56 protein-coding genes and 1 pseudogene (2 of these 57 only partly in view) are annotated in these 54040 nt (G+C 70.3%); 29 read left to right on the top strand and 28 right to left on the bottom strand.

The features are described from left to right. The 7 genes in view from AACL56_RS28550 to AACL56_RS28520 are tightly spaced (at most 2 nt apart) and all read left to right on the top strand, a layout consistent with a single transcriptional unit that may run on beyond the window. Nucleotides 1-399, top strand: partial view of an acyl-CoA dehydrogenase family protein gene (locus AACL56_RS28550; RefSeq protein ID WP_339093374.1) — the 3' portion only. It extends 726 nt beyond the left edge of the window; the window shows 399 of its 1125 coding nt (coding positions 727-1125); the start codon falls outside the window, past its left edge; the stop codon is at nt 397-399. Beyond that, a complete protein-coding gene (locus tag AACL56_RS28545; protein WP_339093373.1) occupies nt 396-1157 on the top strand; it encodes an enoyl-CoA hydratase/isomerase family protein in 762 nt (253 codons plus the stop codon). The genes AACL56_RS28550 and AACL56_RS28545 overlap by 4 nt, the downstream gene beginning before the upstream one ends. Before the next feature lie 2 nt (nt 1158-1159). Next, the gene (locus tag AACL56_RS28540) at nt 1160-3298 is read left to right on the top strand and encodes an acetate--CoA ligase family protein (RefSeq protein ID WP_339093372.1); all 2139 of its coding nucleotides are present in this window, start codon (nt 1160-1162) and stop codon (nt 3296-3298) included. Next, entirely contained in the window at nt 3295-4068 is a 774-nt protein-coding gene (locus AACL56_RS28535) for an SDR family NAD(P)-dependent oxidoreductase (protein WP_339093371.1), read from the top strand. The genes AACL56_RS28540 and AACL56_RS28535 overlap by 4 nt, the downstream gene beginning before the upstream one ends. Then, the gene (locus AACL56_RS28530; protein ID WP_339093370.1) at nt 4065-4457 is read left to right on the top strand and encodes a VOC family protein; all 393 of its coding nucleotides are present in this window, start codon (nt 4065-4067) and stop codon (nt 4455-4457) included. The genes AACL56_RS28535 and AACL56_RS28530 overlap by 4 nt, the downstream gene beginning before the upstream one ends. Then, nucleotides 4454-5023, top strand: a complete 570-nt coding sequence (locus AACL56_RS28525) for a nuclear transport factor 2 family protein (RefSeq protein WP_339093369.1) — start codon at nt 4454-4456, stop codon at nt 5021-5023. The genes AACL56_RS28530 and AACL56_RS28525 overlap by 4 nt, the downstream gene beginning before the upstream one ends. Next, complete coding sequence (locus AACL56_RS28520) at nt 5020-6189, top strand: acyl-CoA dehydrogenase family protein (protein ID WP_339093368.1); 1170 nt, start codon at nt 5020-5022, stop codon at nt 6187-6189. The genes AACL56_RS28525 and AACL56_RS28520 overlap by 4 nt, the downstream gene beginning before the upstream one ends. Nucleotides 6190-6205: 16 nt before the next feature. On the opposite strand, the gene AACL56_RS28515 is transcribed toward AACL56_RS28520, so the two are convergent. The 5 genes from AACL56_RS28515 to AACL56_RS28495 all read right to left on the bottom strand — a co-directional run bounded on the left by AACL56_RS28515 (nt 6206) and on the right by AACL56_RS28495 (nt 9954). After that, nucleotides 6206-6880: an FMN-dependent NADH-azoreductase gene (locus AACL56_RS28515; RefSeq protein ID WP_339093367.1), complete on the bottom strand. Its 675-nt coding sequence runs from the start codon at nt 6878-6880 to the stop codon at nt 6206-6208. Beyond that, entirely contained in the window at nt 6877-7356 is a 480-nt protein-coding gene (locus AACL56_RS28510; protein WP_339093366.1) for a GNAT family N-acetyltransferase, read from the bottom strand. The genes AACL56_RS28515 and AACL56_RS28510 overlap by 4 nt, the downstream gene beginning before the upstream one ends. Nucleotides 7357-7489: 133 nt before the next feature. After that, complete coding sequence (locus AACL56_RS28505; RefSeq protein ID WP_339093365.1) at nt 7490-8899, bottom strand: PLP-dependent aminotransferase family protein; 1410 nt, start codon at nt 8897-8899, stop codon at nt 7490-7492. Nucleotides 8900-8935: 36 nt separating this feature from the next. Then, the gene (locus AACL56_RS28500; RefSeq protein WP_339093364.1) at nt 8936-9700 is read right to left on the bottom strand and encodes an SDR family NAD(P)-dependent oxidoreductase; all 765 of its coding nucleotides are present in this window, start codon (nt 9698-9700) and stop codon (nt 8936-8938) included. Between the two features lie 8 nt (nt 9701-9708). Then, entirely contained in the window at nt 9709-9954 is a 246-nt protein-coding gene (locus tag AACL56_RS28495; protein ID WP_339093363.1) for a hypothetical protein, read from the bottom strand. A gap of 208 nt (nt 9955-10162) precedes the next feature. Here AACL56_RS28495 and AACL56_RS28490 point away from each other — a divergent pair, with 208 nt between their 5' ends. The 4 genes from AACL56_RS28490 (at nt 10163) to AACL56_RS28475 (ending at nt 12529) form a co-directional block, all read left to right on the top strand. Continuing rightward, on the top strand, nt 10163-10315 hold the full coding sequence (locus tag AACL56_RS28490; protein WP_339093362.1) for a hypothetical protein: 153 nt from the start codon (nt 10163-10165) through the stop codon (nt 10313-10315). A gap of 16 nt (nt 10316-10331) precedes the next feature. After that, a complete protein-coding gene (locus AACL56_RS28485; RefSeq protein WP_339093361.1) occupies nt 10332-10682 on the top strand; it encodes a hypothetical protein in 351 nt (116 codons plus the stop codon). Nucleotides 10683-10733: 51 nt separating this feature from the next. Next, entirely contained in the window at nt 10734-11957 is a 1224-nt protein-coding gene (locus AACL56_RS28480; protein WP_339093360.1) for a YihY/virulence factor BrkB family protein, read from the top strand. A gap of 134 nt (nt 11958-12091) precedes the next feature. Next, nucleotides 12092-12529 carry a divalent metal cation transporter gene (locus AACL56_RS28475; protein WP_339095259.1) on the top strand — a complete coding sequence of 146 codons (438 nt, stop codon included), beginning with the start codon at nt 12092-12094 and terminating at the stop codon, nt 12527-12529. A 43-nt stretch (nt 12530-12572) separates the two neighbouring features. Here AACL56_RS28475 and AACL56_RS28470 read toward each other — a convergent pair whose 3' ends face one another. The 5 genes from AACL56_RS28470 to AACL56_RS28450 all read right to left on the bottom strand — a co-directional run bounded on the left by AACL56_RS28470 (nt 12573) and on the right by AACL56_RS28450 (nt 15745). Then, entirely contained in the window at nt 12573-12779 is a 207-nt protein-coding gene (locus AACL56_RS28470) for a hypothetical protein (RefSeq protein WP_339093359.1), read from the bottom strand. 271 nt (nt 12780-13050) lie between these two features. Further along, nucleotides 13051-13542: a hemerythrin domain-containing protein gene (locus AACL56_RS28465; protein WP_339093358.1), complete on the bottom strand. Its 492-nt coding sequence runs from the start codon at nt 13540-13542 to the stop codon at nt 13051-13053. Nucleotides 13543-13734: 192 nt separating this feature from the next. Continuing rightward, nucleotides 13735-14607, bottom strand: a complete 873-nt coding sequence (locus tag AACL56_RS28460; protein ID WP_339093356.1) for a glucose 1-dehydrogenase — start codon at nt 14605-14607, stop codon at nt 13735-13737. Nucleotides 14608-14759: 152 nt separating this feature from the next. Then, nucleotides 14760-15023, bottom strand: coding sequence for a hypothetical protein (locus AACL56_RS28455; protein ID WP_339093354.1), 264 nt, complete (start codon nt 15021-15023; stop codon nt 14760-14762). A gap of 74 nt (nt 15024-15097) precedes the next feature. Continuing rightward, nucleotides 15098-15745 (bottom strand): flavodoxin family protein, encoded by a 648-nt coding sequence (locus tag AACL56_RS28450; RefSeq protein WP_339093353.1) that lies wholly within the window; start codon nt 15743-15745, stop codon nt 15098-15100. A gap of 163 nt (nt 15746-15908) precedes the next feature. Here AACL56_RS28450 and AACL56_RS28445 point away from each other — a divergent pair, with 163 nt between their 5' ends. Beyond that, nucleotides 15909-16079, top strand: coding sequence for a hypothetical protein (locus tag AACL56_RS28445; RefSeq protein WP_339093352.1), 171 nt, complete (start codon nt 15909-15911; stop codon nt 16077-16079). 325 nt (nt 16080-16404) lie between these two features. On the opposite strand, the gene AACL56_RS28440 is transcribed toward AACL56_RS28445, so the two are convergent. From AACL56_RS28440 to AACL56_RS28425, 4 genes are all read right to left on the bottom strand, one after another. Beyond that, nucleotides 16405-16743: a PRC-barrel domain-containing protein gene (locus AACL56_RS28440; protein ID WP_339093351.1), complete on the bottom strand. Its 339-nt coding sequence runs from the start codon at nt 16741-16743 to the stop codon at nt 16405-16407. A 212-nt stretch (nt 16744-16955) separates the two neighbouring features. Continuing rightward, the gene (locus AACL56_RS28435) at nt 16956-18299 is read right to left on the bottom strand and encodes an MFS family transporter (protein ID WP_339093350.1); all 1344 of its coding nucleotides are present in this window, start codon (nt 18297-18299) and stop codon (nt 16956-16958) included. 170 nt (nt 18300-18469) lie between these two features. Next, nucleotides 18470-19084 (bottom strand): response regulator transcription factor, encoded by a 615-nt coding sequence (locus AACL56_RS28430; RefSeq protein WP_339093349.1) that lies wholly within the window; start codon nt 19082-19084, stop codon nt 18470-18472. Beyond that, complete coding sequence (locus AACL56_RS28425) at nt 19081-21282, bottom strand: sensor histidine kinase (RefSeq protein ID WP_339093347.1); 2202 nt, start codon at nt 21280-21282, stop codon at nt 19081-19083. The genes AACL56_RS28430 and AACL56_RS28425 overlap by 4 nt, the downstream gene beginning before the upstream one ends. Nucleotides 21283-21916: 634 nt before the next feature. Between AACL56_RS28425 and pgaA the strand changes: the two genes are divergently transcribed. The 4 genes from pgaA to AACL56_RS28405 are packed head-to-tail and all read left to right on the top strand — an operon-like array spanning nt 21917 to nt 28118. Further along, nucleotides 21917-24178, top strand: coding sequence for a poly-beta-1,6 N-acetyl-D-glucosamine export porin PgaA (pgaA, locus tag AACL56_RS28420; RefSeq protein ID WP_339093346.1), 2262 nt, complete (start codon nt 21917-21919; stop codon nt 24176-24178). Further along, a complete protein-coding gene (pgaB, locus tag AACL56_RS28415; RefSeq protein ID WP_339093345.1) occupies nt 24175-26244 on the top strand; it encodes a poly-beta-1,6-N-acetyl-D-glucosamine N-deacetylase PgaB in 2070 nt (689 codons plus the stop codon). Before pgaA ends, pgaB begins: the two co-directional genes overlap by 4 nt. Nucleotides 26245-26254: 10 nt before the next feature. Continuing rightward, a complete protein-coding gene (gene pgaC, locus AACL56_RS28410; protein WP_339093344.1) occupies nt 26255-27559 on the top strand; it encodes a poly-beta-1,6-N-acetyl-D-glucosamine synthase in 1305 nt (434 codons plus the stop codon). Further along, a complete protein-coding gene (locus AACL56_RS28405; protein ID WP_339093343.1) occupies nt 27516-28118 on the top strand; it encodes a poly-beta-1,6-N-acetyl-D-glucosamine biosynthesis protein PgaD in 603 nt (200 codons plus the stop codon). Before pgaC ends, AACL56_RS28405 begins: the two co-directional genes overlap by 44 nt. A 13-nt stretch (nt 28119-28131) precedes the next feature. Here AACL56_RS28405 and AACL56_RS28400 read toward each other — a convergent pair whose 3' ends face one another. From AACL56_RS28400 to AACL56_RS28380, 5 genes are read right to left on the bottom strand one after another with little or no spacing between them, the layout of a single operon-like run. Beyond that, on the bottom strand, nt 28132-28914 hold the full coding sequence (locus AACL56_RS28400; protein ID WP_339093342.1) for a citryl-CoA lyase: 783 nt from the start codon (nt 28912-28914) through the stop codon (nt 28132-28134). Nucleotides 28915-28933: 19 nt separating this feature from the next. After that, nucleotides 28934-29677 (bottom strand): SDR family oxidoreductase, encoded by a 744-nt coding sequence (locus AACL56_RS28395; RefSeq protein WP_339093341.1) that lies wholly within the window; start codon nt 29675-29677, stop codon nt 28934-28936. Continuing rightward, nucleotides 29674-31221, bottom strand: a complete 1548-nt coding sequence (locus tag AACL56_RS28390) for a class I adenylate-forming enzyme family protein (RefSeq protein ID WP_339093340.1) — start codon at nt 31219-31221, stop codon at nt 29674-29676. The genes AACL56_RS28395 and AACL56_RS28390 overlap by 4 nt, the downstream gene beginning before the upstream one ends. Before the next feature lie 16 nt (nt 31222-31237). Continuing rightward, nucleotides 31238-32227 (bottom strand): tripartite tricarboxylate transporter substrate binding protein, encoded by a 990-nt coding sequence (locus AACL56_RS28385; protein ID WP_339093338.1) that lies wholly within the window; start codon nt 32225-32227, stop codon nt 31238-31240. A gap of 41 nt (nt 32228-32268) precedes the next feature. Then, nucleotides 32269-33102, bottom strand: a complete 834-nt coding sequence (locus AACL56_RS28380; protein ID WP_339093337.1) for an SDR family NAD(P)-dependent oxidoreductase — start codon at nt 33100-33102, stop codon at nt 32269-32271. 68 nt (nt 33103-33170) lie between these two features. On the opposite strand from AACL56_RS28380, the gene AACL56_RS28375 reads away from it, so the two are divergent. Beyond that, nucleotides 33171-34274 (top strand): substrate-binding domain-containing protein, encoded by a 1104-nt coding sequence (locus AACL56_RS28375; protein WP_339093336.1) that lies wholly within the window; start codon nt 33171-33173, stop codon nt 34272-34274. On the opposite strand, the gene AACL56_RS28370 is transcribed toward AACL56_RS28375, so the two are convergent. Genes AACL56_RS28370 through AACL56_RS28350 form a run of 5 tightly spaced genes read right to left on the bottom strand, consistent with a single transcriptional unit; the run spans nt 34228 to nt 38532 of the window. Beyond that, nucleotides 34228-35043, bottom strand: coding sequence for an SDR family NAD(P)-dependent oxidoreductase (locus tag AACL56_RS28370; protein WP_339093335.1), 816 nt, complete (start codon nt 35041-35043; stop codon nt 34228-34230). The two genes, AACL56_RS28375 and AACL56_RS28370, sit on opposite strands and share 47 nt — an antisense overlap. Nucleotides 35044-35094: 51 nt before the next feature. Then, nucleotides 35095-35901: an enoyl-CoA hydratase/isomerase family protein gene (locus tag AACL56_RS28365; protein WP_339093334.1), complete on the bottom strand. Its 807-nt coding sequence runs from the start codon at nt 35899-35901 to the stop codon at nt 35095-35097. 28 nt (nt 35902-35929) lie between these two features. Continuing rightward, on the bottom strand, nt 35930-37087 hold the full coding sequence (locus AACL56_RS28360) for a thiolase family protein (protein ID WP_339093333.1): 1158 nt from the start codon (nt 37085-37087) through the stop codon (nt 35930-35932). Next, on the bottom strand, nt 37084-37512 hold the full coding sequence (locus AACL56_RS28355; protein ID WP_339093331.1) for a Zn-ribbon domain-containing OB-fold protein: 429 nt from the start codon (nt 37510-37512) through the stop codon (nt 37084-37086). Before AACL56_RS28355 ends, AACL56_RS28360 begins: the two co-directional genes overlap by 4 nt. A 27-nt stretch (nt 37513-37539) precedes the next feature. Beyond that, complete coding sequence (locus tag AACL56_RS28350; RefSeq protein WP_339093330.1) at nt 37540-38532, bottom strand: Bug family tripartite tricarboxylate transporter substrate binding protein; 993 nt, start codon at nt 38530-38532, stop codon at nt 37540-37542. 194 nt (nt 38533-38726) lie between these two features. On the opposite strand from AACL56_RS28350, the gene AACL56_RS28345 reads away from it, so the two are divergent. The 8 genes and pseudogenes from AACL56_RS28345 to AACL56_RS28310 all read left to right on the top strand — a co-directional run bounded on the left by AACL56_RS28345 (nt 38727) and on the right by AACL56_RS28310 (nt 47832). Then, nucleotides 38727-39491 carry an IclR family transcriptional regulator gene (locus AACL56_RS28345; protein WP_339093329.1) on the top strand — a complete coding sequence of 255 codons (765 nt, stop codon included), beginning with the start codon at nt 38727-38729 and terminating at the stop codon, nt 39489-39491. 59 nt (nt 39492-39550) lie between these two features. After that, nucleotides 39551-40699, top strand: coding sequence for an acyl-CoA dehydrogenase family protein (locus tag AACL56_RS28340; RefSeq protein WP_339093328.1), 1149 nt, complete (start codon nt 39551-39553; stop codon nt 40697-40699). A gap of 17 nt (nt 40700-40716) precedes the next feature. Beyond that, nucleotides 40717-42855 carry an acetate--CoA ligase family protein gene (locus AACL56_RS28335; RefSeq protein ID WP_339093326.1) on the top strand — a complete coding sequence of 713 codons (2139 nt, stop codon included), beginning with the start codon at nt 40717-40719 and terminating at the stop codon, nt 42853-42855. Beyond that, nucleotides 42852-43964 (top strand): CaiB/BaiF CoA transferase family protein, encoded by a 1113-nt coding sequence (locus AACL56_RS28330; protein WP_339093324.1) that lies wholly within the window; start codon nt 42852-42854, stop codon nt 43962-43964. The genes AACL56_RS28335 and AACL56_RS28330 overlap by 4 nt, the downstream gene beginning before the upstream one ends. Before the next feature lie 4 nt (nt 43965-43968). After that, nucleotides 43969-44967: an NAD(P)H-dependent flavin oxidoreductase gene (locus AACL56_RS28325; protein ID WP_339093322.1), complete on the top strand. Its 999-nt coding sequence runs from the start codon at nt 43969-43971 to the stop codon at nt 44965-44967. After that, nucleotides 44964-45920: an NAD(P)H-dependent flavin oxidoreductase gene (locus AACL56_RS28320; protein WP_339093321.1), complete on the top strand. Its 957-nt coding sequence runs from the start codon at nt 44964-44966 to the stop codon at nt 45918-45920. The genes AACL56_RS28325 and AACL56_RS28320 overlap by 4 nt, the downstream gene beginning before the upstream one ends. A gap of 182 nt (nt 45921-46102) precedes the next feature. After that, nucleotides 46103-47280 (top strand): annotated as a pseudogene (locus AACL56_RS28315) (MFS transporter). Nucleotides 47281-47400: 120 nt separating this feature from the next. After that, nucleotides 47401-47832, top strand: a complete 432-nt coding sequence (locus AACL56_RS28310; RefSeq protein ID WP_339093320.1) for a hypothetical protein — start codon at nt 47401-47403, stop codon at nt 47830-47832. A 27-nt stretch (nt 47833-47859) separates the two neighbouring features. Here AACL56_RS28310 and AACL56_RS28305 read toward each other — a convergent pair whose 3' ends face one another. After that, nucleotides 47860-48609 (bottom strand): SDR family NAD(P)-dependent oxidoreductase, encoded by a 750-nt coding sequence (locus tag AACL56_RS28305; protein ID WP_339093319.1) that lies wholly within the window; start codon nt 48607-48609, stop codon nt 47860-47862. A 111-nt stretch (nt 48610-48720) separates the two neighbouring features. On the opposite strand from AACL56_RS28305, the gene AACL56_RS28300 reads away from it, so the two are divergent. The 4 genes from AACL56_RS28300 (at nt 48721) to AACL56_RS28285 (ending at nt 51853) form a co-directional block, all read left to right on the top strand. Next, nucleotides 48721-49668, top strand: a complete 948-nt coding sequence (locus AACL56_RS28300; protein ID WP_339093318.1) for a LysR family transcriptional regulator — start codon at nt 48721-48723, stop codon at nt 49666-49668. Between the two features lie 65 nt (nt 49669-49733). Next, nucleotides 49734-50780 carry a GlxA family transcriptional regulator gene (locus tag AACL56_RS28295; protein ID WP_339093317.1) on the top strand — a complete coding sequence of 349 codons (1047 nt, stop codon included), beginning with the start codon at nt 49734-49736 and terminating at the stop codon, nt 50778-50780. 201 nt (nt 50781-50981) lie between these two features. Further along, nucleotides 50982-51191: a hypothetical protein gene (locus tag AACL56_RS28290; RefSeq protein WP_339093316.1), complete on the top strand. Its 210-nt coding sequence runs from the start codon at nt 50982-50984 to the stop codon at nt 51189-51191. A 119-nt stretch (nt 51192-51310) separates the two neighbouring features. Then, a complete protein-coding gene (locus AACL56_RS28285; protein ID WP_339093315.1) occupies nt 51311-51853 on the top strand; it encodes a cupin in 543 nt (180 codons plus the stop codon). A gap of 7 nt (nt 51854-51860) precedes the next feature. Here the strand turns inward: AACL56_RS28285 and AACL56_RS28280 are convergent, their stop codons facing one another. The 3 genes in view from AACL56_RS28280 to AACL56_RS28270 are tightly spaced (each overlapping or abutting the next) and all read right to left on the bottom strand, a layout consistent with a single transcriptional unit that may run on beyond the window. After that, complete coding sequence (locus tag AACL56_RS28280) at nt 51861-52892, bottom strand: FAD-binding oxidoreductase (RefSeq protein ID WP_339093314.1); 1032 nt, start codon at nt 52890-52892, stop codon at nt 51861-51863. Further along, nucleotides 52889-53857 (bottom strand): PdxA family dehydrogenase, encoded by a 969-nt coding sequence (locus tag AACL56_RS28275; protein WP_339093313.1) that lies wholly within the window; start codon nt 53855-53857, stop codon nt 52889-52891. The genes AACL56_RS28280 and AACL56_RS28275 overlap by 4 nt, the downstream gene beginning before the upstream one ends. Beyond that, a protein-coding gene (locus AACL56_RS28270; protein ID WP_339093312.1) for an aromatic-ring-hydroxylating dioxygenase subunit beta crosses the window boundary here: on the bottom strand, nt 53854-54040 show its end. 278 nt of this gene lie beyond the right edge of the window; only the last 187 of its 465 coding nucleotides appear in the window; the start codon falls outside the window, past its right edge — the gene reads right to left on this strand; the stop codon is at nt 53854-53856. The genes AACL56_RS28275 and AACL56_RS28270 overlap by 4 nt, the downstream gene beginning before the upstream one ends.

The raw sequence follows: 54040 nt of genomic DNA, 5'->3' as shown, positions 1-54040 counted from the left end.
CAGGAGCGCCGGCAGTTCGGCGTGGCGCTGGCCACGTTCCAGGTGCTGCGCCACCGCACGGCCGACATGTACGTGCGCTACCTCTGCGCCAAGGGCCTGATGCTGCATGCGTTCCAGGAGCACGCGCGCGGTGCCGCCAACCTGCGCCGCACGCTGCGCCTGATGAAGGTCGCGCTGGCCGAGACCGCGCGGCTGTGCGCCGAGGGCGCGATCCAGATGCACGGCGGCATGGGCGTGAGCGAAGAGGTGCTGGCCACCCGCATGGCGCAGCGCCTGCTGGCCTCCGAGTTCCGCTACGGCGACCGCATGACGCATGCGTCGCAACTGCTTTATCCCCCCACCGAAGCCGCCGTCGCACCGGCGCGCGGCATGTCCCCCGCTGCCAGGAGTTCGTCATGAGCGTCAGTCTTGAAGTTTCCGAGTTCGTCGCCGTGGTGCGGCTGGACAAGCCGCCCGTCAATGCCCTGAGCCGCGAGACCCGCCACCGCCTGATCCAGGTGTTCGACGAGGTCTCCGAGCGCGACGACATCCGCGTGGCCATCCTCACCGGCACCGGCAAGTTCTTCTGTTCGGGCGCCGACCTGAAGGATCGGCCCTCGGCCGACAAGCCCGGGGACTTCCTCGACCACAACCGCTGGACCCGCGAGACCGGCAACGCGATCCGCGAATGCGCCAAGCCCGTCATCGCGGCCGTCAACGGCCCGGCGCTGGGCGCGGGCTTCGGCCTGATGGCCGCCTGCGACATCTTCCTGGCCTCGGACGACGCGAGCTTCGCCATGCCCGAGATCAACGTGGGCCTGGCCGGCGGCGTCTCGATGCTGCGAACCATGTTCGGCCGCTCGTTCACGCGCCGCATGTTCTTCACCGGCATGCGCGTGCCCGCGGCCGAGCTGTACCGCCGCGGCGTGCTCGACGAGGTCGTGCCGGCGGACGAGCTCATGCCCACCGCCCTGCGCCTGGCGCAGGAGATGGCCTCCAAGAGCCCCATTGCGCTGGCCTACGCCAAGCAGGCCGCCAACATGATGGACGTGATGCCGCAGCGCGACGGCTACCGCTTCGAGCAGAACATCACCATGGCGCTGTCGCGCACCGAAGACGCCAAGGAAGCGCGCCAGGCCTTCCTCGAGAAGCGCGCGCCGGTGTTCAAGGGGCGCTGAGCGTGAGCACGACGGAAGTTGAAGTCGAAGTGGGCCGAGGCCTCGAAGCCCTGTTCAAGCCGCGCTCGATCGCAATCTTCGGCGCGTCTGACGACGTGACCAAGATCGGCGGCCGGCCGCTGCAGTTCCTGCAGAAGTACGGCTACCGCGGCGCCATTTATCCGGTGAACCGCAAGGGCGGCACGGTGCAGTCGCTGCCCGCCTATGCGAACGTGGCCGATCTGCCGTCGGTGCCCGACCTGGCCGTGATGGCCGTGCCGCCCGACGCCGTGCTCGAGGCGGTGAAGGACTGCGCCGCGCGCGGCGTGCGCGCGGCCGTGATCCTCTCGTCGGGCTTCTCGGAGATGGGCGAGGAAGGCAGCCGGCTGCAGGCGGCCATCGGCGCGGTGGCCAAGGCATCGGGCATGCGCGTCGTGGGACCCAACTGCCTGGGCTCCATCGGCGTGGCGGACAGGAGCATCGCCACCTTCTCCGTGGCGCTGGAGTCGGCGTTTCCTGCGGCGGGCCATGTCGGCATCGCATCGCAGAGCGGCAACCTCGGCAGCTACACGATGCGCCTGGCGGCCGAGCGCGGCATCGGCATCAGCCGGCTGCTGACCACAGGCAACGAGTGCGACGTGGACATCGCCGACGGCATCGCGTCGCTGGCGGGCGACCCGGGCACCTCGGTCATCCTGTGCTGCATGGAAACCTGCCGCGACGCGGCCAAGCTGGTGCGCGCGCTGGCCATGGCGCGCGAGGCCGGCAAGCCGGTGGTGGTGCTGAAGGTCGGCGTGTCGTCGGCAGGCAGCGAGGCGGCGGCGTCGCACACCGGTGCGCTGGCAGGTTCCGACGCGGTCTTCGACGTGGTGCTGCGCAATGCCGGCGCCATCCGCGTGCCGAGCATCGAGCAGCTGCTCGAGGTGGGCCATGCGGTGTCGGTGGTCGGTGTGTCGCGCGCGCCGAAGGGACCGCGCGTGGCGCTGGTCACCGCATCGGGCGGCTTCGGCGTGCTGATGGCCGACGCCGCCAGCGCGCAGGGGCTCGAACTGCCGAAGCTCTCGGCGGCCACGCAGCAGCGCATCGTCGCGGCATTGCCCTATGCATCGCCGGGCAACCCGGTCGACATGACGGCGCAGGTGTCGAGCCGGCCCGAGCTGCTGGTGCAGGTGCTGTCGGCGGTGGTGGAAGACGCGGGCTGCGACGCGGTGATCCTGCAGTCGGCCTACGCCTTCCAGATGCCGCGGCTGCGCGACGTGTACATGGCAGCGCTGGACGAGGTGCGCCGCGCGCATCCGGCGCGGCTGATCCTGCTGTGCTGCAAGGCACCGCGCGAGACCATCGCGCAGCTCAACGAGATGGGCATCCCGACGGTGGAGACCATCGATGCGGCTTGCGCGACGCTGGCCGCGCTGGTGCGGCTCGGCACGCGCGGCGCGCAAAGCCAAGCGGCGGTCGCATCGCCGTCGCTGGAAACGCTGCCACCCGAAGCCTTCGCCAACGAGGCGAGCGCCAAGGCGGTGCTCGCGCAGTCGGGCATTCCGGTGCTGAAGGAAGTCACCGCCGCGTCGCGGGACGAAGCCCTGGCCGCCGCGCGCGACATCGGCTTCCCCGTCGTGCTGAAGATCGTCTCGCCCGACATTCCCCACAAGACCGAGGTCGGCGGGGTGGTGGTCGGCGTGCGCTCGGAGGAGCAACTGCGCGAGGAACACGACGCGATGCTCGCGCGCGTGGCGCAGAAGGCGCCGCAGGCGCGCATCGCCGGCGTGCTGGTCGCGCAGATGGCGCAAGGCGGCACCGAGCTGATCCTCGGCACCACGAAGGACCCGGTGTTCGGGCCGGTGGTGATGGTGGGCCTGGGCGGCATCTTCGCCGAGGTGCTGCGCGACGTGGCGCTGCAGGTGGTGCCCGTCACAGAGGCGCAGGCGATGCAGATGCTGCGCTCGCTCAAGGCCTTCCCGCTGTTCGACGGTGCGCGCGGCCGGCCGAAGGCCGACGTGGCGGCGGCGGCCCGCGCGGTGGCGGCGCTTTCGCAGTTCGCCGCCCGGCATGCGGACACCGTCGCCGAGATCGACATCAACCCGCTGGTGGTCCTCGACCACGGGCGAGGCGCCTTCGCGCTCGATGCGCTGCTGGTGCCGGAAACGAAAGACAAGCCATGAATGCACCCCTGTCCCCCGAACGCCTCGAAGGCCGCGTGGCCTTCATCAGCGGTGCCGGCCACGGCATCGGCCGCGCCACCGCGCTGGCCATGGCCCGGCTCGGCGCGACCGTCGGCGTGAACGACCTCAAGGCCGATTTCGTCGAGGACACCGTGGCGGAGATCCGCCGGCTCGGCGGCAAGGCCGTGGCGGTGCCGCAGGACGTGTCGAGCCGCGACGGCATGCGCCTGGCCGTGCAGCGCCTGCACACCGATGCCGGCCGGCTCGACGTGATGGTCAACAACGCGGCGTGGGTCCGCTACCAGCCGCTGGCCGAGATCACGCCCGAAGTGATGGACCGCATGGTCGAGATCGGCTTCAAGTCGGTGATCTGGGGCATCCAGGCCGCGGCCGAGCTCATGGACCCGGAACGCGGCGGCTCGGTGGTCAACGTGGCCTCCATCGCCGGCTTCAAGTCGCCCGCGCGCTCGGTGGTCTACAGCGGCCTGAAGGCCGGCGTGCTCGGCATCACGCGCGCCGCCGCGGCCGACCTCGGATCGCGCGGCATCCGCGTGAATGCGGTGGCGCCCGGCGCCGTGCCCACCGAAGGCACGGCCAAGCACCGCAACGCCGAACTCGATGCGAAGCGCATCGCGCGCACGCCGCTGGGGCGGCTGGGCACCGTGGAAGACATCGCCGACGCGATCTGCTTCCTGGCCGGCGACGGCTCGCGCTTCGTCAACGCGGAGGTGATCCGCCTCGACGGCGGCGCATCGGAGACGTCGCTGTGAGCACCGAGGACATTGCGCCCCAGCGCCTGCAGAACGTCTACGTGGTCGCGCGGCATCCGGCCGAACTGCACGCCTTCTATGCGTCGGCACTGGGCCTGAAGCTCAAGTTCCGCGACAACGACCGCTGGATCCAGTACGGCGTGGGCGGCACGGGCGTGGCGCTCGCCTGCGCGGAAGAGGCCGCGCCGGCCACATCCGGCGTGGTGATGGTGTTCGAGGTGAGCGACTTCGCCGGTGCGCAGGAGCGCATCACCGGCGCCGGCGGGCAGGTCATCGGCACGCGCGACATGGGCTCGCACGGTGCGGTGATGTCGCTGCGCGATCCGGAGGGCAACGTCGTGCAGCTGTTCAGGCGGGCGCCGGTGTCCGCGGCTGCGACGGCGCCATGAACCCGCGCGCACCGCTGCAGGCGCTGCTCGATCGCGAGGCGATCCGCGAGTGCCTCTACCGCTACTGCCGCGGCATCGACCGCGTCGACGAGGCGGCGCTGCGCTCCGCCTACTGGGAAGACGCCACCGACTGTCACGGCGCCTGGAACGGAAGCGCCGACGGCTTCATCACGCAGGCGCTGCAGCGGCTGCGCCAGGGCGGGCGGCGTGTGCACCAGGTGAACAACGTCGCCATCGAGCTGCACGGCAACACCGCGGCGGTCGAGAGCAGCTTCTTCGCATTGCAGGCACCCGCCGACGCGCCCGCGAAGCGCACCCTGCTGTGCGGCCGCTACCTCGACCGCTTCGAGCGCCGCATCGGCGAGTGGCGCATTGCCGCACGCACCGTGGTGTACGACTGGATCGAGGAGCGCGAGCGGCCGGAACTCGCCCGCAGCGACGCCGTGCTGTTCGGTGCGCGCCAGCCGGTCGGCTGCGCGGCGCCGGACGACATGCTGTATGTCCTTCTGCGGGAGGTGCGGGAGGTGCGCGAGTTGCGCACCGTGGCCGAAGGGACCCTCTCATGATCCGCGACCGCGAATCCTTCTCGGCGCTGCTCGCCACGGTCCGCCGCTTCGCCCAGGAGGAATGCCTGCCGCTCGAGGGGCAGGTCGATGCCGGCGACGAGATCCCCGAGCCGGTGGTGGAGCGCATGCGCGCGCTGGGCCTGTTCGGCCACAGCATTCCCGAAGCCTTTGGTGGCGCGGGCCTGACCACCGAAGAGCTGACGCTGGTCAACCTCGAGGTATCGCAGGTGGCGACCGCGTTCCGCGCGCGCTTCGGCGGCAACACCGGCATCGCGTCGGAGTCGCTCGTGGTCGACGGCACGCCCGAGCAGCAGCGCCGCTACCTGCCGCGGCTGGCCAGCGGCGAGCTGACCGGCTGCTTCGCGCTCACCGAGCCGGAAGCCGGCTCGGACGCGACCGCGCAGAAGACGGTGGCGGTGCGCGATGGCGACAGCTTCGTCATCAGCGGGCACAAGTGCTTCATCACCAACGCGCCGATCGCAGACCTGTTCACCGTGTTCGCGCGCACCGACCCGCAGGCGAAGGGCGCGGCCGGCATCAGCGCGTTCCTGGTGGAGCGCGGCGCGCCCGGCCTGTCGACATCGCAGCCCTACCGCAAGATGGGCCAGCACGGCTCGCCGGTGGGCGAGGTCGTTCTGGAGCGGGTGAGCGTGCCGGCCTCGGCCATCGTCGGGGGGGTGGAGGGGCAGGGATTCCGCACTGCGATGAAGACGCTGAACAAGCAGCGCATCAACCTGGCCGCGCTGTGCATCGGACCGGCGATTCGCCTGGTGGCCGAGATGGCGCGGCAGGCGCAGGCGCGCCGCCAGTTCGGCCAGCCGATCGGCGAGTTCCAGCTGGTGCAGCAGATGATCGCCGAGAGCAACACCGAGGTGCACGCCGCGCGTGCGCTGGTGCTGGAGACCGCGCGCAAGCGGGACGACGGCATCGACGTGACGATGGAAGCCTCGATGTGCAAGCTCTTCGCTTCCGAGATGTGCGGGCGCGTCGCGGACCGCGCGGTGCAGGTGTTCGGCGGCAGCGGCTTCATCGCCGGCAACGTGGCCGAGCGCTTCTACCGCGACGTGCGGCTGTTCCGCCTCTACGAGGGAACGAGCCAGATCCACCTGGTCAACATCGCCAGGCGGACGCTCGCGCTCGCCGCGAAGGACGCCGCCGCAGCCTGAACTGCGCGCCTCGTGCTCAGGCCGCGGCGAGCGGCATGGGCTCGGGCAGGGGCGTGAGCGTGGGCATCGGCAGCTTGCGGTCGAGCAGCGCTTCCACGCCGCGCAGTGCCTCGGCCACGGCTTCGGCACCCGCCACCGTGCGCTGCAGCGGGAAGAAATGCAGGTCGCGGATGCCGATGGTGCGGAACACCGCCTCGAGATAAGGCGTGAGGAAGTCCGGCTGCAGCGTGCCCTCGCCGGTGTAGCCGCCGCCGGAGGCCACCGCGATGTACACCGGGCGGTCGGCGAGCAGGCCCACCTTGCCTTCGGGCGAGAAGCCGAAGCTGCGGTGCGCGCGCAGCACGTGGTCGATCCAGGCCTTCAGCACCGAGGGCACGGTGTAGTTGTGCATGGGCGTGCCGATCACCACGGCGTCGGCCGCTTCCAGTTCGCAGATCAGCCGTTCGGACTGCGCCAGCGAGCCGGGCCGCTCGTAGGCGTCGGCCGCCATCGGCCACGAGCCTGCGAGCGTATGGCCGTAGGTCTCGTCCACGTGCGGCAGCCCGATGACGCCGAAGTCGCGCCGCACGACCACCGCGCCCGGGTCGCGCGCCAGCAGCCGCTCGACGATGCGCTTCGAGAAGTTCTGGCTGAACGAGGCGTCGGCGCGCGGGCTGGCGGTGATGTGCAGGATGTTGCCGATCGTCTTCATCGCGCGGTACCTCCCAGCACCTTGCTGAAGCGCATCGCGCCGGTCAGCATGCCCTGGCGGAAGTAGAAGCGTTGGGCCAGCGCGTTCGAGAGTCCGGTGTCGAGCACCAGCTTGGCGCAGCCGGCTTCCTCCGCGATGCGTGCGGTGGCGTCGATCAGGCGCGCGCCCCATTGGCCGCCGCGCTCGCTTTCCAGCGTGACGAGGTCGTCGACATAGAGGAACGGGCCGTAGACCAGGTTTTCCTGCAGCCGGTAGCCGGCGAGCGCGATCGCCTCCGCGGTAGCGCCTTCGCCTCGCCAGACGGCGAGGATGCGGTAGCCGTCGGCGCGCATGCGGTCCACGCGCTGCAGCAGGTCCTGCGCATCGTGCAGGTGCGGGCGCAGTTGCTGCATGGCACGCCAGCAGGCGCGCAGTTCGGCCTCGCTTTCGGCATGCCGCATGGCGAAGCCGGCAGGCATCGTCGGTGTGGCGTTCATTCCTTGTCCTTGTTCAGATGGCATCGAGGAATTCTGCGGATGACGGGCGTTGCGCGACAGACCCAAGAATTGCATTGCGCACTGGACCATGGGCGCGCCGGCGCGCATGCACCGGGTCGTGCCCGGTGGCCCCTCAGCGGTGCCGCGCGATCAGCTTCATCAGGCGATCGCAGGCTTCCTGCGCGCGGTCCTCGTGCACGTTGGTCACGCCGAGCACCAGGCCCGCATGCCCGGCTGCGGGCGCGGCGTACCACGGCGACAGCGGCGTGGGCGACAGCTTGTGCGCATGCGCCGCCTTCGCCAGCGCCACGTCGTCCATGCCTTCCGGCAGCCGGAGCAGCACCGCGAGGCCGGCCTTCGCGTACGTGGCCGACGCGTTGCCGAGCGCGGCCGCCAGCGCGTCGCGGCGCGCGGCATACAGGCGCTTCATGCGACGCAGGTGGCGCAGGTAGTGGCCGCCGCGCATGAAGTCGGCCAGCGCGCGCTGCGTGAGCGGCGAGGTCGCGGGCGACAGCACGGCCGCAGCGCGCGTGAAGCGTTCTTCCTCGCCCGGCGGCACGACCAGGAAGCCGAGCCGGAGGGTCGGGCTCAGCGTCTTGCTGAAGGTGCCGATGTGCAGCACGCGCGCGGCGGCGTCGAGCGCGCCGATCGACGGCACCGCGCGGCCCTGCAGCTGCAGTTCGCTCAGGTAGTCGTCCTCGATGATCCAGCCGTTCGTGCGCGCGGCCCAGTCGACGAGCGCGCGCCGCCGCCGCGGCGACAGCGCAACGCCCAGCGGCGCCTGCTGCCCCGGCGTGACCAGCGCGAACGCCGCCCGAGGCGCCAGCGCGATGCCGCGCTCGATGTCGATCCCTTCGATGTCGACCCGCACCGGCACTGTCTCGACACCGAGCACCCCCAGTGCGCGGCGCGCGAGCGGATAGCCCGGGTCTTCCATCCAGGCCGAGGTACCGAAGAGGCCGAGCGCGTGCACGGCCAGGGAGAGCGCGCTGGCGTAGCCCGTGGTCACGAACACCTGCGAGGGCCGGCACGAGAGGCCGCGCGCAATCGCCAGGTGCGCGGCGATCTCGGTGCGCAGCGCGGCGAGGCCTCGGGGGTCGGGGTAGACATGCTGCACGCCCGCCATGGCGCGTGTCGCGCGCGCCACGGTGCGCGACCACACCTGGACGGGAAACGCGTCGTTGGCCGGCACGCCCATCTGGAACACCGTCGCGGGCGGCGGAAAGGAAGCGAAATCGACGACGACGGGTGCTTCGGCCCCGGCCGCTTCGGCCGGCTCGTGGCGAGCCGCCGGTGGCTGCCGCGCCACGCGCGTGCCGGCTGCGCCCAGCGCCACGGCCAGGCCTTCGTCGATCAGGCGCTCGTAGGCCTGGCGCACCGTGCCTCGCGCCACGCCGAGCTGCGCCGCGAAGTCGCGCCACGAGGGCAGGCGCGCACCGGGCGCCAGCCGGCCGTCGCGCATCGCGGCGCGCAGGCCGGCCGTGATCTGCGCGGCGATCGGTTCGCGCGCGCCACGTTGGATCGGTATTTGCAGTTCCGGCATCCGGCCGATGGTATCGGCGCGCGGCCGCAATGCCGATCAGGACATGTCGGGCTGCCCGTTCGACGCCATGAGGCCGCCGTCCACCGGCAACGCGACGCCGTTGACGAAGCTGGCGTCGTCGCTCGCCAGGAACGCGACCACCGCGGCGATCTCCGAAGGTTCGGCGCCGCGGCCGAGCGGGATGCGTTCCCTGAACCTGGCCATCAGCTTGCGGTCCTTCTTCATGTCGGCCGTCATGGGCGTGAAGGTGAGGCTGGGGCATACGGCGTTGACGCGCACGCCGTCCTTGCCATGGTCGAGCGCCAGCGCCTTGGTGAAGTTGACGATGGCGCCCTTCGATGCGTTGTAGAAGCCCATCGCCCAATCGCCGCCCAGCCCCGACACCGAGGCCGTGTTGACGATGCAGCCACCGCTCTCGATCAGGTGCGGCATGGCCGCACGGCAGCCGTGGAACACGCCGCCGGCGTTGATGGCCATGATCCTGTCCCAGCCGTCGAGCGGCGCTTCGGTGACGGTGCCTTCGACGGCGATGCCGGCATTGTTGAAGAGCACGTGCAGCGCACCGAAACGCTTGACGGTGGCCGCGACCAGCGCTTGCACCTGCCTGTATTTCGAGACGTCGGTCTTTCTGGTCATCGTTCGTTCGGGCGGAAGGTCTGCCGCCACGCGCTCGAGCTTGGCAAGGGTGTCGCCGGCGAGCACCACGTTGGCGCCCTCGGCGGAAAAGCGGCGTGCCGTGGCCTCGCCGATGCCGGAACCTGCGCCGGTGACGATGACCGTGCGGTCGATGAATCTCTGCATGGGGCGGATCACTTCGCGGGTTGTGCGCCGGGTGCGGCTTCGGCCGCGGGCGGGGTGGAGGATTGCGGCTGCTGCCCGACCTGCGCCGAGGGAGCGGCCGGCTGCTGCGGTGCCTCGCCGCGCTTGTCGGCCGCGTAGAAGTACATCAGTGCGCCGATGACCACCAGCACTGCAACGATCGTGGCGAACGCGAAGACGCGCCGGTTGTCGCGTTCGTCGCTGCGGGCCTGGTGCCTGGCCGAAGTCGGGTTCATGGCGTATTCCTTTCTGCATGCGCACCGGCGGTGCGCGAGAAGAAACGCTATGCCCGCGCGCGCAGCGGCGTGTCGGACATCGCCGGGGGCCGGTGTCACGCGAAAGCTCCCGCACCGGCAGGTGAAATTGTCCGACACCGGGGGCGCGCAGGGCCTCCCAGATTGGGCTTCTAGGCCATTGCTTTCCAACTTTCCAGGAGCGTTACCGATGATCCGCAAGCTCGCATCCGGTGAATACCGCCTCTATTCGCGCAAGGTCGACCCCAAGACCGGCAAGCGCCGCAACCTCGGCACCTTCGACTCGCTGTCGCAGGCACAGCAGCACGAACGCGAAGTCCAGTACTTCAAGCACCACCACTGAACCAGGAGACCACTTCATGACCGACGTCCGCAACCCCGGCGCATTCCCGTTTCCCACGGCCGCGCACCATCCCGCCCATTCGACTGCGTCCACCAACCCCGTCACCGAGACGCCGGGCGAGTCGGCCATTGATCACGGCATCGAGGAATCCTTCCCCGCGAGCGACCCCGTCTCGGTGAGCGTGAGCAAGTCGGTGCATCCGGCGCCGCACGATGCGACGCAGGTGTCCGGCGCGCCCGCAACGACGCAGGCCAGGCGCGCGTGGCGTCCGTCGAGCGGCGCGATGCGCGTCGGCGCAGGCGTGCTGGCCGGTGGTGCGGCGCTCGCCGTCGGCTATGCGCTCACGAAGTTTCGGCGCACGCACTGACCCATGGGCCCGCGACGAAGCGGAACATGACCTTCGCCCCGGAGCCCGACCATGACCCCAGCCCTGCCCACACCCCGGCTCGAACGAGCACCCCGACCCGAAGCCGACACCGATTCCGGTCCGCTGGCTGATCCCGCGCCCGCCGCGCCGCCTTCGCGCGCTTCGAAACCGGCGCTGCTCTACCGCCTCTGCAAGGACGCGGTGATGGCGTGGATCGACGACTTCGCGCCCAGCATGGGCGCAGCGATCTCCTACTACACGATGTTTTCGCTGGCGCCGCTGCTGGTGATCGTCATCGCTGTGGCGGGCGCGCTCTTCGGCGCGGAAGCAGTGCAGGGGCAGATCGCCGCGCAGCTCTCCGGGCTGATCGGGCAGGAGGGTGCGCTGGCCGTACAGGGGCTGGTGCGCAGTGCGAGCGAACCGTCGCGCGGGCTGATTGCAGGCGCCATCAGCATCGGTGTGCTGGTGGTCGGCGCCACCACGGTGTTTGCCGAACTGCAGAGCGCGCTCGACCGCATCTGGCACGTGCCCGAGCGCGTCAAGCCCAAGGGCGTGTGGGGCATCGTGCGCGCGCGGGTGCTGTCGTTCGGGCTCATCATGGGGCTCGCGTTCCTGCTGATGGTCTCGCTGGTCGTGAGCGCGGCGCTGGCGGCTCTGGGCACCTGGAGCGTCGGCCTGCTTCCGGGCTGGGAACTGCTGCTGCAGCTGCTCAATGTGATGGTGTCGCTCGCCATCCTCACCTTGCTGTTCGCGATGATCTTCAAGTTCATGCCCAGCGCGCCCATCGCCTGGCGCGACGTATGGATCGGCGCAATCGTCACGGCGGTGCTGTTCGAGATCGGCAAGGTGCTGATCGGCCTCTACCTGGGCAAGAGTGGCGTGACCGAATCGTTCGCCGCGGCCGGCTCGCTGGTGGTGCTGCTCGCGTGGGTCTATTACGCGGCGCAGATCTTCCTGCTCGGCGCGGAATTCACCAAGGTCTATGCGAGCGCGCACGGCTCGGTGGCCGCCGCGAAGGCCACGGCGGCGACCGACGTCGCCGCGCAGCAGGCCGAGGCCGGCACCGACCGCGTGGTGGCTGCGCCGCGCAAGGCGCCGTCCGACGGCGATGCACGGCTGACGAAAACGCAGCGCCTGCTCGAGCGGCGCACTCGCTCCGCGGTGTCCGGTCTGGCGCGCCAGCTGATCGTGCTTGCCGTCGTGAGCGCGGCCAGCAGGATGCTGTCGCGTCGCAAGCGCCGCACGCATCCGGGCCGCTCGCATCGGGTCGCATGACCCTGCCGGACACCGCCAATTCACAGGTGCCGCAGGCATGCGCGAAGCGCTGGTTCGCCAGCGCGGTCGCGGCCTGATCACCGGCGCGGCCGACGACGGCCCGAGCAAGCCAGCTGGGCCGCGGTTAGACATCGATCAGCACTACCGCGCAGGCGGCGCAGGCGCTGAAGCCCGTCGCCGGCGAGGCGGCCTTCGTGCTGTTCGGATTGGGCATCGCGGGCGCCGGCCTTTTTGCGCTGCCGGTGCTCGCCGGCTCCGCGACTGATGCACTCGCCAGCCTTCTCGGCGTTCGGCGCGGGCTCGACCATGCGCCCGCGCAGGCACCGGTGTTCTACGGCATCCTGGCTGCGGCGATGCTGACCGGGCTGGCCATCGGACTCTCCGGCATCAATCCGATGAAGGCGCTGGTGTATGCGGCGGTCAACAATGCGCTGGCGTCGGTGCCGATCATGTTCGGCGCGATGCTGACCGCGTTGAACCCGCTGGTGATCACGCGGAGGCTGAAGATCGTCGGATGGGCTGCCACGGGCGTGATGGCAGTGGCAGTGGCCGCCACACTCGCGAACTTCTGACTCTGAAGCGGGTCGCGGCCTGCGGGTCCGCTGCTTCTGGCTTCTACTTGAGCGGCGCGTGGTCCGCCATGACGGCGAGGGTCTCGATCAGCCGGGCCTCGAAGCCCCGCGACGGATCGGTCATCGCTTCGCAGCCCAGCAGTGCCAGCGCAAGAACGACCGGCACCGCCGACCAACCCATGGCCCGGCGTTCGGTCGACGTCTCGCTCGTGTCGTCGCGTGGATCTTCCGCATTGCTGGTGATGTTCATGGCCGCAGCCCCTCAAACCGTTGCACGAAGGCTGAACCTTCGATACCCCGGCGTCTGTAGGACAGTTGCCGCAACGCCGCGGCATATGGCTTGTGGCCGGTGTGCATGATTGCTTTCGAACTACGTGGAGCCGCCGGTCGCGCATCCTGTTGCGCCACTCCACGGCATCTCCGGATTTCCTGAGGTGGCCGACCCTGCCGGCAAGGCGGTCATCGCGCGTGGCACCCGGACGTCCGCGGCGGTCGCGGAGGCCCCGGTGCCCGGTGCGCTCTCAAGCCATCACGCTCATGTCGGCCATGAGTTCTTCCTTGCGCTGCGCCAACTGCTCGCGCATGCCGACCAGGTCGAGACCGCGCGCGGCGCGTGCCTTGGGAAAGAGCTCGTTGCGTTCTTCCTTCACGTGGTGGTCGATGTACTCGCCGAGCACCTTCACCTTGGCATCGAACTTCTCGTCGATCTCCGTGGCGTCCTGGATCTGCGCGATCAGGTCCTTGGCGCTGGCGTGCTCCACTTCCGCCTCGTCGAGCAGGTCGGTGTCCTTCAGGGCTTCGCGTACGGCGGGATAGAAGATCTCCTCCTCGATCTGCGCATGTACCGTGAGCTCCGTGCAGATCTGCATGGCCAGGTCGCGTTTCTTGCCGGGTGCGCTCGCGGCCTTGGAGTGCGCGAGTTCTTCATAGGCGGTGAAGAGCTTCTTGACGTTCTTGTGGTCGGTGTCGAGCAGGCTGCAGGCGTCGGGGGTGGCGCGCTTCGTGGTGGTCATCGTGGGGTCCTTCGTGGATGGTTCGGTGGGTAGGGGGAATCCCAGAGTTGCCGCAAGACCGCGGATGCTGCGTAGGACGAAAGTGCATGCCGATGAAGGAACGCAAAAATTGCGCAGCCCGTCCGGTCGCCATGCCTTTCGTCGCGCTGCAAGCTCCGCACGGAGGCATCCGCGTGGGTTCGCCGGTGCCGCTCAGATGAACGGCACGCCGCCGGTCACCGGAATCGTCGCGCCGGAGATGTAGCTGGCCTGGTCGGATGCGAGCAGCACGTACACCGCCTGCAGCTCGGCGGGCTGCCCTGGCCGCTTCATCGGCGTCTGCGTGCCGAACTCCTTCACCTTCTCGGGCGGCATGGTCGAGGGAATGAGCGGTGTCCAGAACGGACCGGGCGCCACGCAGTTCACCCGGATGCCCTTCTCGGCGAGAAGCTGCGCCATGCCGCCGGACATGTTCTGGATCGCGCCCTTGGTCGCCGCATAGGCCACCAGCGTGGCATTGGGCTTGTCGGCATTCACCGAGGCGGTGCTGATGATCGCGCTGCCCGGCTTCATGCGCGCGACCGCGGCCTTGCACAGGAAGAAGTTGGCGTAGACGTTGGTGCGGAAGGTCCGGTCGAACTCCTCGGCGCTGATCTCGGCGAGGTCCTTGTGCGACATCTGGAACGCGGCGTTGTTCACCAGCACGTCGAGCTTGCCGAAGCGCTGCACTGCGGTGTCGACCAGCTTGCGGCAGTGGGCTTCCTCGCAGATGTCGCCGGGCACCGCGACGCAGGTGCGGCCTTCCTTCTCGATGAGCTGGCGCGTGTGCTGCGCATCGGACTCTTCTTCGGCCAGATACGAGATCAGCACGTCGGCGCCTTCGCGCGCGAAGGCCAGCGCCACCGCGCGGCCGATGCCGCTGTCGCCGCCGGTGATGAGCGCGGCCTTGCCGACCAGCTTGCCGGAGCCGATGTAGGAGGCCTCGCCGAAATCAGGCAGCGGGTTCATGCGCGACTCGAGCCCTGGCGGCGTCTGTTCGGGCGTGTCGAAGGGCGGACGCGGTGCGGCCTGGATCGGATCGTTCATTTGTTTCTCCTTGAATGGGCGGATGGGTGGTCGCATCGGTGAGCGGCCGGATGCGCGAGTCCGGGGGGCGATGCCGAAAGCCTCGGGGCGTCGCTCGCGCACCATCGCGTGGCACCGTGAGAGCACGCCCGCGGGGCGGTGGGCTGGCAGGCCTACGCGTCAGGACTGCCGGGTTCGGGGTTGGGTACCGGCGTCAGGTCTTCGGTGAGGCCGAAGGCGGCGGAGTCGTCCTGGCGCGCGGCCTCCGCGCTCTTGCGCCTGGCTTGCATCCTTTCCTGCGGCGCGGGGCGCGAAACGTCTTCGCCGGCCTCGTTCTTGTGGCCCGAGAAGGACTCGCCCGCGCCGAGGTTGTCGACGCCGCCTTCGGTGGTCGGGCGGCTGCCGTCTCCGGTGCCGGGGATCGGTGGGTTGCTCATGGCTTTCTCCTTGCGTGCGACCGGCATGCGGTCGGTGTGGACGGCGTGATGCCGGAATGCGTGCGCCGTGCGCTTCAGTCCTTGGGCGGGTAGGGCGCACCGCGCAGCAGCTGCGCGAGGTGCACCGCGTTGCGCACCATCATTTCGGTCGCGTCGTGCGTGGAACGGGGCACGGGCTTCAATTCGAGGTACTCCTGGCCGCTGCGCGCGGCGCCCACCCAGTAGGTCATCGCGTTGGCCGCGAGCGAGAAGCCCAGGTCGTTCAGCGCCTGGTACACCTCGCCGCCGACGTGGTGCGCGCCGTCCTCGTTGCCGACCACCGCCACCGCGCCGACCTTGCCGTACGACGGCATGCGGCCGTCGTCGCCGGTCTCGGCAATGAAGGCGTCTAGGCGTTCGAGCACGCGCTTGGCCACGCTGCTCGGCTGCCCGATCCAGATGGGCGAGCCGATCACCACGATGTCGGCGGCCATCACCCGGGCGCGCAGGGCTGGCCAGTCGTCGCCGGGGCCTTCATCGGAGCGGGTGCCGGGCAGGATGTTGTGCGCGGCTGCGTGCACTGTCTCGGTGTCCACGCCGTGCCGTGCGAACGCGGCCGCCACGTCGGCCAGCATGGCGCCGGTCGAAGAAGGGTGCCCCGCTGGCTTCAGCGTGCAGTTGAATGCGAGGGCACGCAGCCCCTGCGTGCGCGTGGCGATGAGGGAGGCGCCGGAAGTGATCATTGCGCTCCAGTGTTCGCATCGCGCGGCGGACCGGACGCGGACAGCACGACGGCCGCGCGTCGGTGCGTTCCCACACGCGCTGCGATGCTTGTCTCACCGCGGTCGACCCGGTGCCGCCTAGGCTTCGGGCTCTACTGCAATTCATGCAGTGATGGAAACACACATGACCCCACAGCGACGCGGCGTCCATTCGCCCGGCAGCCCCTCGAAGACGCCCGAGCCGAAGACCGGCATGAATCCCGACGGGCGCACGCCCGCCGACCTGCCGAGCGATCCGGCGACGCCCACGCGCACCCCATCTCCAGCGCCTGCACCGAAGAAGCCGGCGGCCTGATTCGTCGAAAGGAGAGGGAGATCAGGGCGAGGCCGACTTGCGCTTCATCACGATGAGCGAGCTGTGGCTTTGGAGCGGGCGACATCCTGCACGCCCTTGTCGCGAAGCTGCGCGTCGCGCGCCACCTCAGGCTGAAGCTCCAGCGAGCGCGCGACCGGCGTGAACCTGCAGTCCAGCAGGTCGAATGCGAAGTCTCACGCGAGGAGCGTGGACAGCAGCACCAGCACTACCGCCACCATGTGCCGGAGGGGAGATGCGCGGGCGAAAAGGCCGGCGAGTTCGCCACCCCGCCGTCCCCGCCCAAGGCGCTGCCATGGGCTGCGCGTCAGAAGCCGTAGTACTTGTTGATGCTGGTGGTGTAGCGGTCGTCGTAGTCGGGGACGCTGGCGTCGGCGTACTTGGGTGCGCCTTCGATGGTGGCCTTGTCGAGCGGGACCACGTAGCCGTCCTGCGCAGTGTCGTACTTCAGCATGTTCCAGGGAATGGGGTAGCGGTCGGTGCCCATGCCCAGGAAGCCGCCGAACTCGAGCACGGCGTAGCGCACCTGGCCCGAGAGCTTGTCGATCATCAGGTCGTCGATGGTGCCGAGCTTGTCGCCGGCGGCGTTGTAGACGCTGGTGCCTTCCACGCGGTCGGACGAAATGACAGTTGCAATGCTAGCCATGAGTCTCTCCTTGCCGGCACGCCTGGGAAAACGCCGGCCATTGCATCAAAGCCCAGGGCTGCAGGTTTCGCGCGCGAGGCGGCGGCCGATGATCGGCGATGCGCGACTTGCGCTGTAGGGATTCGTCCCGGCGCGCAAACAAAAAAACAGGCCGTGGCTTGTCGCCCCGGCCTGTTTCCCGATGGTGTCGCGCAGTGCGCCTGCGCGGTCGCTTACTTGTCGTGGTGCAGGTAGCTCGCCTGCTTCGGCAGCAGCAGGCTCACGAGGAACGCGAGGGCCATCATGCCGGTCACGTACCAGTAGAAGTACGACTCGTGGCCGACCGACTTCAGGCCCAGTGCCACGTACTCCGCGCTGCCGCCGAAGATCGCGTTGCCCACCGCATACGACAGGCCCACGCCGAGCGCGCGCACTTCGGGCGGGAACATCTCGGCCTTCACGATGCCGCTGATCGAGGTGTAGAAGCTCACCACCGCGAGCGCCAGCGTGATCAGCACGCCGGCCACCAGCGGGCTGCCCACGTTCTGCAGGTTGCTCAGCACCGGCACCGTCATCAGCGCGCCCAGCGCGCCGAACAGCAGCATGTTGTTGCGGCGGCCGATGCGGTCGGACAGCGCGCCGAACACCGGCTGCATGCACATGTAGATGAACAGGCAGGCCGTCATCACGTTGCTGGCCGTCTTGATCGACATGCCGGCCGAGTTCACCAGGTACTTCTGCATGTACGTGGTGAAGGTGTAGAAGATCAGCGAGCCGCCGGCCGTGTAGCCGAGCACCACGAGGAAGGCGCGCTTGTGGTGGGTGAACAGCTCGCGCATGGTGCCGGCGCCCTTGGCGGCGCGGGTCTTGTTGCTGGCCGTCTCGGTCAGCGTGCGGCGCAGCATCAGCGCGACCACGGCCGCCACGGCGCCCAGCACGAAAGGAATGCGCCAGCCCCAGCTCTTGAGTTCGGCGTCGTCGAGCAGCTGCTGCAGCACCACCACGACCACCACGGCCAGCAGCTGGCCGCCGATCAGCGTGACGTACTGGAACGACGAGAAGAAGCCGCGCTGTCCGCGCATGGCCACTTCGCTCATGTAGGTAGCGGTGGTGCCGTATTCGCCGCCGACCGACAGGCCCTGCAGCAGGCGTGCGGCCAGCAGCAGCGCGGGCGCGGCGGCGCCGATCTGCGCGTAGGTCGGCAGGCACGCGATGATCAGCGAACCCACGCACATCATCGTGACCGAGACCACCATCGAGGTCTTGCGGCCCTTGCGGTCGGCCAGCCGGCCGAACAGCCAGCCGCCCACCGGGCGCATCAGGAAGCCGGCGGCGAACACGCCGGCGGTGTTCAGCAGCTGCACGGTCGGGTCCGACTTGGGGAAGAAGGCCGGCGCGAAGTAGATCGCGCAGAACGCATACACGTAGAAGTCGAACCACTCCACCAGATTGCCCGAGGAGGCGGCAAAGATCGCGAAGATGCGCTTGCGCTTCTCCTCGAAGGTGTAGGGCGTGTGGTTGTCGGCGGTGTCCGGGGCGGCCGTGGCGGCGCCCGCGGTGCTGGCGAAGGTGGTCATTGAGGAGTCCTTGTCGTCTTGCCGTCGAGTCTGTCCGGCCGGCGCCGCGCTGTCGTCCGTAGCCGTCCGCCACGCGGCTACGTATCGGTACGCAAGGGTAAATACCTAGAAAGACCTACACCCCATCGCAAGAGAGGCGCCAACATGCGGCAAAAGCCGCCAAAAGCACGCTACAGCGCGTGCTCTCGCAAGAAGCGGTCCAGCTGATGGCTGTTCGCCAGCCCCAGCTTGGCGAACACGTGCGCCCGGTGGGTCTCCACGGTGCGCTGCTCCAGCGGCGCGAGTTCCTGGGCGATCTGCTTGTTGGGCTTTCCCTCGGCCACCAGCCGGGCCACCTGCATCTCGCGCGGGGTGAGCTTGTCCCACAGCGCCTGCGCGGCCTGGCGGGCCTGGCGGCGCACCGCGATCTCGCCGGCGCGCTCCAGCGCGCGCGCGATGGTGTCGAGCAGGCGCTCGTCGTTGCAGGGCTTCTCGAGCCAGCCGAAGGCGCCGTTCTGCACCGCCTCCACGGCCATCGGTATGTCGCCGTGGCCGGAGAGGAAGATGACGACCAGCGGGCTGTCCTGCGCGCGCAGCGCGTCGAACACCTGCAGGCCGCTCGCGCCTTCCATGCGCAGGTCGAGGATCGCGCAGCCTGCGCGCTGCAGGTCGGCGCCGGCCAGGAAGGCCTCGCCCGAGGCGAAGGTCTGCACCGCGTAGCCGCGCGACAGAAGCAGGAGGCCGAGCGAGCGGCGCACGGCCTCGTCGTCGTCCACGACGCACAGGTTGTTGGCGGGAGCGTTCATGGCGGGGAGATTTCGAGCTCGAGGGTGAAAACTGTGCCACCGCCGGCGCGGCTGGCAAACCCGAGCCGGCCCCGGTGCGCTTCGACGATGGTGCGGCAGATGTTCAGGCCCAGTCCGAGCCCGCCTGCCTTGGTGGTGAAGAAGGGCGCGAACACCTGTTCGGCCAGTGCGTCGTCGATGCCCGGCCCGCGGTCGGCCACGCGGATCTGCATGCGCCCGGCGAGCAGTTCGGCCTCGATCTCGACCACGCGCTGCTCCACCGGCGTGGCCTGCATGGCCTGCAGGCTGTTCGACACGAGGTTCAGCAGCACCTGCTCGAGCAGCACGCGGTCGCCGCGCACCGGCGGGAGCGCGGCGGGCACGCGCACTTCGGCGCGCGCCTGCCGCTGGCGCATCTCGCCCTGCAGCAGCGCCAGCGCGTTGGTCACCAGCGCCGACACCGCGCAGTCCTCGGTGCCCACGGTGCGCTGCCGCACGAAGCCGCGGATGCGCCGCACGATCTCGGCGCTGCGCTGGGCCTGCGCCATGGTTTCGTCGAGGCTGTCGACCAGCAACTGCCGGTTGCCCTGCTCTGCGAAGGCCTTGGCCGCGCTGGCGTAGTTGCTGAGCGCCATCAGCGGCTGGTTGAGTTCGTGGGCCAGCGTGGACGCCATCTCGCCGAGGCTGGCCAGGCGCTGCGCGTGCTGCAGCTGCTCGTCGTTCTGGCGCTGGCGCAGCTCGGCGCGCTTCTGCTCGGTGATGTCGACCACCGAGCTCATCCAGCCGCTGTGCGCGCCGTCGGCATCGATCAGCGGCGCGGTGTAGACCATGGTGATCACCTCGCGGCCGTCGCGGTGCCGCAGGCGCGACTCGAAGCCCGAGCGCGCCGGCTGCCCGCTCATCATGGCGTCGTAGTGGTGCCAGTGGCGCGGCACGTCGTCGGGGTGCCAGTAAGGGTAGGGCGGCAGCTTGCCGAGCAGTTCGCCGGCGCCGTAGCCGGTCATGTCGCAGAAGGCCGGGTTGACGTAGGTGATGCGCCCCTGTCGGTCGCGTGCGCGCATGCCCACCAGCAGCGAATCTTCCATGGCCTTGCGGAAGGCGTGGGCCTCGTCGAGCGCGTGGGTGCGTTCGCGCACGCGCAGCTCGAGGTCGCGCCGAGCGTCTCGCTGCTCCGCGAAGCGCCGCTCGCGCAGCTGCCAGTAGAGGCCGCCGAGTAGCAGCACGCCGGCCAGCAGCAGGCCGAGCATCCAGGTGCGCTCGCGCGCGCGGGTCACTTCCGCATGGTCGGCCATCACGGTGAGCGTCCAGCCCAGGTCGGGCAGGGGCTCGTCGACCGCGAGGAAGCGGCGCTGCTGGCCGCCGAGGCTGGTGCGCAGCAGGTAGCCGGGCAGGCCCTGCGCCTGCTCGCGTTCCACCTTCCACGGCAGGGTCCTGAAGTCGGCACGCGCGCCGTACTGCTGGTCGTGCCGCACGCGCTCCAGTTCGGCAGGCGCGAGCGGGCGCCGTGTGGCATAGAGCCACTCCGGCACGGAACTCAGGAACACCACGCCGCGTGCGTCGGCCAGCAGGATCGGATCGCGCGAGAAGGTCCAGGCCTCCTGCAGCTGGCGCAGGCTGACCTTGACCGTCACCACGCCCAGCACCGCGCCACGTACCGCGCCTTCATCGTCGCGGATCGGCGCCGAGATGAACAGCCCCGGCTCGCCCGTGGTCTGGCCCACGCCGTAGAACATGCCGCCGCGGCCCGCGCGCGCATCGATGAAATAGGGCCGGTTGGCATACGACTCGCCCACGAAGCTCTGCAGCGTGGCCCAGTTGCTGGCCGCCAGCGTCAGGCCCTGCAGGTCGCTCACGTACAGCGCGTCGGAACCCGCCTGGCGGTTGACCTCCTCGATGTAGAGGTTGGCGCGCTGCTTCACGGCGGCGTCGCCGGGATGCGCCAGCGCAGCGCGCACCGCGGGGTGCACGCCCGCGGTGAACGGCAGGTAGCTGTACTTGCCGGCCGAATCGCGCAGGCCGAGCACGTGCACTTCCATGGCGCGGCGGATGGAGTCGGCCTGGAAGTTGGCCTCGCGTGTCGCGGCCCACTGCGCCGCCAGGCCGATCAGCAGCAGCGCGAACGCCATAGCGGCGGCCCAGGCGGCGGCCGTGCGGAAACGCCGGCGCGGCGGAGGCTGGGGCCCGGAAGTTGCAGGCGGATCGGTTGAAAGAGGCGGCATGAAGCGGCTGGATTTTGCCCGGCGCGGATTCGCCGTGCGCAACGGACGCCTTGCCCGGCGGGTCGAACCCGACGGGGGCGGCTGCCGCACTTTGCGGGCTTGGAATGGGTTGCGGCAGGGGTGGGGTCGCGCAAGCCGCCATGACACCGAAAGTTTTCAACTGCCGCTGCGCGAACGCAACATCCGGTTGCGCAGATTTCATTCGTCAAGCAAATGTGTTTGCGCGTTTCGCGAAGCGCTGCATGTCGCCGTACGCCCCTGAAGGGCGTACGGCGCGGCTTGCGTTTTGGATTCAACGCGAGGCAGATAACTCACGACTGCTTACGTCCAGCAGCATTTTCTTGATGCTCTCCTACATGCAGCGGGTGGGGTCGGGCGATATGGTCTGTAGACATAAGCAGTCGAACCCATAAAACCAATCTGTCCGACCTTGAGAAAAAAAACGCTGTCACACCCACCCCACCTTACCCAGCCCACCGCCCCGCACGCACTCACCTTCACCGCTTCGGCCACGACCCTCGTGGCGGCCGTCGTGTGGCTGGCTGCGCCTTCCGCGGCCCGGGCCGCGTCGGGTCCGCCGATTTCCGCAACGCCCGTCGCCGTTGCCGGGACGCCATCCCCTCAGCCGTCCCCCATGGCCGTGCAGGCGCGCTACAGCACTGAAGCGCATGACGCGCTGGTCGTGCAGGTACGTGCCGGAAGCGTGACGCCGGCCGACGCCGTGGCGTACATGGACGGCTGGTTCGGACAGGCCGCAACAGGCGCGCAGCGCGAGCGCATCGCGTCCGATGCGGTGGTCTGGGCGCTTCAGGCCGACCGGCCGCAGGAGGCCGTGCGCTGGGCACGCGCCGTGCCGCCCGGCCGGCTCGCCGACTACGCCTTCGAGTCCGCCTTCGTCGCTGCGCGGCGCGCCGACGACCGCATCCTGCAGTTGCGCCTGACCGCGCTCAGGCCCACGCAGCGCATCGTGCGCCGCGAGAACGCCTTCGCGCTCGAGAACATGGGCGCACTCACCGAATCGCTGGCGCAGGCCGAAGCGGTACAGCGCGACGCGCCCGGCACCTTCAGCGACTTCGAGCTCGCGAGCCTGCGCCAGCAGGCCATGGGCCAGCGGCTGCGCTGGGCCATCGGCGAACGCGACCAGCGGGCGGGCGAGGGCCCGGCCCGCTTCGAGCGCATCGACGAACTGCTTGCGCTGTATGCGCCCGCGCTGAGCGAAGCCGCAGGCCAGGCCGGGCGCGTGGATCGCGCCGAAGGCTCGGGTGAGTCCGACGATCCGCGGCAGCGCTGGAATGCGCTCTACCTGCGCCTGTACGCCGACCACCTGCTGGCCCTTTCCGCACGTGGCCGCTTCGCCGAGGTCACTGCGGGTTACGAGCAATGGCAAGCGCAGCATGTGGAAGAACCGCTGCCGTACTACGCGCTGTCCGACGTGGCGGGCGCCTATCAGCAGCAGCGCCGTTCCGACCTCGCGGCCCCGATCTACGAGGAGGCGCTGCGCGCCGGCGGCGAAGCGATCCCGGTGCCCAGCGACGCCCACACCGGCCTGGTGTATGCCTACCTCGACACCGCGCGCTTCGAGGACGCCGAGGCGCTGCTGCGCCTGCTCGAGGCGGCCACGCCGCCGCTGCTGCGCCTCACGCCCGAGCAAGGCCGCGCCAACCCCGAGTACGCCGAGGTGCGCAACCTGCGCGCCCTGTACCAGCTCTACACCGAGCGGCCGTGGCAGGCCGAAGCCAGCTTCCGCGGCCTGACATCGCTGGCGCCGCTCAACAGCGGCTTCCGCTCGGGCCTCGCGGAAACCATGAAGCTGCGCGACAAGCCCGACGAGGCGCTCGGGCGCTACCGCGAGACGCTCACCGACCACCCGTGGGACGTGGCTGCGCGCGCCGGCTATGCGGGCGCGCTGTTCGATGCGGGCGAGATCCGCGCCGGCCGCGAACTCACGGACACCCTGCAGGCCGAGGTGCCCGAATCCATCGCGGTGCGCAATGCCGTCACCCAGCGCGACACCTTGCGTGCGCCGCGGCTGGACATCGACGCCGATGCCGGCCAGGGACATGGCAACAGCGTGCTGGCCGACCGCGACTGGCGCGTCGACGCGAAGCTGTCGTCGCCGCTGTGGGACGACAGCTGGCGGCTGTTCTTCCGGCAGGTGTTCGCGCGCGGCGACACCTCGATCGGCAATGCCGAGCTGTCGCGCAGCGGCGTCGGCGTCGAATACCTCCAGGGCCGCTGGCAGGCCAGCGCCGAGCTGCACCAGGCCGACAAGGGGCGCTACCGCACAGGCGTCGCGCTCGGGCTCGACTACCGCGCCAGCGATGCCTGGCGCCTGTCGGCGCGCTTCGATTCCAACAGCCTGGAGACGCCGTGGAAGGCGCGGCTGACCGGCGTGGGCGCGCGATCGCTCGAGCTCGGCGGCACCTACGTCGTGAACGAGTCGCGCGCCTTCGAAGGGCGCCTGCAGCGCATGGACTTCAGCGACGGCAACAGCCGCGACGCGGTCGGCCTGAGCTGGCGCGAGCGCCTCGTGAGCGGCCCGCGCTTCCAGCTCGAAGGCACGCTGAGCGGCGAGACCGGGCGCTACGCCCGGCAGGACGCCGCCTACTTCGCGCCGCGCAGCGAAAGCGCGCTGCAGGTGGCGCTCACCGGCAAGTACCTGGGCTGGAAGCGCGACGACCGACGCTTCTCGCACGTGTTCGGCGTGGAGGCCGGCGGCTACCGGCAGCAGGGCTTCGGCAGCGGCACGCTCTGGTCGCTGCGCTACGGCCATGAATGGGTGTTCGGGCGTTCCGCGACGCTGAGCTACGGCCTCGGCATCGCGAGCCATCCCTACGACGGCGTGCGCGAACGCCGCCGCTTCGTCTACCTCAACCTGTCGGTGCCGTTCCAATGAAGAAAAACAAAAGAGATCTCCTCGCGTTCCTGCGCATGGCCGCTGCCTCGCTGCTCGGCCTCTGCGCGGTGCTCGCGCATGCGCAGGCGCTGCCCGCGCCCGATGCCGACGACGGCAAGACCTTCCGCGCGATCGCGATGCACGACGTCCGCCACAACGTGCGGGAGAGCTTCGTCGCCGAGCCCGAACCCACCGCGCTCGACGAGCGCACCGTGGCCGACTTCTTCTCGTGGCTGCGCAGCGCCGGCTACCACCCGGTGAGCCTGCAGCAGATCGTGGATGCCCGCGCCGGCGGCAAGCCGCTGCCTGCGCGCGCGGTGCTGCTGAGCTTCGACGACGGCTACGAGAGCTTCTATAGCAAGGTCTATCCGCTGCTGAAGCAGTTCAACTACCCCGCGGTCATGGCGCTGGTCACCGGCTGGCTCGAGGTGCCGCCGGGGCAGATCGTGGCCGGCTACGGCGCGCAGACGCCCCTGCGGCGCGAGGCTTTCATCACCTGGGAGCAGGCGCGCGAGATGGCCGCCTCGGGCCTGGTGGAGTACGCCAGCCACGGCGATGCGATCCACACCGGTGTGCCAGGCAACCCGCAGGGCAACCTGCAGCCGGCGGCTGTGACGCACCGCTACGACAGCAGCACAGGGCGCTACGAGGACGATGCCGCGTGGATCGCCCGCGTCGAGGCCGACCTGCGCCGCAGCCGGGGCCTGATCGAGCAGCGCACCGGTGCCCGCGTGCGCGCCATGGTGTGGCCGTACGGCGCCTACAACAAGGCCGCGCTGCGCGCGGCCGACCGCGCCGGCATGCCGATCACGCTCACGCTCGACGAAGGCCCCAACACGCCCGACGTGCCATTGCAGACCATCCGCCGCGGCCTGGCCACGTACGACATCGCAGTGCCCGAATACGCGCTGCTGCGCACCCCCGCGCGGCCCGATCCGCGCGTGCTGCAGCGCGCGATGCACATCGACCTCGACAACGTGTACGACCCCGATCCGCAGCAGCAGGAAGCCAATCTTTCGCGCCTGCTCGACCGCGTCCAGGCGGTCGGGCCGTCGGCGGTGTTCCTGCAGGCCTTTGCCGACCCCGACGGCGACGGCGCGGCCGACGCGCTGTACTTTCCCAACCGGCACCTGCCGATGCGCGCCGATCTGTTCAACCGCGTCGCGTGGCAACTGCGCACCCGCACCGGCGTGGAGGTCTACGCGTGGATGCCGGTGCTCGCGTTCCAGCTGCCCGCGAACAACCCGCTGGCCGGCGTGCGCGTGACGCACATGGAGCCGGCGTCGGCGGCCGCGCGCGACCAGGTGCGCTACCACCGCCTGTCGCCGGCGGATGCGCGCGTGCGCGCACTCATCGGAGACATCTACGAAGACCTCGCGAAGAACGCGCCCGTTGCCGGCCTGCTGTTCCACGACGACGCCACCTACAGCGACGACGAGGACGCCAGCCCTGCCGCGCTTGCGCAGCTCGCGGCACAGGGGCTGCCGGCCGACCTTCGCACGCTGCGCGGCGATCCGGCGCTGCGCGCGCGGTGGACCGAATTCAAGACGCGGCAGCTCACCGACTTCACGCTTGAGCTCGCGCAGCGTGCCCGCGAATGGCAACCGGGCATCCTGACCGCGCGCAACCTTTACGCGCGTCCGGTGCTCGAGCCCGCGTCGCAGGAGTGGTTCGCGCAGAGCCTCTCGCAGTCGCTGCAGGCCTACGACTACACCGCGGTGATGGCGATGCCGTTCATGGAGCAGGCCGCCGACCCGAAGGCCTGGCTCGAGGCGCTGTACCGGCAGGTGGCCGCGCAGCCGCACGGGATCGAGCGCACGGTGTTCGAGCTGCAGGCGCGCGACTGGCGCAGCGGAAAGATGATCGACAAGGACACGCTCGCCGGCCAGTGGACCCTGCTGCACCGGCTGGGCGCGCGCCATGTCGCGATCTACCCCGACGACTTCCTCGAAGGCCAGCCGCCGCTGGTGACGGTGCGCGACATCCTCTCGGTGCGCGTCAACCTGCGCGGCGGCAAGGTCGACAGCCTCGAAACCCCGCCGGCCCTGGCGCCTGCCAAGCCGTGAGGGCCGCCGCATGAATCCCGACTTCTTCGGCGCCGGTGTCGTCCGGGCCCTGCTCGACTACGTCTTCTACTACCCCTTCATCGCGGCTTACGTGTGGATGGCCGGCGGCATCGCGCACGCGCTGGTGTTCGAGCGCCGCCGCCACCTGCGCATGGACCCGCTGCCGCTGCTGCCCGAGATGCCGCTGGTGAGCGTGATCGTGCCCTGCTTCAACGAGGGCGCGCAGGTGCAGGAGGTGATCGAGCAGCTCATGCGCAGCCGCTATCCGAACTACGAGGTGATCGCCATCAACGATGGCAGCAGCGACGACACCGGCGAGGTGCTCGACGCGCTGGCCGAACGCCATGCCGCACTGCGCGTGGTGCACCATGCACGCAACCAGGGCAAGGCCGTCGCGCTGAACACCGCGGCCGTGCTGGCCAACGGCGAGTACATCCTGGGTGTCGACGGCGATGCGCTGGTCGACCCCGACGCCATCGCCTGGATGCTCACGCACCTGCTGCATTCGGAGCGCGTCGGCGCGGTCACCGGCAACCCGCGCATCCGCACGCGCACCACGCTGCTCGGGCGCATGCAGGTCGGCGAGTTCTCGTCGAACATCGGGCTCATCAAGCGCACGCAGCAACTGGCGGGGCGGCTCTTCACGGTGTCGGGCGTGCTGTCGATGTTCCGCCGCAGGGCGCTGCTCGACGTCCAGTTCTGGAGCTCGGACGTCATGACCGAGGACATCGACATCAGCTGGAAGCTGCAGCTGCAGGGCTGGCGCGTGCGCTACGAGCCGCGCGCGCTGTGCTGGATCCTCATGCCCGAGACCGTGCGCGGTCTCTACCGCCAGCGCCAGCGCTGGGCCACCGGCGGCATCCAGACCCTGCTGCGCTATGCGGGGCAGGTGATCAGGCCGCGCAACTTCATGATGTGGCCCGTGTTCGCAGAGTACCTCGCGAGCGTGGTGTGGGCCTACGCCATGTTCTGCGTGCTGGTGCTCGCGCTGGTGAGGCGCTTCCTGCCGCCCGAGTGGCAGTACGTGGGTTTCTGGCCCGAATGGCACGGGATGCTGCTCGGCATCACCTGCATGCTGCAGATGTTCGTCAGCCTGTGGATCGACCGCCACTACGACCGCAACATCCTGCGCTATCTCGTCTGGACCATCTGGTACCCGCTTGCCTTCTGGATGATCAACATGTTCACCACGGTCGTGGCCTTGCCGGTCACGCTCCTGCGGCGCAAGGGCAAGCGCGCCAGGTGGACCAGCCCCGACCGAGGAGTCGCCCATGAAAAACCCGCAGCAGCTATCCGTTCCATCGAACACGAATGAGCGCCCGCAAGGCGCCGAAGCCCCGCTTCCGCCGCGCCAGCGCGGGTGGGCGGAACCGCAGGAGGAAACGCCGGTGCTCGACGCCGCGCGCGTGCCGCTGAGCGCGTTCATGCGCAACAAGTCCATGCCCAACGCGGTGGCCACCTATGCCTGGCTGCGCGTCGGGCGGCCGGTGCTGCTGGTGCTGTTCTGGGCGGCCGTGGCCTTGTACGCCTGGCGCCATTTCTTCCATGTGGAGCAGGTGCGGCAGGACAACGGCCTGCTCGTCATCTACGGGCTGTGCGCGCTCGGCATCCTGGCAGGGATGCTGCTGCTCGCGCCGGCGCGCCGGCGTGCGATCCGCGACGAGCAGATGCCCGAACGCGGCGACGACAGCACGGTGGCGCAGCTGGCCGAGTACTCCTTGCTCGAGCCGCGCAATCTGTCGCTGTGGCAGCGCGCGAGGCGCCTGGAGGTGCAGCACGACCGTGACGGGCGCGTGACCGCCGCGGCCGACCTCGACACCGAACCCGCGTTGCTGACGCCCTCGGGCCAGCTCGCGCCCCGGCGCAAGGCCTGAGCGCTTCGCTTCTTCAGCGCTCGGGCGGCAGCACGTTGCGCGCGTCCTGCCGCAGCACCAGGTCCCAGACCTGCTGCCCCGTCGGCGACGAGCGTTCCTCGACCACGTGCGCCACCAGCCCGGCGGCGCGCCCGATGAGCGCGAGGCCGCGGCCCAGCAGCGGGTCGAGCCCCATGTCGGCCAGCACCGCGCCGTTGGCGCCGGCCGCGTTCAGCGGCAGGTGCCGGCCATGGCGCTCGCGCAGCTCCTCGGTGATGGCCAGCGCCAGGCGCCAGTGCCGGCCGAAGTAGCCGTTTTCCTTCGACACCGCCATGAGCGTCGGCACGCGCGGATCGCCGTCGACATGGATCGGGTGGCCGATGCCGGGAATCGACCTGCGCGCCGCGCGGTACTCGCTCACCACCTGCGCCGCCCGCGCTCGCACGGTGTCGTCGTCGGCGTCGTCCGCCAGCGAGGCGGCCTCGCGCACCAGGATCTCGCTGACGTTCTGCACGGTGCCCAGGAAGTTGTTGCCCGCGCCCAGCAGCCCGGCCGCGACCGCGCCCTGCAGCGACTCGGGCGCGCCGAGCCAGGTCAGCCGCGCCGTGATGGCGCTGGGCGTGAGCCCGTGGTCCGCGGCCGTGACCAGCAGCAGGTTGACCATGTTCTTCTCGCGCGGCTCGGGCGTGCGGCCGAAGGTCACCAGCCAGATCATCTCCACGAAGTCGAGCTTGCCGAGGATCTCGGTGGACAGGTTGCGCCCGCGCACCCAGATGGTGTCGGGCGTGGTGTAGCCGATGTCGGTCTTGATGGGCATGCGTGCTCCGGACGATCGTTCAGCCGGCGAGGCCGACCGTGATGCCGCCGCACACGTAGAGCACCTGGCCCGTCATGAACGACGCCATCGGGTGCATGAAGCCGCCCACGGCGTGCGCCACCTCGGCGGGCTCGCCGAAGCGCTGCACCGGGATGCCCTGCGCGATGCGCTGCGTGCGCGGGCTGTCGGCCGGGTTCGCGGCCTTGAAGGCCGCGGTGGCGATGGGGCCGGGCGCCACCGCATTCACCGTGATGCCCTGCGGCGCCAGTTCGAGCGCCCAGGTGCGCGTGAGCGCGTTGAGCGCGCCCTTGGCGGCCGCATAGCCACTGCGCAGTTCCTTGCCCAGCGCCGCGCGGCTCGTGATGTTGACGATGCGGCCGTGCCCGGCCGCGCGCATCGCGGGCAGCACGGCCTGCGTGCACTGCAGCGCGGCGCGCGCGGTGACAGCGAGCTGCAGGTCGAAGTCGTCGAGCGAGGTGTCCTCGATGGGCGCGGGGCGGATCGCTGCCACGTTGTTCACCAGGCCGGTGAGCGCGCGGCGCGCAGTGACCTGCGACAGCGCTTCGGCCAGCGCGGCACGGTCGCCCATGTCGACGCGCACGAACTCGCCCGAGCTGCCGTCGGGCGGTGGCTGGATGTCGAAGTTCACCACCTCCCAGCCCGCTGCGATCAGGTTGTGGCAGATGGCCAGGCCGATGCCCGAGGAACCGCCGGTGACCAGCGCGTGGCGCGGTGCGGCATCTTGTGTGTGCTGTGGTGTCATGGGGTGGTCTTCGTGGGGGTTTCCTGCATGCGCCGGACGATGTCCGCGCGCGCGTCCTTCTTCGAGACCTTGCCGTTCGCGGTGCGCGGCAGCTGCTCGAAGAAGTGCACGGCCTTCGGCGTCTTCACCGGGTCGAGCCGCGCGCGAACCCAGGCGACGAGCTCCTCCTGCGTGGCCTGCCCGCCTGCGCGCAGCTGCACCGCGGCATGCACCGCCTCGCCCCACTTGTCGTCGTCGATGCCGATCACGGCGCAGTCGTACACCGCGGGGTGCTGGCCGAGCGCGTTCTCCACGTCGGTCGGGTAGACGTTGAAGCCGCCCGTGATGATCATGTCGCGCACCCGGTCCTTCAGGAACAGGAACCCGCGCTCATCCAGGTAGCCGCCGTCGCCGGTGCGCAGCCAGCCGTCGTGGAAGGTCTCGGCGGTCTTCTCGGGCTGCTTCCAGTAGCCTGACATCAGCAGGTCGCCGCGCACCACCACCTCGCCGGTCTCGCCGGTGGGCAGCAGCCGGCCGTCGGCATCCATGATCGCGATCTCCGTCATCAGCGCGGCACGGCCGACCGAGTCGAGGTTGCGCGCGTCGACCAGGTCCTGCACCGGCATGTACGAGATGATGGCCGGCGCCTCGGTCTGGCCGTAGCCGGTCTCCACATGGCCGAACACCTGCTGCGCTTCCAGGATCTTGTCGCGCCGCATCGGCGCGGCGGCGTACACGAAGTGGCGCAGCGCCGACCAGTCGCGCGTGCGCGCGGTCTCGTCCTCGAGCAGGCTGTAGATCAGCGTGGGCGGCATGAACACCGCGGTGACGCGGTCGTGCTCGAGCTGGTCGAGCACGTCGCGCGGCCGGGTGGAGGTCGGCAGCAGCACCGTGCCGCCGCAGCCGAGCACCGGCAGCAGGAAGGTCGAGGTGCCGTGCGTGATCGAGGCCACCGCCAGGTAGCGTTCGTTCTCGTCGAGCCGCATGGCATGCATGATCGACACGATGGTGGTGTTCCACGCGCGGTAGCTCTGCATCACGCCCTTGGGCGCGCCGGTGGTGCCGCCGGTGAACTTGATGGCCTGGGTCTCGCCGAGGTCGTGGCGCACGGTCTCGGGCTTGCGGCCGCGGTATTCGGCGACGAGCGCGCCGAGTTCGCAGACGGTGCCTTGCGCCGCATGCGCGGCATCCTGCGGCACGTAGCGGATGCGGCGTGCCGTCGTGCCCGCCACCTTGTCTTCGAGACCCGCTTCGGCCACCACCAGCGCGGCCTCGGTGAACTCGACGATGCGGCCGAGTTCGGCCTTGCCGGCGCGCGGATTCAGCGGCACCCAGATGCGGCCCGCGAGCAGCGTGGCGAACAGCGCGACGACGTGCGATATGTGGTTGCCCGCGCAGATCGCAATGCGCCCGCGCGGGTCGGGCACCAGCGCCTGGAAGGCGGTGGCCAGCGCTTCGGTGCGCGCGAGCAGTTCGGCATAGCCGATCTCGCCCTCGGGGCCTGAGACGGCGATCTTGTCGGGATGGCGCCGCGCGCTGCGCAGCAGGAAATCGATGGGACGCATGGGTGTTCCTGGCGCCTCACTCGGCCTTGGCGCCGGACACGCGAACGATCTCGGCCCACTTGTCGTATTCCTTGCGCACGAAGGCGTCGAATGCGGGCTGCGCCATCTCGGGCGCGTCGGCGCCCAGGTCGCGGTAGCGCGCCTTCACCTTGTCGGTGCGCAGCGCCTTCTCCACCTCGTCGTGCAGCCGCTGCGTCACCGCCGCGGGCACGCCGGCCGGCACGAACAGGCCGGACCACGCCGTCGATTCGTAGCCCCGCACGCCAGCCTCCGCCATAGTCGGCACGTCGGGCAGCGACGGCGAGCGCTTCGTGCCGGTCACCGCGAGCGCGCGCAGCGAGCCCTTGGCGATGTGCGGCAGCGAGGTCGGCAGGTTGTCGAACATCAGGTCGATCTGCCCGCCGATCAGGTCGGTGAGCGCCGCCGCGCCGCCGCGGTACGGCACGTGCAGGATGCTGACCTTCGCGAGGTGCTTGTAGAGCTCGCCCGACAGGTGGATGCTGCTGCCGTTGCCCGACGAGCCCATGCTCAGCTTGCCGGGCTTGCTTTTGGCCAGCGCCGTGAGTTCGGCCACCGACTTCACGGGCAGCGACGGGTTCACCACCAGCACGTTGGGCACCGAGCCCACCATGGCCACCGGCGTGAAGGCCTTGCGCGTGTCGTAGGGCAGGTTGCCGTACAGCGTCGGGTTGATCGCGTGCGTGCCGACGGTGCCCAGCAGCATCGTGTAGCCGTCGGGTGCGGCCGAGGCCACTTCGCGCGCGCCGATGTTGCCGCCCGCGCCGGGCCGGTTGTCGACGATCACCGGCTGGCCGAGCGACTGCGCCAGCTCCGCGCCGATGAGCCGCGCGAACAGGTCGGCGGCGCCGCCGGGCGGGAAGGGGACGACGAGGCGGATCGGCTTGGCGGGCCAGGCCGCCGCGGCCGGTTGCGACCAGGCGGCGGGTGCGCACAGCGTGGCGCATGCGGCGGCTGCCGCGAGTGCGATGAGGGCTCTTCGGTTCAAGGGAATGTCTCCGGAAATGCGGGAAGGAATGCAGAAGCGAATCAGGCGCCGTGCGCGGGCGCTCGCGCGATGCCGTGGCGCAGCCCGCCGTCGACCGCCAGTTCGGTGGCATTGACGTAGGCGGCCTCGTCCGAGAGCAGGAAGCACACGGCGTTGGCGATGTCCCACGCCGTGCCCTGGCGGCCGAAGGGCAGCGGGCCGGCAGCGCGGCCCGGGCGTGCCGCGCTGGCCGCGCGCCCCATGGGCGTGTCGATCAGGCCGGCGCGCACGATGTTGGCGCGGATGTCCTGCGGGTGCGCTTCGAGCGCGGTCGCGCGGCACAGCGCCGAAAGCCCGGCCTTCGAGCTCTCGTAGGCAGGGTTGCGGCCCGCGGGCATCTCGGCAGCGAGCGACGACACGAAGACGATCGCGCCGCCGCTGTTCATGGCCGGCAGCGCGGCCTGGGCGCACAGTGCGTGGCCGCGCAGGTTCACGCCGAAGATCGTGTCCCAGCTTTCGGGCGTGATGTCGCGCAGCGGCTTGCGGTCGCTGATGCCCGCGTTCAGCACGAGGCCGTCGATGCCGATGCCGCGCTGCGCCAGTCCGTCGAAGAGGGCGCGGATGTCTTCGGGCCGCGCGATGTCGGCGGTGAGCGCGAAGGCGATGCCGCCGTGCGAGGTGATGTCGGTCACGACATGCGACGCCGCCTCGGCCGAGCGGTCGGCGCACAGCACGCGCGCGCCGCCGGCCGCGAGCCGCAGACAGATCGCGCGGCCGTTGCCCACGGGTTCGTCCGCACCGCCGCCGGCCTGGCCGCCGCCGATCACCAGCATCGTGCGGCCCGCGAAGCGTGCGTTGGCCGGCTTCGGGTCGCTAAAATATGGAAACGTTTTCATAACGCAGCCGAGGCTAAGAGATGCCCTGGGCGGCGGCAAGCCATGGAACGTTTTCATAAGGGAAAACAATGAGCGGTGAATCGGCGGAAATGGGCAGGTCGGTGTCGCTGCGCGACGTGGCGGCCGCCTCGGGCGCGTCCATCGCGAGCGTGTCGCGGGTGCTGAACAACAGCGGCTACGTCAGCGCGGATGTGCGCCGCCGGGTGGAGCGCGCGGTCGAGGCCACGGGCTATGTGCCCAACTTCAATGCCAGGCACCTGAAGACCGGACGCAGCAAGGCGGTCGGGTTCATGGTGTCGAACATGGCCAACCCGTTCCTGTCGGCCTTCTTCGCCGCGGTCGAGATCCGCATGCAGGCGGCGGGTTTTTCGCTGCTGGTCGCGAGCACCTACGACCAGCCCGCGCGCGAGAAGGAACTGCTCACGCTGTTCGAGAACCGCCGGCTCGAAGGGATCATCGCCTCGCCGAGCCTGGAAGGACTGCCACGCGATGCCGACCCCTACGCGCGCTGCAAGCTGCCGCTGGTCATCGTCGACCGCGAGGTCGACTGCGACGGCGACGTGGTCTACCAGGACCATCGCCAGGGCGTGGCAAAGGCGGTCGACTACCTCGCATCGCTCGGCCACCGCCGCATCGCGATGTTCGGCCCGAGCGTGGCCATCCGGCCGGGCCGCGAGAAGCTGCTGGGCTATCAGGACGGCCTGGCGCGCAACGGCCTGCCCTTCGACGACGCGCTGGTCTGCATGCTGAGTTCGGCCGTGCAGTCGTCGGAGGCGCAGATGGCCCGCATGCTCGAGCTGCCGGCCCCGCCCACCGCATTGATCGCGCTCGGCACGCGGCTGCTGTCGGGCGCGCTGCGCAGCGTGCGCGCCGCCGGCCGTCGCATTCCGCAGGACCTGTCGGTGGTGGGCATCGGCACCGACGACGCCTTCGCGCTCATGCATCCCGCGCTGACCACCCTGCGCTTCAACATCGACGAGGCCGCGCAGGCCGCGGCCCACCTCATGCTCGACCGGCTCGACGGCAAGGCCGCGGCCGCTTCCGCGCCGCGCAAGGTGACCATCGGGCTCGACCTCGTGCTGGGCGCCTCCTGCATGGCGCCGCAGGCCGCGGCCGTTCCCGCGCCTACACCATCGCGAAGCCGCCCGACGCGCCGATCGTCTGCCCCGTGATGAACAGCGAGCGGTCGGACGCGAGGAACGCGACCAGGCCCGAGATGTCCTCGGGCCGCGAGAGCCGGCCCACACCCTTGGAGATCGGGTAGACGTTCAGCATCTTGCCCAGCCGCTCGTCGTTCTCCACCGTCGCGTGGATGTTGAGCGGGCCGTCCTTGATGCCTGCGTGGGAGACCGCGCCCAGCGCCACCGAGTTCACCGTGATGGCGTGGCGGCCGTGCTCGCGCGCCAGCGCCTTGCCGAAGCCCGCGATCGCGGCCTTGGCGCCCGAGTACACCGCCATGTTGGCTTCGCCGATGCGCCCGGCCTCCGAGATGATGTTGACGATGCGCCCGCTCTTGCGCTCGACCATGCCCGGCAGCACGCTGCGGCAGCAGTTCATGGTGCCGTAGACGTTGAGGTTGACGATCTTGGCCCAGTCCACCGTGGGCATGTCGAGGAAGGGCGGCGTGCGCCCGCCCTTCTCGCGGCGCTCGGGAATGATGCCGGCGTTGTTCACCAGCACCGTCACCGGCGCGTCGAAGTGCGTCATGCCCTTGGCGACCATGGCCTCGACCTCTTCGGCGCGCGTGATGTCCGCAGGCGCCGCCAGCGCCTGGCCGCCCGAGGCGGCGATCTCCGCGGCCACGGCCTGCGCGCGTTCGGCGAACAGGTCGTTGACGATCACGCGCGCGCCTTCGGCCGCGAGCTCGATGCAGATCTGGCGCCCCACGCCCTGTCCGCCGCCGGTCACGAGCGCGACCTTGCCTTCCAATCCGAGTTTCATGTGTGTTCCTTGAGGTGGTCGTTCTGAAGAAGAGTGAATGGGGAAGCCGCTTCAGCGGCCGGTGAACACCGGCTTGCGCTTCTCGACGAACGCCCGCATGCCTTCCTTGCGGTCCTCGCTGTCGATGATCATGGCGGCCGCATAGCGCTCGTACTCGAGGCCCGAGTCGAGGTCGGTCTGCATGCCGCGGTTGATGGCGCGCTTGGCGAAACGCACCGCCAGCGGCGGATGCTCCGCAATGCGCTGCGCGAGCGCGAAGGACTGCGTCATCAGCTCGGCCTGCGGCACCACGCGGCTCACGATGCCGTAGCGCAGCGCGGTGTCGGCGTCGACCAGGTCGGCGGTCAGGATCAGTTCCTTCGCGCGCGCCTCGCCGATCAGCCGAGGCAGTCGCTGCGTGCCGCCCGCCGCGGGAATCACGCCGAGCTTGATCTCGGGCAGGCCGAAGCGCGCGCTATCGGCGGCGATGCGGATGTCGCAACACAGCGCGATCTCCAGTCCGCCGCCGAGCGCCACGCCGTTGATGGCGGCGATCACCGGCTTCTCGAATTCCTCGATGTTGCGGAACAGGTCGTGCGTGGCCTTCTGCGCCACGAAGTAGTCGGTGCCGGCGGCCTGGCTGCCGGCGCGCTCCTTGATGTCGGCGCCCGCGCAGAAGGCGCGGTCGCCGCTGCCGGTGACGAGCACGGCGCGCACGCGATCGTCGGCGCGCGCATGCTCGAAGAAGGCGCGCGCGAGGTCGGGCTTCATCGAACCGCCGAGCGTGTTCATGCGGTCGGGGCGGTTGAGCGTGACGATGGCGACGTTGTCGCGCACCTCGTACAGCAGCGTGTCGAGCGTGGGAGGGGATGCGGTCATGGAGGGGTCTTTCTTTCGTTGCTTGCGTTCAGGCCTGTACCGCCGACAGCACGTGCGCGATGCCCACCGAGCCGAGGCCGATCATGTGGGCCATGCCCCAGCGCGCGCCGGGGTGCTGGCGGCCTTCGGCCTCGCCGCGGATCTGCCGCGTGATCTCGGCGATCTGCCCGATGCCGGTCGGCCCGAGCGGGTGGCCCATGCCGATCAGCCCGCCCGAGGCGTTGATCGCGCAGCGCCCGCCGATCTGCGAGTCGCCGCGCGCCAGGTAGGCCGCGCCTTCGCCCGGCGCACACACGCCGATGGCCTCGCTGTAGAGCAGCTCCTCGACCGAGAAGGCGTCGTGCAGCTCGAGCAGGTCGAGTTGCGTGGCGGCGATGCCGGCCTGCGCGAGTGCGCCCTGCGCGCTGCTGCGCACGAGGTCGATCGGCCCTTCGCCGTACACCGTTTCGTCGCGCTCGCTGTTGGCGAAGGACGCGCGCACGCGCACGCAGCGCTTCGGGTCGAGGCCGAGCCGCTGCAGCGCGCGGCCCGACACCAGCAGCACCGCCGCCGCGCCGTCGCCGCGCGGGCAGCACTGCTGCACCGTGAGGTCGCCCGCCACCTTCGGCGAGGCCAGCACCTGCTCGAGCGTGCGCGGCTTGCGGAACTGCGCGTACGGGTTGCGCGCGGCATTGCCGTGGTTCTTCACCGCCACGCCGGCCATTGCTTCGATGCCGGCGCCGCGCTCGCGCAGGTAGCTGCGTGCCATCAGCGCGAACTTGACCGCGGGAATGGTGGCGGTGTCGCTCAGGCGTTCGAGCCCGTCCTTGTTGGCGGCGCGTCGGCCGTCGCCGTGCTTGTCCACGCCCATGGCAAGCACCACGTCGCTGATGCCGCCCGACACCTCCATGCAGGCCTGGCGGAACGCGAACGAGCCCGAGGCCGACGCGTTCTCCACCTGCGTGACCGACAGGCCGGTCGAGCCCAAGTGCCGGAACATGACGCGGCCCGCCGCCATGCCGATGGACGTGGTGCCGACGAACGCGGACTGAACCTGCTTCCAGTCGAGGCCCGCGTCGGCCAGCGCGCCGCGCACCGCCGCCAGGCCCAGGTGGGTGTAGGGCGTCTCGCTCGGGAACTGGTAGGGATGCAGCCCGATGCCCGCGACGTAGACGCCGCCGTTGCCGTCGATCCAGTTGCCGGTCATCGCGCGGCCTCCTGCTCGGGCACGAACGCGCAACCGTAGCGCTCGCCTCCGGCCAGCGGCACCGCGACCGCGCGCAGCGCCATGCCGGGGCTCAGCATGCCTTCGTCGTTCACCGCGATCACGCCTTCCTCGACCACCTGCGGCGCGATGCGGATGTCGCCCGCGATGCTCGGTGCCGGCATGCCCGGCACCAGCGGCACGTGCAGGGTCACGTATTCCAGCAGCGTGCCGCCGCCGGGCCGCGCGACCGGTGCGTTATCGCCGGCCGGGTGGCCGCAGTGCATGCAGCCCGGCGCATTGGCGGGAAAGCTCAGCGCATGGCAGGCAGGGCACTGCGCGAAGAGGAAGTCGAGCGAGCGGCCGTCGGCCGCCAGCCGGTAGAGGGATGGCCGCTGGGGCGTCATCCGGGTCAGGTCTTGGGTCATGGGTCTGGTGAAGAAAAAAACGGAAACTCACTCCAGCTTGGCGCCGGATTCCTGGACGACCTCGCGCCAGCGGACCATCTCGGTCTTGACGAAATCGCCCAGCCTGGCGTCGCGCAGGTCCTTCAGCGGCACGCTGCCGAACTTCTCGGTGACCTGCTGCATCTCGGGGTCCGCGATGGCCAGCGCGATGGCATCGCCCAGGCGCTTCACGATGTCGGGCGGCGTCTTCGCGGGCACGAACACCGCGCTCCATGCGGTGGACTCGGCCTTGGGGAAGCCGAGCTCGCTCACGCTCGGGATCTCGGGGGCGATGGTCAGCCGGGTCTTGCCGGTGACGGCCAGCGGCTTGAGCTTGCCGGCCTTCACGAACGGCATCACCACCACCGGGTAGTCGAACATCAGGTCGAGGTTGCCGGCCATGAGGTCGGTGAGCGCAGGGCTGCTGCCCTTGTAGGGCACGTGGGTCATCTTGGTGCCTGTGGCCACCTGGAACAGCTCGGCCGTCAGGTGCGTGCCGGTGCCCGGCCCGGCCGAGCCGAAGTTGAGCTTGCCCGGGTTGGCCTTCGCATAGGCGATCAGCTCCGGCACCGTCTTGAACGGCCGCGACGGGTTGACCACCAGGATCAGCGGCGTCTCGGACATCGCGTGCACCGGCACGAAGTCCTTCACCGGGTCGTAGCGGATGTTCTTGTAGAGCGCCAGGTTCGCGGCCTGCGTGCCCTGGGTGCCGTAGATCATGGTGTAGCCGTCCGGCGGCTGGCGCGATGCCGCCTCCACGCCGATCGAGCCGCCGGCGCCGGGCCGGTTGTCCACCACCACCGGCTGTCCGAGCTTGTCGCCCACGATCTTCGCCAGCACGCGCGAGGTGTTGTCGGTGATGCCGCCGGGCGTGAACGGCACGACGAAGGTGATCGGCCGGTTCGGCCAGGTGTCGTTCGCCGCATGCGCGGCTCCCAGCGTCGCGGCGGCCGCCGCGGCCGCGCACAGCCCGGCGAGCGCCTTCTTCCAGAACTTGTCCATGCATGTCTCCAGTTGGTTTTCGGCCTCGTTTATCTACGAGTAATCGCAATATACTTCGACCATTCGTAGAAAAACAAGAGGAGATTTGCCGATGATTCGATCATGGCGTCACCGGATACTCCAATCCAGGAATGAATAGATCTGCCTCTTGCTCCGCTAATATTCGTGCTTGTCTACGAAATATCGGAGGAAATATGCCCACACTCGTCCCCGCCGCCGCCCGCACCATGTCCTTGCTGGAACTGTTCGCCCGAGAAAAGCGCGAGCTCTCCAACTCCGACCTCGCGCGGCTGATGGACCTGCCCGAGAGCAGCTGCTCCGACCTGCTGCACACGCTGCACGAGCTCGGCTACCTGCTGCGCACCGCGCGCAGCCGGCGCTTCTATCCCACGGCGCGGCTGCTGTCGGTGGCCCGCGAGATCTCGTCGAGCGACCCGCTCTACGCCGTGGCGTCCGAGGCCGCCGAACTGCTGCGCGACAAGACCGGCGAGACCGGGCTGTGCGGCCGCGTCGAGGGCGGCGTGGTGAAGGTGCTGGCCTTCACCGAGGGCCGGCACCCGCTGCGCTACATGCAGAACGTGGGCGACAAGCTCAGCCTGCACGTGTCGGCGCTCGGCAAGGCGGTGCTCGCGCTCGGCACGCCCGAAGAGGCGGCGCGGCAGCTGCGGCTGAAGCCGCTGCGCAAGATCGCCGAAGGCACCATCGTCGACCTCGACGCGCTCGAGGCGCAGGTCGCGCAGGCGCGCGCGCAGGGCTGGATCTGGGTCGAGAACGAGGGCGGCGACGGCCTCTCCGCGCTCGCCGTGGCGGGCTACGTGGGCGGCGAGCCCATGGCCCTGTCCGTGGCCGGCCCCACCGACCGGCTGCGCCAGCAGCGCGAACCCTTTCTCGCGGCCCTGCAGGAAGTGCAGGCCCTCGTCTTTCGTCCACGCAACGCCAGGGAGCCCGGCACCACGTAGCCCACGTGGCGCACGGGCGCAGCGCGCCCCTTTTCCATCCAACCTCAGGAGACAGCCAGATGAGTTTCACCCTTGACGCCGACCAGGCGCTGTTGCGCGACAGCATTCGCCGCTTCATGAAGAGCGAAGTGGCGCCGCTGATCGCGAAGCACGACGTCGAGCGCAGCTTTCCTTTCGAGATCCTGAAGGAACTGGCGCAGTTCGGCTACATCGGCGGGCGGCTGTCCGAAGAGGAAGGCGGCATGGGCATGGACCAGCTCACCTGGGCGATGCTGATGGAGGAGGCCGGCTACGCGTGGCTGTCGCTGCGCACCATGCTCAACATCACCAACGGGCCGATCCACAAGATCGCGGCCGAAGGCACGCCGGCGCAGAAGGAGCGCTTCCTGAAGCCGCTGCTGGCCTCGCAGCGCCGCTGCTTCACCGCCATCAGCGAGCCGGGCACCGGCTCGAACATCGCGCAGATCCAGACCCGTGCGGACCTGAAGGACGACCACTACGTGCTCAATGGCCGCAAGCTCTGGATCACCAATGGCGCCTTCGCCGACTTCGGCATCGTCGTGGCGCGCACCTACAGCGCCGACTGCCAGGGCCAGCTGTCGACCTTCCTGGTCGAGCGCGAGGAGTCGCCCTACGAGGTGCGCCGCGTCGACACCATGGTGCTGCGCAGCACCGGCACGGCCGAGCTGAACTTCGACAACGTGAAGGTGCCGCGCGCCAACCTCATCGGCGAGGAGGGCAGCGCGCTCAAGCGCATGCTGGTGGGCCTGGACAGCGCGCGCGTGAACATCGCGATGGGCGCGGTCGGCGCGGCGCAGTCGGCGCTCGACCTGTCGATCGACTACGCGCGCACGCGCACCCAGTTCGGTAAGCCGATCGGCAGCTTCCAGCTGGTGCAGAAGCTCATCGTCGACATGACGGTGCGCGTGGAAGCCGCACGCGCGCTGGGCCTGCGCGCGGCTGCCGCGCTCGACTCGGCGCACGACGCGCGCATGGCCTGCTCGATCGCCAAGCTGTATGCCACCGAGGCTGCGCACGAGGTGGCCAGCATGGCGCTGCAGGTGCACGGCGGCCTGGGCTATTCCACCGACTATCCGATCGAGCGCATCTTCCGCGACACGCGCGGCGGGACCATCCCCGAAGGCACCACCGAAGTACAGACGCTGATCGTCGGGCGCGAGATCCTCGGCATGTCGGCCATCGCCTGAACCGGGGACCACGCACCATGGAAACCACCCAACAGAACCGCCCGGCCGACCTGTCGCGTCTGATCGACCCGCGTTCCATCGCGCTCGTCGGCGCTTCCGACCGCGAAGGCAGCATCGGCGAACGCACCCTCACCAACCTGCTCACGCATTCGGAGTTCGGCGGCGACGTCTATCTCGTGAACCCCGGCAAGACGGAAATCCGCGGCCACCGCTGCTGGCCCAGCGTGGCGTCGCTGCCCGAGACGCCCGACGTGGCCGTGGTCGCCGTGCCTGCAAGCGGGGTGCTCGAGGTCATCGAGCAATGCACCGCGCGCGGCGTGGGCTTCGCGGTCATCCTGAGTTCCGGCTTCGGCGAGGCCGGCGCCGAGGGCGAGCGCGAGCAGCAGCGCATGAAGGAGATCGCCGCGCGCGGCGGCCTGCGGCTGTACGGCCCCAACTGCCCCGGCCTGACCAACGTGAACAGGCGGCTCGGCCTGACCTTCTCGCCCTCGTTCCCGCACGACCTCACCAAGGGGCCGATCGGCCTCGCCACGCAGGGCGGGGGGCTCGGGCGCAACGTGATGCAGGCGATGGAGCGCGGCATCGGCATCGGCCTGTGGGCCTCCACCGGCAACGAGGTCGACCTGCAGGTGGCCGACTTCATCCACTACATGGCGGACGCGCCCGACATCAAGGTGATCGTCACGCTGCTCGAAGGCATCAAGGACGGTCCGAAGTTCGTCGCGGCCGTGCAGCGCGCGGCGGCCAACGGCAAGCCGGTGATCGGATTGAAGGTGGGCCGGTCGGAGTACGGCCGCCGCGCCGCGCAGTCGCACACCGCGTCGCTGACCGGGTCGGCCGAGGTCAACAGCGCGGTGTTCCGCCAGTTCGGCGTGATCGAGGTCGACGACATCGACGAACTGGTCGACACCGCGTGGCTGTTCGCCCGCGCCATGCCGGGCGCGCAGGACGCGCTGGGCATCTATTGCTCCTCGGGCGGCACCGCCGCGCTCGCGGCCGATGCGGTGGGCTCGGCCGGGCTCACGCTGGCGGCCTTCACGCCCGAGACCACGGCGGTGCTGCGCGCCAAGCTGCCCGACTTCGCGGCCATCGGCAATCCGGTGGACACCACCGCGATGGTGCTCAGCGACAAGACCGTGGTGGAGACCACGCTGGGCTGCGTGGCCAACGACGCCAACCTGGGCCTGACGATCGTCCCCATCGCGCTCGACTACGGCGAGACCACCACGCGCATGGCCGACAACATCATCAATGCGCAGAAGGGCTGTGCCGCGCCCATCGTGCCGATCTGGATGAGCGACCGGCTCGGCGAGGGCTACCAGCGCCTCGTGGCGGCCGGCTTTGCGCCGCCGCGCTCGGTGGGCAAGGCGATCTCGGCGATCCGCCGATGGGTGGAGTACGGCCGCTGGAAGCGCGCGAACCCCGAGATCGAGCCGGTGGCGCTGCCGCCGCTTGCGGCCCCTCTCGCCGAAGGCGCGACGCGCAGCCTTTCCGAAACCCAGGCCAAGCAGCGCCTGCGCGAGGCCGGCGTGACGCTGCTGCCGAACGTGCTGGCCACGTCGGCCGAGGAGGCGCGCGCCCTGGCCGACCGCATGGGCTACCCCGTGGTCGCGAAGATCGCAAGCGCGCAGATCGTGCACAAGTCGGACATCGGCGGCGTGAAGGTCGGCCTGCAGGACGGCGCGGAAGTGGTCGCGGCATGGCGCGACATCATGGCCTCGGCGGCGCGGCACCAGCCCGACGCGAAGATCGACGGCCTGCTGATCGAGAAGATGGCGCCGCGCGGCGGCGTCGAGCTGATGATCGGCGTCACGCGCGACCCCGTGTTCGGCCACGTCATGACCTTCGGCCTCGGCGGCATCTACATCGAGATCTTCCGCGACGTCACGCGCCGCCTGCTGCCCATCGGCCCGCGCGACGCGGCGGCGATGGTGCGGGAGATGCGCTGCTTTCCGCTGCTCGACGGCGCGCGCGGCCGGCCGGCCGCCGACGTGGCCGCGCTCGAGCAGCTGCTGGTGCGCATCTCGGACTTCGTGGTGCGCCACGGCGAGCGCCTCGAGGAGATGGACCTGAACCCCGTGTGGGTCGGCGCCAAGGGCGAAGGCGCGATGCCGCTCGATGCGGTGATCGTCGAGCGCACGGAAGGCGCGGCATGACGGGGCAGGCTGCCCAGCCGGGGCCGCCGCTCGACGGCCTCGTCGTCGTCGACTTCAGCGAACTGCTGCCGGGCCCTTTCTTCACGCAGAGCCTGGCCGAGCTCGGCGCGCGCGTCGTGAAGATCGAACGCCCGCCCGGCGGCGACAACGTGCGCCGCATGGGACCCGGCGTGTTCGAGGCGGTGAACCGCGGCAAGCAGAGCCTGCTGGCCGACCTGAAGGACGAGGCGCAGCGCGCCGAGGTCCGCGCGCTCATCGCCACGGCCGATGTGGTGGTGGAGTCGTACCGGCCCGGCGTGATGGCGCGGCTGGGGCTCGATGCGGCCAGCCTGCTTGCCGAGTTTCCGCGGCTCGTCTATGTGTCCTTGAGCGGCTACGGGCAGGAAGGGCCGTGGGCCGACCTGCCGGGCCACGACATCAACTACCTCGCCGCCGCGGGCGTGCTCGCGGTGTCGGGCGTGCCCGGTCAGGGCCCCGCGCAGAGCTTCGGCCTGCCGGTGGCCGACCTGTGCGGTGCCATGTATGCGCTGTCGTCGACGCTTGCGGCGCTCTATCAGCGCCAGCACACCGGCCGGGGCCAGCACCTCGACGTGGCGCTGGCCGACTGCGCGCTGCACTGGATGAACCCGCGCGTGGGCGCCTACCGCGAGGCCGGCGCCACCACGCTCGATGCACAGCGCGAGGCCACGCTGGTGAAGCCCGCGTATGGCGCCTTCGCCTGCCGCGACGGGCGGCACGTGTCCATCGCCGCGCTCGAGGACCACTTCTGGCTGCGCCTGTGCGAGGCGCTCGATCTCGCACCCTATGGCGGCGAGGCCTTCCGCCCGATGAAGGCGCGCAAGGCGGCGGCGGGCGCGATCAATGCGCGCATTGCCGAAGTGCTCGCGGACAGGGACGCGGACGAGGTCTTCGCCCTGCTGCAGCGGCACGACGTGCCCGCCGCGCCGGTGGTCGAGCCTTCGCATGTGGCCGGCGTGGCGCAGTTCGCGCAACGCGGCAAGTTCGAGGAGGGCGCGGTGCTGCCGGTGGCGCGCTACCCGGTGCCGATGGCCGGCGTGGTGCCCGGCGGGCTCGGCGGTGCGCCGGCGCTCGACAGCGCGCGGAGCTGATGCCATGGCACCGGCCTTCGCCACGCGCATCACCGAACTCTTCGGCATCGAGCACCCGATCCTCGGCGGCGGGCTGATGTGGCTCTCCGACGCGAACTACGTCGCCGCGCTGGTCAACGCCGGCTGCATGGGGTTCATCACCCCGCGGTCGTTCGACAGCGACGCGCAGTTCGCGCAGGCGCTGGTGCAGTGCGCAGCGCTCACCGGCGGCAAGCCCTTCGGCGTGAACCTCACGCTGTCGAGCCGCCCCGAGGCCAACGCGGCCGTGCGGCGCTGGCTCGACATCGCGCTGGCGCACGGCGTGCGCTTCTTCGAGACCGCGGGCTACGCGCCCACCGAGCTCATCGGCACGCTGCACGAGGCAGGTGCGGTCGTGCTTCACAAGGCGCCGAGCATCCGCCATGCGCTGTCGGCCGAGCGCGCGGGCGCCGATGCCGTGGCGCTCATCGGCATGGAGGAGGGCGGCCATCCCGGAACCAACGAATTGCCCACCATGCTCATGGGCGCGCTGGCCGTGGACCAGTTCCGCGTGCCCGTGGTGCTCGGCGGCGGCATCGGGCATGGCCGCCAGCTGGCGGCGGTGCTGGCGCAGGGCCACGAGGGCGTGATGATGGGCAGCCGCTTCCTGGTGTGCGAGGAAATCGGCGCGCACCGCGGCTACAAGGAGCATCTGCTCGGCTGCGACGAGCATTCCACCGTGCGGTTGCTGCACACGCTGGGCAACACCTGGCGCGTGCTGCGCAACGACACCGCGCGCCGCATCGACGAGATCGAACGCGCCGGCGCGGCGGACCACGCGGCCTTCGGCGACCTGATCAGCGGCCATGTGGCGCGCGACCACTGCTATGCGCAGGGCGACTGGCAGCGCGGCATGCTGTCGCTCGGACCGTCCATCGCCTTCGCGAAGCGCATCGAGCCGCTGGCCGCGATCGTGGCGCAGCTGCTGGAAGAGGCGCGCGCCGCGCTCGGCCGGCTCTCCTCGCTGGCGAGGGCCGCGGCATGACGAAACGACGACTGCCATTTCTCGACCGGCTCGCGGTGCCGGTCGTCGCGGCGCCGATGCTGCGCGTGTCGGGCATCGAGCTGGTGTCGGCCGCATGCCGCGCCGGCGTGGTGGGTGCGTTTCCCACGGCCAACTGTGCATCGCTCGACGAATTCGATGCGTGGTTGCGGCGGCTGGGCGACGAGGCGAAGGCGGCCGAGGCAACCGGGCGTGCGCACGGGCCGTACTGTCCGAACCTCATCATGCGGCGCGATCCTGCCAAGGTAAGGGCCGAGGTGGCGCTCATCGTGCGGCACCGTGCCGAGGTGGTGATCACCAGCGTGGGCTCGCCGGCCTCGGTGATACCGGCGTTGCACGACGGCGGCTGCCTGGTGCTGGCGGACGTGGCCTCGGTCCACCATGCCGAGCGCGCCATCGAGGCTGGCGCCGACGGACTGGTGCTGCTCACTGCGGGCGCCGGCGGCCATACCGGCTGGGCCAATCCCTTTGCTTTCGTGCGCGCAGTGCGCGCCCTCTTCGATGGCCCCGTGGTGCTGGCGGGCGGCCTGTCCGACGGGCTCGCGCTGCGCGCCGCCACCGTGCTCGGCTGCGACCTCGGCTCGATGGGCACGCGGTTCATCGCCACGCGCGAGAGCCTCGGCTCCGTGCCCTACAAGCAGATGCTGGCCCGAAGCTCTCTCGACGACGTGATGACCACGCGCGCTTTCACCGGCCTGCCCGCGAACTTCCTGCGGCCGTCGGTGGTCCAGGCGGGGCTCGACCCGGCGTCGCTCGACGAGACGGTGTCCGTGCAGGAGGCGCGCAGCCGCTTCGGCGGCGGCTCCGAAGGCGCCGTGATCCAGCGCTGGGCCGACCTGTGGAGCGCAGGGCATTCCGTGTCGGGCGTCACGGGGCTGCCGGCGGTGGACGAACTGGTGCAGGCGTTGCGCGCGGAGTTTCTCGGCGGCGGTTGAGCGCTGCGGCGGCCGTGCGGCGTGGTGCGCGAGCAGGAATCCGGCATCGGCGAGACAATGTCGCCGCTCCTGGCCGCCTCCCGGCAGCCGGGGGCCAACCGAACCCTTTCGCGCATGTCTTCCCGCCCGCCGCCCCGAGCCCGTCTTCCTCCTCTTCCCCGGCCCCGTTCTCCCTCTGGCGCATTGCCGTGCCGGCCTTCGGCCCTCGCTGCTGTTCGGCATCGGCGAAGGCGCGATTCTGCCGATCGTGCCGCTCACCGCGCGCGAACTCGGCGCCTCGGTGCCGATCGCCGCACTGATGGTCGCGCTGATCGGCATCGGCTCGCTGTTCAACAACATCCCGGCCTCGATGATCACGATCCGATGGGGCGAGCGCTGGGCCATCGTCGCGGCCGGCATCTGGAGCGGGCTGGGCATGGCGCTGTGCGTGTGGACCTCGCACCTCGGCCTGTTCGCCGCGGGCTGCTTCATGGTGGGCATGTCGCAGTCGGTCTACAACCTAGCACGGCAGAGCTACATGACCGATGCGGTGCCCATCGAATACCGTGCGCGTGCGCTCTCCACGCTCGGCGGCGTCATGCGCATCGGCATGTTCGCGGGGCCCTTCCTGGCGGCGGGCGCGGTGCATGCCTTCGGCCTGCCGGCGGCCTACGTGCTCGGCATCGTCGCGGTGCTGGGCGCGGCGGCGCTGGGCGCGCGCATTCCCGACCTCGAGGCGCCTCCGGTGCCGCACGGACAGGAGCCGCCCGCCTCGACCACCATCGTCTCGACGCTGCGCGACCACCGCCACGTGTTCCTCACGCTGGGCATCGGCGTGGTGCTGGTGAGCGCGGTGCGCGCCTCGCGCCAGGCCGTGATTCCGCTGTGGGCCGATCACCTCCTGCTCGCGCCCTCCGTCGCCTCGCTGGTGTACGGGCTGGCGGGCGCGGTCGACATGCTGGTGTTCTACCCGGCCGGCAAGGTCATGGACCAGAAGGGCCGGCGCTGGGTCGCGGTGCCGTCGATGCTCATCATGGGCATCGCGATGCTGCTCATGCCGCTGACCACCGGCACCTTCACGCTGCTGCTGGCGGCGCTCGCCATCGGCTTCGGCAACGGCATCGGGTCGGGAATGATCATGACCATCGGCGCCGACCACTCGCCGCGCCACGGCCGTGCGCATTTCCTCGGGGTCTGGCGGCTGATGTCGGACATCGGTTCGTCGTGCGGCCCGGCGCTGCTGTCGTTCCTGGCCGGCAGCCTGTCGCTGGCCGCGGGCATCGCGGTGACCGGACTGATCGCATTCGCGGCGGCGGGCACGCTGGCGTACTGGATTCCGCGGCGCGGCAAGGACGGCCCCGCGCGCCGGCATGCCCGCTGAAAGAGAGAGCGCGGCGCAGCACCAGCCGGCGTGGCCGACTTGCCGAAGGGCCTGCACCATGGCTGCACGCCCCGGAACGTGCAGCGCCGCTGCCCCGGGGCGGCCCAGCGAAGGAATGCCATGCAACACCCGCACAACCCGGAGATCGTCGCCTTCATCGACCTGCTCGCCGACACCGGGAGCCACTACCGGATGGACGAGATGGAAGCGCTCTACACCGAGGACCTCGGCTTCCTCGTGCTCACGCCGCAAGGCGAGGTGGCGCGCTTCTCGAAGGCAGAGATGATGGCCGAGTTCCGCAGCCGCCGTGATGCAGGCGAACCGCCGCTGTCCACCGAGAAGCGCATCCTGCACATCGAGGAGCAGGGCGACGACGCCACCGCGGTGCTGTTCCGGCGCATGAGCGACCGGGCCGACCCGGCGCTCTACGAACTGCGGCTTCGGCGCACCGAAGGCAAGTGGCTGGTGGCCGGTGAAACCGTGCTGCCGTGGCCCGACCTGGCTCATGCGAAGGGGTTTCTTCCTCCGCGCCTGTCGGGCGCGGCGGCGTAGCGGCCCGCCGGCCGCACCGGCCGTGCTTCAGGCCAGCGACATGCCGCCGTCGACCCGCAGGTTGACGCCGGTGACGAACGCGCTGTCGTCGCTCGCGAGGAAGACGGCGGCGCGCGCCAGGTCTTCCGGCAGGCCCAGGCGGCCCAGCGGGATCGCGGTGGCCATCTGCCTGTCGAACTCGGGGCGCGCGGCCTCGCCGATGCCCAGCTTCGCAAGGATCGGCGTGTCGACCGGTCCCGGGCTCAGCACGTTCACGCGGATGCGCCGGCCCTTGAGCTCGAGCGCCCAGCTGCGCGCGAAGGCCTCGATGGCCGCCTTGCTGCCGGCATACACCGCATGGTTGTCGAGCACCTTGCTGCCTGCGATGGAGCTCGTGAGCACCACCGAGCCGCCGTCGCGCATGAAGGGCAGCGCCTTGGTCACGCCGAAGAACACGGCGCGCGTGTTGGTGGCGAACTGCCGGTCGTAGTTCTCGACGGTGACGGCATCCGACGGCTCCAGGATCGCCGTGCCGGCATTGGCCACGTAGATGTCGATGGCGCCGAAGCGCGCCTTCACCGCGGCCAGCAGCCGGTCGTGCATCGCGAGGTCGGCCACGTCGCCGACGAAACCCATGGCGTCGCCGCCGACCGTGGCCACGGCGGCATCGACGGCGTCCTGCCGCCGTCCCACGACGACGACGCGCGCGCCTTCCGCTGCGAAGGCCTGGGCGCAGGCCAGCCCGATGCCGCTGTTGCCGCCAGTGACCACGGCCACCTTGCCTGTGAGCTTGTTCATGAAGTCTTCCTTTTGATCGAGTGAATGAATGGGGGAGAACTTCAATTTAGGTGTTCCATGGGGATTCAAGTAGTAGGCAAAATTGGAAACACTTGTGCCCAGGAGTCCGCAATGAAAGCCCTCGACCACGCCCCCGGACTGATCGCCTTTGCCAGCTCGGTCGAGGCCGGCTCGTTCAGCGGCGCCGCGCGAACGCTCGGTACTTCGCCCTCGGCCGTGTCCAAGGGCGTCGCGCGGCTGGAGCAGCGCTTCGGCGTGCGGCTGTTCCAGCGCTCCACGCGCGTGCTGTCGCTCACGCAGGAAGGCGCCGCGTACTACGAGCGCATCGCGCCGCTGCTGCGCGCGCTCGACGAGGCGAGCGACGTGATGCAGCCCGAGGCCACCGCGCAGGGCAGGTTGCGCGTCACCGTGCCCGGCGATCTGGGCCGATTGCTGCTCGAGGCGGTCGTCGGCAGCTTCCTGCCGCGGCACCCCGGGCTCAAGCTGGAGATGAGCCTGGCCGACCGGCACGTCGACCTGATCCGCGAGGGCTACGACATCGCCATCCGCGCGGGCGATGTGGCCGACTCCGATCTCACCGCGCGGCGGCTGGCCGACATGCCGCTCGTGCTGGTGGCCTCGCCCGGCTACCTGGCGCGCCGCGGCACGCCCGAATCGGTGGCGGCGCTGCGCGGCCACGCACACGTGCGCTACATGCTGGGCGGCAAGGCGTTTCCGATCCGCTTCGCGGACGGCACCGTGATCGACCCCGACGGTGTCTTCGACACGGACAACAGCGTGGCGCTGCGCATCGCGGCGCTCGGCGACCTGGGCGTCGTGCAGATCCTGCGGCTCTTCGTGCAGGACGACATCGATGCGGGTCGCCTGGTGCCCGTGCTGCCGCAGCGGCCGCTGCCCCTGGTGCCGGTCTCGGCCCTGCATGCCTTCGGGCGGCAGGCGCCGGCGCGCGCGCGGCTCTTCATCGATTTCCTGGCGGGTGAACTCGGGCGGCTGAGCCTGCCTGCGGCGCACGCTGCAGCGCCAGGCGCGGACCCAAGCCAACGCCGGCGGCGCGGGTAAGCCGAGGCAGACAGACCGTTCTACAATCCGCGCCCCTGTTCCCGGAATAGCGAGACGCTCGAATCATGAAGCTGGCCATCGTCGTGTTGGAAGGGGTGCAGTCGCTGGACGTCGCGGGTCCGATGGACGTGTTCACCGAGGCCAACAGCTTCCTTCCCGCCGGCAGCCAGTACGAGATCACGCTGGTCGGCATGCATGCCGGCAACATCCGCTGCGCCAACGGCATGCAGCTGCATGTCGACGTCGGCTATCTCGACCACCACGAGCAGCCCGACCTGCTGCTGGTCGCCGGCGGTCCGAAGCTGCCCGACGTGATGACCTACCCGGCCAGTTTTCTCGAATGGCTGAACGCCAAGGCCGCAGGCGCGCGCCGGTTCGGCTCGGTGTGCAACGGCGCGTTTCCGCTGGGCCAGGCCGGCCTGCTGAACGGCAAGCAGGTCACCACGCACTGGCACGATGTCGACAGGCTCATCGCGCGGTTTCCGAGGGCGCGCGTGCGGCCCGACAAGATCTTCCTGCGCGATGGCAGCCTGTTCACCTCGGCCGGCGTGACGGCCGGCATCGACCTGTGCCTGGCGCTGGTTACGGAAGACTGGGGCCACGAAGTCGCGCTGCGCATCGCCAAGCGGCTCATCGTGTACATCCGCCGCGACGGCGGCCAGTCGCAGTACAGCCCGTTCCTGGCGGTCGGACCGAAGGAAGAGACCATCGTGGCGAAGGTGCTGCGCTACGTCACCGATCACATCGGCGAGCAGTTCTCCATCGAGCAGCTGGCCGATGCGGTGGCGGTGAGCCGGCGCACCTTCTCGCGCGTGTTCGCGAAGGACGCGAGCATGACGCCGTCGGCGTTCGTGGAGCAGGTGCGGGTCGACTTCGCCCGAAAGCTGCTCGAGGAGACCGACCTGCCGCTGAAGACCGTGGCGTTCCGGTGCGGCTTCCACAGCGCCAATCACATGCGCGTCACCTTCGTCCGGCGGCTCGACACCACGCCGCGGGAGTACAGGCGGCGATTCAGGGCCGAGGAGACGCCCGAGCCGCCCGAGGACGCCGCCGGGGCGGCCGATGCGCCGACGGCCCCGGTCGTTGCGGGCGCCGAAGTCGCCGGCCTGTAGAGGTCTATGGAGGCCCGCAGGGGCGCACGGCAGCGCCGGGTGGATGGCGTGGCCCGAAACCGGCCATGCATGGCCTGATCCGGCCTCATCGGATGCCCGCCCTGCGGCGCTGCAAACCTAGACTGGATTCGAGAGCCGGCCGTGCCGGTTCGGAGGCCGCGGCACCGCTCGCGGCGCTGGTCCATTCATCCGATCGCTGCCATGTCAAACCCCGCTTCGCTTCTTCGTGCAGACCCTTCCACCCCCACCGATGGCGCCGGAACCTCGCGCATCGCAGGCGCCGCAGAAACGGCTACGCGCAAGACCGACGACATCGTGGCCGGCTGGGCGCAGGTCGGCAATTGCACCGGCCTGGACCGCGTGCAGGCGGCTGTCGGCAGTGTCGTGCCGCAGCGCTGGCAACAGGCCTGAGCCGCCGTGGCGGCTGCGCGGGGCCGGCACGCGCCGACGGCGGCGTGCCGCCTTGTCCGACGCGATACGGCGTGCGCCCGCGAGAGCCTCTGCAGTTCAGACGCTGCCTCACGACGCTGATGCCGAACGAACGACCTCTGCCGCAGACCGATGCCCACGCACGCGGACCCGACACGCTGCTGCTGGCCGCCAACGGCTGGGTGCCCAACAACCCGCGCCTGCCGGTGCTGCACTACTGCGGTGTCGCACGGCGCGAGCCCGACACGGCATCGGCCATGGAGGACCTGTTCGACCGCAACGGCTGGCCGCACCAATGGCGCGACGGCGTGTTCGACTACCACCACTACCACTCGACCGCGCACGAAGTGCTCGGCTTCGCGGCGGGTTCCGCGACGCTGATGCTCGGCGGCCCCGACGGCCGCACGCTGCATGTCGTGCGCGGCGACGTGGTGGTGCTGCCGTGCGGCACGGGCCATTGCCGCGTCGAGGCCTCGGCCGACTTCCTGGTCATCGGGGCGTATCCGCCGGGCCAGCGTTTCGACATCTGCCGCGAGGCGCCCACGCCCGCCATGACAGGGCGCATGCGCACGCTCGCGTTCCCGCGGTCGGACCCGGTCTTCGGCGCCGACGGCCCGCTCGTCTCGCTGTGGGCCGCGGGCTGAGGCCTCGTCACTGCACGGCGTGCGCCGCCGGGCCCTCGACGAACACGTCGGAGTGGAAGTCCGCCGCGTCGAGTCCGCGATGCTGCATCGCCGCTTCGCGCACCGCATGCACCATTGCCGGCGATCCGCAGCAGTAGAGTTCGTGGCCGCGCAGGTTCTCGAATGCGGCCAGCAGGGCCTGGTCGGGGCGGCCGGCGAAGTCCTCGCCCGATGCCGCGCCGCGGTCACCCGGGTCGGCGATCGCCGCGATGAACCGCATCTGCGGCCACTGCTTCTGCCAGCGCGCCACCGCCGCGCGCAGGTAGATGCCATCGGCTTGCCGTGCACCCCAGATCAGCGTGACCGGCCGGTCGATGCGGCGCTTGAGCATGTCGTCGAGGATCGACTTCACCGGCGCGAAGCCGGTGCCGCCCGCCACGAAGACGACCGGGCGGGCCTCGGCCTCCTTCAGCGAGAACGCGCCGAACGGCAGTTCGATCTCGAGCAGGTCGCCGGGCGCGAGCTGCGCGACGCGTGAACTGAAGGCGCCGCCCTGCACGTGGCGCACATGCAGCGTGACCGAATCGCTCTCGTGCGGCGGATTGGCCATCGAGTAGCAGCGGGTGCTGCCGTCGGGCAATGCCACCTGCAGGTACTGCCCGGCGCTGAACTTCGCGCGCTGCCCTGCGGGAAGGCGCAGCTGCAGCACCGAAACGTCATCGGCCGCGAGCTGGTTGCGGAACACCTTCGCCGTGAAGCGCTTGCGCGCCGACGGGTCGATGCGGCGCCAAGACAGCGGTGCGATCTCGAGATCGGTGCGCGGCGCGCACATGCAGAACAGCACCTGGTCGGGCAGGCAGGTCTCGTTGGCGATCGGGCCCTGGCCTGCGCTGCCGACCTCGCCCTGCGTCACCACGCCTGCGCAGTTGCCGCAGACGCCCTTGCGGCACGAATAGGGCAGCTCGATGCCGGCGCGCGCCGCGGCGTCGAGCACGCTCTCGCCTTCGGCGCATTCGAAGCCGACGTCGCTCTTCGCGATCGCGATGCGGTGGCTGCTCATGCGCTCGCCTCCGCCGCGATGCCGGACAGCAACCCGATGGTGCGCAGAACGGCTTGCGGATCGGCGATGCCGCGGCCCGCGATGTCCATCGCGCTGCCGTGGCCGACGCTCGACAGCAGCGCGTCGCCGCCGATGCTGAGCGCGCTCGCGGCCTGCGGCGCGAGCAGCTTGACGGGAATGTGGCCCTGGTCGTGCAGCATCGCCACGTACAGGTCGTGCCCTCGCTGCGCCAGCAGCGTGTCCGCGCCGGACGGCCCGTCGGCACGCAGGCCTTCGGCGCGCACCGCCTCGACGGCAGGCACGACGATGGACGCGTCCTCGGGACCGAACAGGCCGCCTTCCGATGCATGCGGATTGATGCCGAAGACACCGATCGACGGGTTCGCCACGCCCAGCATGCGGCAGGCGCGCGCGCCCGCGCGGATGGCCTCGGCCACGAGCGCGGGCGTCATCCGGTCGAGCGCGGTGCGAACGCTCTCGTGCAGGGTCGCGTGCACGATGCGCAGGCCGCCGCCGACCAGCATCAGGAACACGCGGTCCTCGGGCATGCCGCACACGCGCGCGACCAGCGACGGGTAGCCGCTGAAGGCGATGCCGGCCTGGTGGATGGCGGTCTCGTGGTGCGGACAGGCCACCACCGCGTCGACTTCGCCGCGGCGGCAGGCCTGCAATGCCGCCGTGGCCGACGCGACCGCCGAGGCGCCCGCCATGGGGTCGATGCGGCCCGGCACGGCGGCGCTGGCCGGCAGCTCGCCGGCATCGACATGCGGCTGATCGCGCCACAGCGCGGCCAGCCCGAGCTGCGACGCGGTGCGCTCGAGCACGCTCGCCGGGCCGTAGAGCGTGATGCGCGCGCGTTCGCCGTGCGGCAGCGCGGCCAGTGCCTTCAGTGCAATCTCCGGCCCGATGCCGTTCGGGTCGCCGGCCGCCAGGGCGAGCCGGCGCAGGGACGGTGCCGCGGTCACAGCGGCAGCGCCAGCAGCGTGTCGGTCACCGTGCTGTCGCACACGGCCACCCGCGACTGCAGCCGGAGCTGCCCGCCTTGCCGCACGAAGCGGTCGTGGTAGCTGCCGGTGGCGAACAGTTCGGTCTGCCCGGTGGCCATGATGCGCGCCACCATGAATGGCGTGCGCGCCTCGGCACCGTCG

The organism is Variovorax paradoxus (assembly GCF_902712855.1).
Lineage (GTDB): Bacteria > Pseudomonadota > Gammaproteobacteria > Burkholderiales > Burkholderiaceae_C > Variovorax > Variovorax paradoxus_Q.
The sequence above is the reverse complement of the archived record's forward strand: the minus strand, read 5'-3'. Positions and strand labels throughout refer to the sequence as shown.

Excerpts from the sequence above, each read along its gene's own strand:
- AACL56_RS28310 (WP_339093320.1), top strand. The coding sequence starts at position 47,401 with ATGCAACACCCGCACAACCCGGAGATCGTCGCCTTCATCGACCTGCTC.
- AACL56_RS28535 (WP_339093371.1), top strand. The coding sequence starts at position 3,295 with ATGAATGCACCCCTGTCCCCCGAACGCCTCGAAGGCCGCGTGGCCTTC.
- AACL56_RS28510 (WP_339093366.1), bottom strand. The coding sequence starts at position 7,356 with ATGAACGCCACACCGACGATGCCTGCCGGCTTCGCCATGCGGCATGCC.
- AACL56_RS28480 (WP_339093360.1), top strand. The coding sequence starts at position 10,734 with ATGACCCCAGCCCTGCCCACACCCCGGCTCGAACGAGCACCCCGACCC.
- AACL56_RS28445 (WP_339093352.1), top strand. The coding sequence starts at position 15,909 with ATGACCCCACAGCGACGCGGCGTCCATTCGCCCGGCAGCCCCTCGAAG.
- AACL56_RS28545 (WP_339093373.1), top strand. The coding sequence starts at position 396 with ATGAGCGTCAGTCTTGAAGTTTCCGAGTTCGTCGCCGTGGTGCGGCTG.
- AACL56_RS28335 (WP_339093326.1), top strand. The coding sequence starts at position 40,717 with ATGGAAACCACCCAACAGAACCGCCCGGCCGACCTGTCGCGTCTGATC.
- AACL56_RS28470 (WP_339093359.1), bottom strand. The coding sequence starts at position 12,779 with ATGAACATCACCAGCAATGCGGAAGATCCACGCGACGACACGAGCGAG.
- AACL56_RS28435 (WP_339093350.1), bottom strand. The coding sequence starts at position 18,299 with ATGACCACCTTCGCCAGCACCGCGGGCGCCGCCACGGCCGCCCCGGAC.
- AACL56_RS28365 (WP_339093334.1), bottom strand. The coding sequence starts at position 35,901 with ATGACCGCATCCCCTCCCACGCTCGACACGCTGCTGTACGAGGTGCGC.
- AACL56_RS28280 (WP_339093314.1), bottom strand. The coding sequence starts at position 52,892 with ATGAGCAGCCACCGCATCGCGATCGCGAAGAGCGACGTCGGCTTCGAA.
- AACL56_RS28500 (WP_339093364.1), bottom strand. The coding sequence starts at position 9,700 with ATGCAGAGATTCATCGACCGCACGGTCATCGTCACCGGCGCAGGTTCC.
- AACL56_RS28505 (WP_339093365.1), bottom strand. The coding sequence starts at position 8,899 with ATGCCGGAACTGCAAATACCGATCCAACGTGGCGCGCGCGAACCGATC.
- AACL56_RS28440 (WP_339093351.1), bottom strand. The coding sequence starts at position 16,743 with ATGGCTAGCATTGCAACTGTCATTTCGTCCGACCGCGTGGAAGGCACC.
- AACL56_RS28325 (WP_339093322.1), top strand. The coding sequence starts at position 43,969 with ATGGCACCGGCCTTCGCCACGCGCATCACCGAACTCTTCGGCATCGAG.
- AACL56_RS28290 (WP_339093316.1), top strand. The coding sequence starts at position 50,982 with ATGTCAAACCCCGCTTCGCTTCTTCGTGCAGACCCTTCCACCCCCACC.
- AACL56_RS28490 (WP_339093362.1), top strand. The coding sequence starts at position 10,163 with ATGATCCGCAAGCTCGCATCCGGTGAATACCGCCTCTATTCGCGCAAG.
- AACL56_RS28395 (WP_339093341.1), bottom strand. The coding sequence starts at position 29,677 with ATGACACCACAGCACACACAAGATGCCGCACCGCGCCACGCGCTGGTC.
- AACL56_RS28375 (WP_339093336.1), top strand. The coding sequence starts at position 33,171 with ATGAGCGGTGAATCGGCGGAAATGGGCAGGTCGGTGTCGCTGCGCGAC.
- AACL56_RS28450 (WP_339093353.1), bottom strand. The coding sequence starts at position 15,745 with ATGATCACTTCCGGCGCCTCCCTCATCGCCACGCGCACGCAGGGGCTG.
- AACL56_RS28320 (WP_339093321.1), top strand. The coding sequence starts at position 44,964 with ATGACGAAACGACGACTGCCATTTCTCGACCGGCTCGCGGTGCCGGTC.
- AACL56_RS28300 (WP_339093318.1), top strand. The coding sequence starts at position 48,721 with ATGAAAGCCCTCGACCACGCCCCCGGACTGATCGCCTTTGCCAGCTCG.
- AACL56_RS28355 (WP_339093331.1), bottom strand. The coding sequence starts at position 37,512 with ATGACCCAAGACCTGACCCGGATGACGCCCCAGCGGCCATCCCTCTAC.
- AACL56_RS28370 (WP_339093335.1), bottom strand. The coding sequence starts at position 35,043 with ATGAAACTCGGATTGGAAGGCAAGGTCGCGCTCGTGACCGGCGGCGGA.
- AACL56_RS28350 (WP_339093330.1), bottom strand. The coding sequence starts at position 38,532 with ATGGACAAGTTCTGGAAGAAGGCGCTCGCCGGGCTGTGCGCGGCCGCG.
- AACL56_RS28520 (WP_339093368.1), top strand. The coding sequence starts at position 5,020 with ATGATCCGCGACCGCGAATCCTTCTCGGCGCTGCTCGCCACGGTCCGC.
- AACL56_RS28430 (WP_339093349.1), bottom strand. The coding sequence starts at position 19,084 with ATGAACGCTCCCGCCAACAACCTGTGCGTCGTGGACGACGACGAGGCC.
- AACL56_RS28305 (WP_339093319.1), bottom strand. The coding sequence starts at position 48,609 with ATGAACAAGCTCACAGGCAAGGTGGCCGTGGTCACTGGCGGCAACAGC.
- AACL56_RS28455 (WP_339093354.1), bottom strand. The coding sequence starts at position 15,023 with ATGAGCAACCCACCGATCCCCGGCACCGGAGACGGCAGCCGCCCGACC.
- AACL56_RS28495 (WP_339093363.1), bottom strand. The coding sequence starts at position 9,954 with ATGAACCCGACTTCGGCCAGGCACCAGGCCCGCAGCGACGAACGCGAC.
- AACL56_RS28425 (WP_339093347.1), bottom strand. The coding sequence starts at position 21,282 with ATGCCGCCTCTTTCAACCGATCCGCCTGCAACTTCCGGGCCCCAGCCT.
- AACL56_RS28515 (WP_339093367.1), bottom strand. The coding sequence starts at position 6,880 with ATGAAGACGATCGGCAACATCCTGCACATCACCGCCAGCCCGCGCGCC.
- AACL56_RS28345 (WP_339093329.1), top strand. The coding sequence starts at position 38,727 with ATGCCCACACTCGTCCCCGCCGCCGCCCGCACCATGTCCTTGCTGGAA.
- AACL56_RS28405 (WP_339093343.1), top strand. The coding sequence starts at position 27,516 with ATGAAAAACCCGCAGCAGCTATCCGTTCCATCGAACACGAATGAGCGC.
- AACL56_RS28525 (WP_339093369.1), top strand. The coding sequence starts at position 4,454 with ATGAACCCGCGCGCACCGCTGCAGGCGCTGCTCGATCGCGAGGCGATC.
- AACL56_RS28390 (WP_339093340.1), bottom strand. The coding sequence starts at position 31,221 with ATGCGTCCCATCGATTTCCTGCTGCGCAGCGCGCGGCGCCATCCCGAC.
- pgaC (WP_339093344.1), top strand. The coding sequence starts at position 26,255 with ATGAATCCCGACTTCTTCGGCGCCGGTGTCGTCCGGGCCCTGCTCGAC.
- AACL56_RS28465 (WP_339093358.1), bottom strand. The coding sequence starts at position 13,542 with ATGACCACCACGAAGCGCGCCACCCCCGACGCCTGCAGCCTGCTCGAC.
- AACL56_RS28400 (WP_339093342.1), bottom strand. The coding sequence starts at position 28,914 with ATGCCCATCAAGACCGACATCGGCTACACCACGCCCGACACCATCTGG.
- pgaB (WP_339093345.1), top strand. The coding sequence starts at position 24,175 with ATGAAGAAAAACAAAAGAGATCTCCTCGCGTTCCTGCGCATGGCCGCT.
- AACL56_RS28340 (WP_339093328.1), top strand. The coding sequence starts at position 39,551 with ATGAGTTTCACCCTTGACGCCGACCAGGCGCTGTTGCGCGACAGCATT.
- pgaA (WP_339093346.1), top strand. The coding sequence starts at position 21,917 with ATGGCCGTGCAGGCGCGCTACAGCACTGAAGCGCATGACGCGCTGGTC.
- AACL56_RS28380 (WP_339093337.1), bottom strand. The coding sequence starts at position 33,102 with ATGAAAACGTTTCCATATTTTAGCGACCCGAAGCCGGCCAACGCACGC.
- AACL56_RS28330 (WP_339093324.1), top strand. The coding sequence starts at position 42,852 with ATGACGGGGCAGGCTGCCCAGCCGGGGCCGCCGCTCGACGGCCTCGTC.
- AACL56_RS28360 (WP_339093333.1), bottom strand. The coding sequence starts at position 37,087 with ATGACCGGCAACTGGATCGACGGCAACGGCGGCGTCTACGTCGCGGGC.
- AACL56_RS28295 (WP_339093317.1), top strand. The coding sequence starts at position 49,734 with ATGAAGCTGGCCATCGTCGTGTTGGAAGGGGTGCAGTCGCTGGACGTC.
- AACL56_RS28285 (WP_339093315.1), top strand. The coding sequence starts at position 51,311 with ATGCCGAACGAACGACCTCTGCCGCAGACCGATGCCCACGCACGCGGA.
- AACL56_RS28460 (WP_339093356.1), bottom strand. The coding sequence starts at position 14,607 with ATGAACGATCCGATCCAGGCCGCACCGCGTCCGCCCTTCGACACGCCC.
- AACL56_RS28485 (WP_339093361.1), top strand. The coding sequence starts at position 10,332 with ATGACCGACGTCCGCAACCCCGGCGCATTCCCGTTTCCCACGGCCGCG.